This is a genomic window from Nocardiopsis oceani (assembly GCF_054777395.1).
Window position 1 is genome coordinate 1 of sequence record NZ_BAAHAR010000022.1, and the last position, 57671, is coordinate 57671.

Below are 57671 nucleotides of genomic sequence, written 5' to 3' on the forward strand. Positions count from 1 at the left end.
CAGGACGGCTCCGAAGGGCCAGATCCTTCATCTTTGCGTGCAGCACCGCTTCCGCAGAGAGTTCCTACTTCCTCCTCTGGTTCACGTTCAGGACACAACTTTCCCGATAGCCGCCAACCCGCCGTCGGAGCGGAGCGGGTCAAGGTGGAGCGCCGTTGATGCGCGAAGCGCTCGATGGCGACGACCTTGACGCGCGTAGCGGAGACGGCCACAATCGGGCGGCGGGAAAGGAGGGAACCCTAAGCCAACAGAGAAAGCCCAGCCACAGAAATTGACCGTCTAGCAGAAAAGGGCCCAGCCAAGAAGACACCCCACGCCCGACACCATTGTTTGAAGCTTAGGGGCCCTCGGCGTCGCCTTCGGGACCGGCAGGAAGAGCTTGCCTGCCGGTCCCGCCGTTCTCCCAGTCCCGTCGTTCTCCCAGTCCCGCCGTTCTCCCAGTCCCCTCGCTTCCGTGTGTCAGTCGCGTCCCGGGGACGTGCTGAGGCGGGTGTCGATCCGCAGGACCTGCGGGTCGTGGTCACTCACCTGGTCGTGGAACTCGGAGTTGATCCGCACGACCTCGTAGTCGACCCGTCCGGACAGGGCGCTGTTGACCAGGATGTGGTCGAGCGCCTGGGAGTTGCCGTCGAAGACGTAGTTGTAGCCCTCGGCCGGGTCCAGGAGGTCCACCATGGGGTTGGTGAGCGCACCGTCCCCGGTGAGGATGTCCAGGGTCTTGGAGAACTGGAAGTCGTTCAGGTCGCCCATGACCACGAGGTCGGCGTCGGGGTCCACGGCGAGCAGGTCGTCGGAGAACTCGCGGACCAGCTCGGCCTGCGCGTGGCGCTGGGTTTCCGTCACCCGTTCCGGCGGCTGGTTGACGCCGTGCAGGGCCTCGTCGCCGCCCTTGGCGTTGAAGTGGTTGGTGACCACGTACAGGTCGCGGTTGAGCGCCCGGAAGTGGCCGACCAGCGGCTTTCGGCTCTCATCCCACGCCTCGTCCTCGGGTTCGATCCGCCCCGGGGAGACGGACAGCTCGGCGCCGCGCTCGCCTTCCGTGACCTCGACGGCGGTGGTGGCGTCGCCGCCCTCCACGTCCACGAACTGGGTGCGGTCAGGGTTGAAGAGGAACGCGTTGCGGATGTTGCCGCCGGGGACGCCGCCGTCCTGGCCGTCCTCGGGGCTGATCTGGCGCCACTCGTAGTCGGGGCCGCCCGCGTCGGCGATGGCCTCGACGAGGCGGTCCAGGGTCACGTCGGCGTCGACCACGCCGTCGTCGGTCTCGCTGCTGTTGTCCTGGATCTCCTCCAGGCCGACGATGTCGGGCGAGCCGAGGTAGGACACGAAGCCCTCGGCGAGGGCGTCGAAGTCGGCCTGGTCGTCCTCGCCGCCGAGGTTCTCGACGTTGTAGGTGGCGACGCTCACCTCGTGCCGTGCCGTCTCCTGGGCCGGAACGCGCTCCAAGCCCCCGGGCTCGTGCTCGCCGAGTGTGGTGGCCTGGACGACGTATCCGCCGAACTGGCTGTAGTAGACCGGGCCCTCGGTCACCCCGGCGACGGTGTCGCCGACGTTCGCCTCGGGGAAGGGGCGGACCTCGCGGTCCAGGAGCGACTCGATCTTCACCCGGCCGCTGTTGGGGTCGTCGTAGGCGTTGTAGTGGGTACCGCCGTTGGCCGTGGGGTTCTCGTCCGGACGAGTGGTCACCCACAGGGCCTCGAAACCGTCGGTGGGACCGACGACGGGGGCGTCCTCCACCCGGACGAGCATGTGCTCGTGGGACGCCCAGAAGTCGAGGGCGTAATGCTCCGGCTGGAGGTCCAGCTCGGTGATGTCGCCGCCGTGGTCGGGGGCGTAGGCCTCCGGGATGGTGTCTTCCTCCAGCACGACCGCCTCGGGCAGGTCGTTGTCGCTGCTGAGGGTGGTCCACTCGGCCTGGTCGAGCTGGGTGATGGTCTGCGTTCCCTCGTCGGGCCGGTATTCGCTGACCCGGCCGGCGGCCAGGATCTCGTCGCCCACCTCGACGTCGGGGGTGGTGGAACCGGTGAAGACGAAGAGCGCCTCGCTGGTACGAGGGTCGTCGTCACCCTCGGGGTCCTGGAACCAGAACCCCTGGGCGCTGCCGAAGGCGTTGACCGCCGTGACCACGCCGGGCAGGCCGCTGACCTCCTCCCCCACGTGCGGTGAGGTCCGGGTGGCCCCCTGGATGTCGTGGATCCGCAGTTCGCCGGGCTCGACCGAACCATGGCCGACACCGGGTTCCGCGACCTGCTCACCGGCGCCGCCGGCGGTGCCGTGGTCCTCGGCCAGGGTGGGCACCGGCGCCACGAGGCTTGCGCTCAGGGCCGCCGCCGCGACCGCCGCGGCCGAGGCCGCCGAACGCCTGCGGGCGGGTCTTGGTTCCGCCGGAGTGGGGGATGTGGGTCTGGAGGGTGTAGGGGACACGCCTGCTCCGTCTTCTCCGGGTACGTCTGGGTATTCGTGCGGCCACATCATTGCGGCCGGGGGTGTCCGATTGAAAGAGACGACGTGAAAAGTAGACGACCCGGTGCCCGATTGTTGTGATCACACGACAAGGCTCAGCCCGAGACTTGGTGTGATTCTCCAAGCCCCGGGCTGCCGGTGCGTCGGCGAGCGCCAGTCGGTTCCCGCACCCTCACAGGCGGGGGTCGACCGGTTCGGTCTCCAGGGCCAGGACCGCGAAGACCGGTTCGTGGACGCGCCACAGCGGCTCGCCGGCCGCGTGGCGGGCCAGGGCGGCCAACCCGAGCTTGTGCTCGCGCATGGCCAAGCCGGTCTTGCGGCCGAGTTTGCGGTCCTTGAGCACCGCCATCCGCTCCGGGTCGGTGTAGTCCGCCCCGTAGATGATCCGCAGGTACTCCGGTCCGCGGACCTTCAGCCCCGGCTGGGCGAGGCCCTTGCGCCCCTTGGCCCGCGCCCCGAGGAGCGGCTTGACCACCATGCCCTCGCCGCCGTGGTCGACCATCTCCCGCCACCACGCGGCCGCGGAGGCGCAGGCGTCGGTGTCAGTGGTGTCCACGACCCGGTAGCGGGTGAGATGCACCATGCCGCCCGCTTCGGCGAGCTGTTCAGCCACGCTCATGTGCCAGAGGTGGTCGGCCTCGCTGTACTCCTTGCCCTCAGAGGCCAGCAGCATGAACGGCGCGTAGCGGAGGCCGTTCACACCCTCGGTGTCCCAGGAGTAGCGGCGGTAGACCGCGCTGAACCGCTCCATCTGGTCGGTGCGGCGCGCCACGGTCTCGGCCAGTGCCCCGACCTCGACCCCCCGCTCGGCCGCCGCGGCCAGCGCGGTGGCGGCGGCGGGCAGGGAGGCCCGGGCCGCGGCGCCCACGGACGCGTACTGCTCCCGGATGAGCGAGCGCGCCTTGGCCGACCAGGGGAGCATCTCGCCGTCCAGGGCCACCCAGTCCGTGCCCAGTTTGTCCCAGAGTCCGGCGTCGGTGACCGCCTGCCGGAGCTGGCCGACCACCGCTGCCTGGACCTCGGGGTCCTTGAAGAAGGGGCGCCCCGTGCGGGTGTAGACGGTGCCGAGCTCACCGGGAACGAAGCGCCGTTGGGCCGCGGCCCCGTCACGGCAGAGCACGGCGACCGCTCGGGACCCCATGTGCTTCTCCTCGCAGATCACCTGGCCGATGCCGGAGGCCCGGAAGGACGCGAAGGCCTCGTCGGGGTGCTCCAGCAGTCCCGGATCGGCGGCGGTCGGCGCGGGCGCCATGGTCGGCGGCAGGTACACCAGCCACCGCGGGTCGACGGAGAACCGGCTCATGACCTCGAGCGCGGCCATGGTGCTCTCGGAACCGGTGCGCACGGTGCCGTGGCCGGTGTCGACGAACAGTCCCGGGGAGAAGTCGCCCACGCCGACGTCGTTGATGTCGATGGCCTCGTGGTCGGACCGTTCAGCCCGTTCCGGCGGGTTCTCCACCAGCGGCCGGACCGGCTCGTACCACGTGTTCTCGGCTTCCACGTCCACGAGCTCCCGCTCGGGGTAGCGCAGCGCGGTGAGTCTGCCGCCGAACACGCAGCCGGTGTCCAGGCAGATGGTCCGGTTGAGCCACTCGGCCTTGTTGGTGGGCACGTGGCCGTAGACCACCATGGCCTTGCCCCGGTAGTCGCGCGCCCAGGGGAGGCGGACGGGGAGCCCGAACTCGTCGGTCTCTCCGGTGGTCTCGCCGTACAGGGCGAAGGAGCGCACGCGCCCGGAGGCACGGCCGTGGTACTCCTCCTTCAGTCCTGCGTGCGCGACGACGAGTTTGCCTCCGTCCAGCATCAGGTGGCTGACGAGGCCGTCGCAGAAGGCGAGCACCTCCTTGCGGAACTCCTCGGTCTCCTGGCCCAACTGCTCCATGGTCTCGGCCAGGCCGTGGGTCAGGCGCGGCTTGGCCCCCTTCAGGACGCGGACGAGCTTGTTCTCGTGGTTGCCGGGCACGCAGAGGGCGTCGCCGTCGGCGACCATGCCCATGACCAGGCGCAGTACGCCGGGGCTGTCGGGCCCGCGGTCCACGAGGTCACCGACGAACACCGCCGTGCGCCCCTCGGGGTGCCGTGCGCCGACCGGACGGCCCTGGTCGTCGCGCCGGAGGTCGTAGCCGAGTTCACCGAGCAGGGACTCCAGCTCGGAGCGGCAGCCGTGGACGTCGCCGACAATGTCGAAGGGACCGGTGAGCTCGGTCCGGTCCGGCCAAGGGCGTTCCAGCCGGATGTCGGCCCGGTCGATCTCCTCCTGGCCGCGCAGGACGTGCACCTTGCGCACGCCTTCGCGGTCGAGGCGCTTGAGCCCGTCCTTGAGGTCGCGGCGCTGGCGGCGGATGACGTGGTCGACGAAGTTCCGGTCGGGGCGGGACCGGTTGTGCTCCCGGGCCACCGCCTCGGGGACGTCGAGCACGATCGCGGTGGTGAGGACGTTGTTGTCTTTGGCGATGCGGATCAGCTGTTCGCGCGCCTTGCGCTGGACGTTGGTGGCGTCCACGACGGTGAGCAGTCCGCGCCTCAGCCGGATGTCCACGACGGTGCCCAGCAGGGCGAAAGCGTCGGAGGTGGCGCTCTGGTCGTTCTCGTCGTCGCTGACCATGCCCCGGCAGAGGTCGGAGCCGATCACCTGGGTCGGTGCGAAGTGCCGGGCGGCGAAGGTGGACTTGCCCGAGCCCGAGACCCCGACCAGCAGAACGAGCCCCATCCGGGGCACGCTGAGTACACGGGGCTCACGGGCGGTCTCGATATTCGACTCGCTCACTTGGTGAACACTCCCATCTGGGTCGGGGCGCCGGTCTCGGGGTTGTCCGGGCCGACCGGCAGGTAGCGGACGCTGTAGCCGTGTGCGTCGGCCACCCGCTCGGCCCAGGCGGTGAACTGGGCCCGGGTCCACTCGAACCGGTGGTCGGCGTGGCGGAAGGCGCCCTCGTCCAGCCCTTCGTAGTGGCGGTTGTATTCGATGTTGGGTGTGGTGACCACGACGACGCGGGGGGCCGCGTCACCGAAGACGACGTTCTCCATCGCGGGCAGCCGGGAGGGGTCGAGGTGCTCGACGACCTCCATGAGGACGGCCGCGTCGTGGCCGTGGAAGCGCCGGTCCCGGTAGACGACGGAGCCGAGCAGCAGCTCGGGGTGGTCCCGGTGCGCCTTCGCCTCGCCGCCGCGGGTGTCGGCGAACAGGGGCCGGTGTCCTCTGCCCCCGTTCGGGTGGCAGCCCCTGCACAGCTTGCGGTGCGCGGCCTCCAGGCTGCCCAGGTGTACGTCCAGCCCGGTGATCCGGTCCAGCCCCCGGTCCTTGACCAGGCGTTCCAGGAGTTTGCCGCCGCCACATCCGAGGTCGATGACGCTGCCGGCCCGCTCGGAGTTGAGCACCGCCAGCACCGCGCCCACACGCTGCTCGGCGAGGCTGGGCTCGCGTTCCTCGATCGCCGGGTCGCGCGGGACCCGCGCCGTACCGTTCTCGGAGTCCTCGTCGCTCCCCCGGCCCTCGGACTCGGCGAGCCGGGACAGGGCGGTGCGCACGTAGCGCTCCCGGCGGGCGAGGTAGCGGCGGGTGATCCAGCCGCGCTCCGGGTGCCCGGCCAGCCAGCCCGCGCCCTCGCCGTCCCCGTTCTCCACCCCGTCGACCGGGGCGCCGCCCGCGCGCAGCAGCTTGTCGATCTCCGTGGAGTCCACCCAGTAGTGCTTCTGGCCGCCTTCCAGTGCGGGCAGCAGCACGTAGAGGTGGCTGAGTGCCTCGGAGAGCCGCAGGGTGCCGGTGAGGGTGAGCGACAGGTAGTGCGAGTCGCCCCAACCCGGCAGGCCGGGGTCGAGCGTGACGGGTTCTGCCTGGACGTCCCAGCCCAGCGGTTCGAAGAGCGCCCGGGCGCGCTCCGGGCCCGGGTGGCAGGGCACCGCCGGCAGGTGAAGGGCCAGTGGGATGGCGGTGCGGGCGAGCTCGGGGCGGCTCTCGCTCACACCCCGGATCGCGGTCCGCAGGACCCTGCCCAGAGCCACCGTGAACAGCGAGGATGAGGCGTAGGGCCGGTCGTTGACGTACTGGGCCAGGGCGAAGTCGGGTGTGCTCACCGACGTGTGCGAGCGCAGCAGGGCCTGCGGGTCCACTTCCAGCAGGAGGGCCGCGGTGCAGCGTTCGTCGGTGGCCTCGGGGTAGAACACGTGGGCCGTACCGAAAGACTGCTCGAAGCTCTGTGCCTTGTCGGGGTGCTTGTGCAGCAGGTATCCGAGGTCCGTCGCCGGCTTCGCTGTGGTGGTGATCGTCAGTAGCACCCGTGCATTGTGTCCGACCGGCTCCCCGGTGGACCAGTGCTTTTCACCCCGGCAAAGTTCCCCGACCCGTTCTCAGGGGCGACCGGACCGTTGGGGCCGACCGGGGCCGACGGCGTGCCCTGGGTCGGGGCTCACACAGATCTCTTCGAGGACGAGACCCCGACCGCCAGTGCGGCGGGCACGAAGGCGACCAGGGTGATCAGCAGGTTGGGGAGCAACGTGCCGAGGGAGTACAGCACATCACCGAGCATCCGTACGGACCCGAGGTTGGACAGCGGCAGGAGGACCGTGAACGCCGAGAAATAGACCCCTAGCAGGAACAACACCACGACCAGGATGTAGAAGAGCGATCCGAGCCAGGTGGCGCCCCGGGCCGACGGCACCCGGAACAGGCGGGCGAACAGCCCGAACAGAAGCGGGGTGAGCGGGAACGGTAGCAGGTAGAAGACCATCTCCTTGAGGAAGTCGTCTGCGAAGGAGACGAACATGAGGGAGGACAGCCACGAGAAGAACTGGGCGGCGCACACGGTGACGACGGAGGCGCCGATGGCGCGCCGGACGATGCCGGAACGGTCCACAGAACCGTGAAAGGCCGGCACGGCGCTCGGAACGGGGCCGGGGCGCGGGGACCCTGACAGCTGGTGGCCGTGCGCGGGGGGCCTGGGGGGCGGGTAGCTCATACACCCGATTCTGCGCGGTGCACTCCCCCGCCGTCATGAGTGTTACTACTCAGTCGCGGCCCCGGCGGAGCTCAGGTGCCGTCGGTGACCCGGTCCCCTTCCCCGGGCGACTCCCGCGGGTCGACTCCCAGTTCGGCCATGGCCAGGGCCGCTTCGGTGCGCGCCGATCCGAAGAAGGACCATGGGACGTCGCACACGTAGCGCCCGACCAGTCCCAGGTGCCACCGGGCCAGGACCTTCTCCCCGGACCGGTAGAAGGCCCAGCCGAGCAGGTGGTGCGCTTGGACGTCGCGCACGTGCGGCACGGCCGACGCGGTCCACCGCTGCGCGAGTTCGAACAGCTCGCGGACCGCGTCACCGTGCAGGCGCCCCAAGCTCAAGGCCGCCATGTAGGGACTGTTGCCCTCCCGCACGAGCCTGCCCTGCTCTCCGCGCAGGTGCTCGGCGTGCGCCAGGGCGAGGACCGCGGGTAGCGGGCTGCCCTCGGGCGCGGTGTCGGCAGCGGCCCCCGCAGCGGCGAACATCTCCTCGGCCGAACCGCCGCGGCTCGGGGCCAGCGATCGCACCCGCGTCATGTGCGCGGGGAACAGGTGGGGTGCCCGCGCGGTCGCCTCGGACCAGGTGCGGTCGCGCTCCTCGCGGTCCCCGAGACCCATCGCGACCGTCTGCAGGGCCGCCCAGGGAACGGCGTCCTCAGGGTTCAGGCGGGCCGCTTCCTCCAGCGGTACCCGGGTCTCGTGGAGGGCGGCCTCGGAGGCCTTCCGGTCGGCCTGCGCGCCCTCGGCTCCCCCGGACGGCAGGGACTTGGCTCGGGCGAGCAGGGCGTGGCCCAGCCACAGCAGCGTGTCGGCGGGGTCGGCCCCCTCCTCCACCAGACCGGCGACATCGTCGGGGCGATCGGCGGCGGCACGGCCCAGGGCCTCCGCCAGGTAGGCGCGGACCTCCGGGTCCTCCCCGGCCTCGGCGAGCAGGTTCGCGCCCGCCCCGAGGTCGCCCTCGCGTACCGCCTCGCATCCGGCACGCGCCAGGGGGTCGGTCCCGAAGGAGGCCGAGAGCAGTTCCGCTTCCAAGTCGGTGCCGCGCAGCACGCGTCGCGGGTTCCATCCGAATCGCCACATGCCAGCGAGGTTAGGCCATCGGGGCGGGCCCCGGTTCCTGTACACGGCCGGCCCGCCCCGTACACCGCCGAACGCGGAGGGCCCGCCGCCCCGCTGGGGTGCGGCGGGCCCGGAGCCCGGTGGTCGGCGGCGGCCGGCGAGCGCTAGCTCTTGACCGGTTCCGGCTGCTCCTGGCCGACGGGGGCGACCAGGCCGCGGGCCTTGTCCCTGCGGTGGTTGATCACCTGGAGGGTGATCAGGACGACGCACGTGACGGTTCCGGTCAGGATGAACCACTGCGGGTCCACCTGGACGGACAGCAGCGACGCGGTCCAGCCGCTCCACTCGGGGGCGATCAGGACCAGTGCGGCGGAGAGTCCCAGGGCGATCCGCTCCCCGAGCATCGTGCGGCGCAGGAAGTAGCCCTCGATCGCCATCGCTCCGGCCGCGAGCGCGATACTTCCCGTGACGATCGACATGACCAGGTCCAAGACCGGACCGTCCACCTCCATCAGCGCCGAGTAGGCCATCAGGAGCGGGATCAGGTACAGGCCCTTGGCGAACTTCCACGACGAAACACCGGAGCGCATCGGTTTGGAGTTGGCGATCCCGGCCGCCGCGAAGGCCGCGAAGGCCACCGGGGGTGTGACGTTGGAGTCCTGGCTGAGCCAGTACACGATCATGTGCGCGACGATGAGCGCCAGTCCCAGCTGCTCCAGCGCCGGACCGGCCAGGATGACCAGCACCACGTAGGAAGCGGTCACCGGCAGGCCGATGCCCAGGATCAGGGAGGCCAGCGCGACCATCAGCAGGGTCATGAACAGGTTGCCCGCGAACGCGCTCACCAGCACGTCGGAGAAGACCAGGCCCAGGCCGGTGAGGCCGACCATGCCGACGATGATGCCGGCGACGGCGCACGCGACGGACACCGGCAGGGTGCTGCGGGCGGCCATGACGCACACCTCCAGGAAGTCCCGGAGACTCAGCCGGCTGCTGGCCCGCAGCATGGCGACGACCAGCAGGGCGCCGCAGGCGGCGAGCCCGGCCTGGGTCGGCGGCACGTAGTTGATCAGCAGCGTGATGAGCAGGACCAGCGGGGCGAGGAAGTGCCAGCCCGCGCGCATCACGATGGCCAGGGTGGGCACGTCCTCCCGGGCCATCCCGCCGATGTTGTGCTTGCGGGCCAGGATGTCCACGAACAGGAACATGAGGGCGAAGTACATGAGTGCCGGGATGATCGCGACCTTGACGATGTCCGCGTACGGGATGCCCAGGCGCTCGGCCATGAGGAACGCGCCCGCGCCCATGATGGGCGGCAGGACCTGCCCGCCGGTGGAGGCCGCGGCCTCGACACCGGCCGCGTCGTGCTTCTTGTAACCGACCTTCTTCATCAGCGAGATCGTGAACGGGCCGGTGGTGACCACGTTGGCGATGGCGCTGCCGGAGACCGAGCCCATAAGGGCGCTGCCCACCACCGCGCCCTTGGCGGGTCCGCCGACCATGCGGCCGGTGAGGACGTAGGCCAGGCCGACGAAGAAGTTGCCGCCGCCGGTCTTGGTCAGCAGCGCGCCGAACAGGATGAACACGAACACGAAGGTGACGACGACCCCGAGGGTGAGCCCGTAGATGCCGTCGTTGCCCAGGTAGCTGTGGGTGGCGATGCGCTGGACGGTGGCGCCCGAGTGGCTGAACTGGCCGGGGATGAGCGGGCCGATCCAGGCGTAGAACAGGAACGAGGCCACCAGGATGACCATGATCATGCCGACGGCGCGCCTGGTGGCTTCCAACAGCACGACGATCGCGACGATGCCCATGATCACGTCGAGATCGGTGTAACCGCCCGCGCGTCGGGCCAGATCTTCCTGGAAGACGATCGGGTAGAAGCTGACCACCACGACGGCGGAGATCAGTGCCAGGTCCAGGACGGCGGCGGGGACCGACTTCCCGGCCCGGCCCTTGAGGGCGGGCATGACCATGAAGACCAGCACCATCACGAACATGAGGTGCATGAGCCGCTGCTGGCGGGCGTCGAGGCCGGCTCGGAGGGCAACGTACAGCTGGAAGGCGGTCAGGGCCACGCCCAGGGCGAGGACGACCCCGCCCATGATCAGGCTGATCCGGCCCTCACCCCAGCGCTCCGCGGCGAGGCGGCGCCAGAACGGCGGGGCGTCCGCGTCGAGACCGTCGACGTCCGGCAGCGCGTCGGCGGAGGTACCGGTCCTGCGGTCCTCGGGCCGGCCGAAGCCAGGACCTTCCTCGTCGGTGGTCTCGTGCCCGCGGCCCTCGACAGCGGTGTCGTGTTCGGTGGGCGGAGTGTCCTGGGCGGTCCCCGCTTGTTCCTCCGGCGGCGGGGACGAGTCGCCCCGCGCCTGTGGGCTCTCAGCCATGTTCTTCCTTGTTTCGGTCGGCGGGGCCGGGCGGTGCGTGTAGCACGGGGACCGCTCGGCGGAGGGTGGTGCGGGCGGGGGTCACTCGGCGCAGGGCTGCGGGGTGCGCTCGAACAGCAGGTGGAGGGTGGTGATCCGGACGGGTTCGACGACCACCCGGCGGGAAGCGAGGCACGGGGAGAGCCGTACCTCGGCGTCGGGTGTGCGTACACGGTGGTCGACGGAGGGCGCGCCCACGCGGAGCGCGACCTCCGGTCCGATGTCGCGGTTCATGTCTTCGATGACCCACCACTCACCGTCGGCACGACCGGTCCCCTCGCCGGGGACGTGGCCCATACCCGCGCCGAACTGGCGCAGCCGGGTGGAGTCGACGACCAACCCGCCTTCGCGGACCTCGATGTTCTCCTCGATCGGCAGGCGGTCGATGGAGTGCACGTACGCGATGGTGAACTGTTCGTCCGAGGCGAGGGGCAGGTGGCCCAGGCGGTCGTCGTCCGCGGTCAGGCGCAGGGCAGGCCACAGCGGTAGTAGGACCCCGACGGCCAAGGCGGCGGCGAAAGCCCCGGCCCACCGGACCACGGCGATCCGCGGGCGCCTTTCCCCGGCGCCCGCGGTTTCACCCGCCCTGGTCGGGCCCATCAGTGTGCGCCCTACTCCTCGTCGGTTTCCGGCAGCAGGTCGTCCGGGATGTCGACGCCCTGCTCCTCGTAGTAGCGGACGGCGCCCGGGTGGACCGGGACCGGGCTGTGCTCGATGGTCTCCGGGACCAGGTGCTCCTCACCCGGTGCGTACACGCCGATGACCTCGTCGATGTTCTCGTACATGGCCTCGGTGATCTCGTAGGCCTGGTCCTCGTTGAAGTCGCCGGTGACGACCAGGGCGTTCCAGACGGCGATGGTCGAGACGTCCTCGTCGACACCGTCGTAGGTGCCGCCCTCGACGACGTGCTCGGTGTAGCCGCCGTAGCCGCTGACCACGGCGTCGATCTCGTCCTCGCACATCTCGATGAGCGCGATGTCCTCGGTGGCGCCGAGCTCGTTGATACCGGAGTGGCCTTCGCCGACGACCCAGGAACCGGCGTCGAGCTGGTTGTTGGTCAGGGCGTTGGCGGTCTCCGCGTATCCGAGCTGCTGGAGCTCGACGTCGCTGGAGGCGATCTCCAGCGAATCGAAGACCTGGACGGTGGTGGCCTCGTTGCCGCTGCCGATGTCGCCGACGGAGTAGCGGGTGCCCTCGACGTCGGAGAAGCACTCGAAGCCCTGGGACTCGGCGATGTCCTGGAGGGTGACGGCGTGGAAGACGTTGGGGTAGAGGACCGCGAGCGAGTAGGTGTCGATCTCGTCGCCCTCGAAGTCTCCGGTGCCGGTGGCGGCCTGGTCGGCGGCGTCGCCCTGGACGATGGCCAGGTGGCTGTCGCCGGAGTCGAGCAGGCGGATGTTCTCCACCGAGGCGCCGGTGGCCTCGACCGAGGCCTCCTGGCCTTCGAGGTTGTCGCCGATGATGCCGCGCAGGGCACCGCCGATCGGGTAGTACACACCGGTGGTCCCGCCGGTGACGATGCTGAGGTTGGCCTCGAGCTCACCGCCCCCGAGGCCGGTGTCGTCGGCCGCGTCATCGGCGGGTTGGGAGCACGCGGCCAGCATCACCATGCCGGCGGGGATGGCGGCCAGGGACAGCAGTGAGCGTCTCATGGTCGTGGTGTCCTCTCGGAACTCTTCGGGGTCAGGGGATGTGAGAAACAGGGGTGCGTGCTCCCGGGTCGTCCGCCCTCCGGACGCGAGTGTGGCGCGTACCACTGCCTGCACCGGAAATGTAACCGTCATCACGGTGAAACCTGTAGCCCCTTGGGCGGGATTTGAGCCTCCCCTGAGGTTCCGGCCCTGTTGATAGTGTTCGACCATGGCGCGGTCTCCCACTCACCGCTGGTGGGCGATCACCCGAGCCCTGGTCGTCGGTCTCCTCGCCGCCTCACTGCTCTCCTGGTCGCACCCTCCACGCACGGACCCCCTCCGTCTCTCGATCGGCACGGGAGGTGCGGGCGGCGTCTACCACGTCTACGGAACGGGTCTGGCCCAGGTGGCCCGCGCGGACCGGGACACCCAGATCACCGCCCTGACCACCGCCGCCAGTGTGGAGAACAACAACCTGGTCGCCGCCGGGTCGCTGGACGCGGCCTTCACCCTCGCGGACGTCGCCGCCCTGGCCGTCGACGGCGAGAGTCCCTTCGCCGAACCCCTCCCGATCTCGGCCGTCGCGCGCCTCTACGACAACCACACACACGTGGTGGTGCGCGCGGACTCCCCGTACGAGGAGATCTCGGACCTGGCCGGGGGCACGGTCTCGGTGGGGGCGGTCGATTCCGGTACTGAGATGATGGCCGAACGCCTCTTGGAGCTCGCCGATCTCCAGGACGTCTCGGAGGAAGTGGACGCCGGGGGCGCGGACGAGGGGGTGGCGCGACTGCGGCTGTCCATCGGCGCCTCGGCGACCGCCCTGGAGGAGGGGCGCATCGACGCGTTCTTCTGGTCCGGGGGCATCCCCACACAGGCAGTCGGCGACCTCGCCGAGCGGGTCCCCATCCGGCTGCTCGATCTCGCCGAGCACGTCCCCGACCTGGTGGAGGAGCACGGGGAGTACTTCTCGGAGCTCCCGGTCCCGACGGGGACCTACGAGGACGTGCCGGCCGTGCGCACGATCGGTGTTCCGAGCCTGCTGGTGGTCAACGACCGGATGCCCGCGGACACCGCGGAGGATTTCACGCGGCTCCTCTTCGAGTCGCAGGCCGACATGGTCGACGTCCACCCCGTCGCCCTGCACCTGCACCCGCGTTCGGCGATCGCGACCCTGCCGGTCCCCCTCCACCCGGGCGCAGCCGCCTACTACCAGTCGGTCAAGTTCGCCCACGACGAGTCGACGACCGTCTAGGGGCCCGGCCCGGCTGTGCCCGGCCGGACCGGACACAGCCGGGCCGGGCACAGCCAGCTGGCACTCCGGTCAGTGCCGACCGGAGGCGGGGTAGGGCTCCGAAACGGGCTCCTGCGGCGCGTCGGTACCGGGCTCCTCCCCGTGAGCGGCTGCCCCGACCCGGGCGCGCTCCAGCGCCGAGCCCTCGACGTCGATGTCGGGCAGGATCCGGTCCAGCCACTTGGGCAGCCACCAGGCGGCGTCGCCCACCAAGTGCATCACCGCGGGGATGAGCAGCATGCGGACCACGAACGCGTCGAGGAGGACACCGAACGCGAGCCCGAAGCCGACCGAGCTGATCATCGTCATGTCGGAGAAGATGAACCCGCCGAACACCGAGATCATGATGATCGCGGCCGCGGTGACCACCGACCGGCCTGCCCGGAAGCCCTTGGCCACGGCGAGCCGGGCCGGGGCACCGTTCACGTAGGCCTCGCGCATGCCGGTACCGATGAAGAGCATGTAGTCCATGGCCAGGCCGAAGAGGATGCCCACCATGATCGTGGGCAGGAAGCTCAGCACCGGCCCCGGGTTCCCCAGACCGAGGAGACCGCCGAACCAGCCCCACTGGTAGACGGCGACCACACCGCCCAGAGCGGCGAAGTAGGACAGGATGAACCCGAGCGTGGCCACCACCGGAACGAAGATCGACCGGAACACCAGCAGCAGGATCACCAGGGACAGGCCGACGACCACCGTCAGGTAGACCGGCAGGGCATCGGCGATCTTCTCGGAGATGTCGATGTTGCCGCTGGCCATACCGGCGACGCCGAGCGGCGGCTCTCCCTGGATCGGCTCCATGTCACGCAAGGTGTGCACGAGTTCCTCAGTGGACTCGCTTGCGGGCCCGCCCTCCGGCTTGACCTGGAAGATGGCCAGGTCCTGGTCGTCGGAGACCCCGATGGGCGCCACCGCGTCGACGCCCTCGACGGCGTACACCGCGTCAGCCACCTCGTATTGGTACTGCTCGGCGTTGGCCTCGGCCTCCTCCTCGTTGGGGCCGCCGGGCAGGTCGGCGGTGACCAGGAGCGGGCCGTTCTGGCCGGTACCGAAGGAGTCCTCGATGGCGGCGTAGGCGCCGTACTGGGTGGATTCGACCGGCTGCGCGGAACCGTCCGGCAGGCCCTGGCGCAGGTCGAGGGCGGGCAGGGCGATCACACCGAGGACGATGACGGCGATGGCGGCCCGGCCGAGCGCCCGGACGTTGGTCATCGGCTTGGCCTCGACCCGGTGGGCGGGCGACTGACCGTTGGCGGAGGCCCCGTTCGATGAGGCACCGTCCAGCCGTGCGCGTTCGCGCTTGGACAGGATGCGCATGCCCACGAGCCCCAGCAGTGCAGGGATGAGGGTCACCGCGATGAGCACGGCGATGGCGATGGCGATCGCCCCGACGCTGCCCATGAGGCCGAGGAACCCGATCCCCGTCAGGTTCAGGCCGAGCAGGGCGATGAGCACGGTGGCACCCGCGAACACCACGGCGTTTCCGGCCGTCCCGTTGGCCAGGCCGGTGGACTCGGAGAGGTCGATCCCCTCCTTGAGCTGGCGGCGGTGGCGGTTGACGATGAACAGGGCGTAGTCGATACCCACGGCCAGACCGAGCATGAGGCCCAGGATCGGCGTGATGTCGGCGATCGCGAGGACACCGGACAGGGACATGGTGATCAGGGTGGCGATGCCCACGCCGATGAGGGCGGTGAGGATCGGCAGCCCCGCGCCGATGAGGGTACCGAGCATGACCAGCAGGACGATGCCGGCGACGACCACGCCGATCACCTCGGCCTTGCTGACCAGGCTGGGGAGCTCCATGGCGATGTCGTCGGCGAAGTCGACCGTGGTGCCGGGCACCGGGTCGTCCTCGAAGACGGAGATGACGGCGTCGCGGGTCTCCTGGGAGATCTCTTCCTGGGCTTCGGTGAAGGAGACCATCACCAGGGCCGTCGTCGAGTCCTCGGACAGGGTGCCGATCCCAGAGGCCATTTCCAGCATGGCCTCGCCCTGTTCGAGCTGTTCCTCCTCGGTTTCCAGGGTCTCCAGGCCCTGGTCGATGCCGGCCTGCTGGGCGTCGAGCCCCTCCTCGAGCTCGTCGAGCATCCCGGCGGCCTCTGCCTGCTCGCGGCCCTCGTCGAGCTCGTCCTGGCCGTCCTCGATCTCGGCACGGGCGGCGTCGATCTCCGAGCGTCCGTCCTCGAGGAGTTCGACCTCTTCGGCGCGTTCATCCTCGGTGGCGAAGGGGTCGACGGCGTCCTCGACCCCGTCGACCTCAGCGGCCCGTTCGGCAAGTGCGCCGATGGCCTCCTGCTGTTCGTCGGAAAAGGCGGTGTCGTCCTCGCTCTGGAAGACGATGGTGCCCGCACCGCCGCCCATACCGTCGAACTCGGCGCTGAGGCGCTGGTTCACCTCGTCGGTGGGGGTACCGGGGATGGAGAAGCCGTCCTCCAGCTCTCCTGAGAAGAGGAAGAAGGCTCCGCCTGCCGCCACCAGCAGGGCCAGCCAGATCGCGATGACGGTGCGAGCGCGCCGTGCTGAGGCACGCCCGAGTCTGTAGAGAAGTTCAGCCATGGTTCTTCCGCTGGAGAGGTGAGGAGTGGGTGTGTGGGTGAGCGGAGGTGCTCAGGAGGGGCCGCCGTGGGCACCGCTGTCGGCGTCCGCGCCGGTTCCCGCACCGGAGGGCAGGGCACCGAAGCCGTCTCGGTAGACGTCGATCATGCGGCCGAGCAACGCGTCCCAGACTCGGCGGGACTCGGCGGTGTCGGCCCCTCCGGTGGCCAGGGCCCAATGGCGGAACACGGACAGGGCCCCGCCCACGAGGGCGGCACACATCAGCTCGACCTCGAGGGGGTCGGCCGAGGGGTGGTGGCGCAGGGTGGTGACGGCGATCCGGGTACCCAGATCGCTGACGGCGCGCTCGAAGAGCACGGCCTGGTGCGGGCTGAGCGTCCGGTCACCGGCGTCGAGGATCCGGGCAGGTCCGCAGTCCTCGGTCTGGAAGATGCGGGTGAGCTCGAGGACCGGGGTGACCAGGTCGGTGGTGCACAGGGCGGCGGCGACCCGCTCGAACATCGAGGTGTCGCCGCCGGTCGCTGCGAGGTTGGCGTCGACCTGGTCGAGGACGACGCCGAGCATCTCGCGGAACACCTCGAGGGTGATGTCGTCCACCGTCTTGAAGTGGTTGAAGACGGTGCGCCGGGAGACGTCGGCCCGCGCGGCGAGCTGGTCGACGGTGAAGTCGGTGCCGCCGATCTCGGTCATCAGCGCCGAGGCGGCATCGATGATGGCACGCCGGTGCCGGGCCTTGAGTGCCTCGCGCCGGTCCTTCGCGGGTGGGCGCCCCTGGTCTGCCATGGACATCAGACTAGGGACCCTTGTGCACTCAGTGCAACGACGCACTGAGTGCATCTGGTCATACTCAGACCCGGAGCCGGATCCGGGCGTCGGTACCGCTCGGTTCCACGGGCTGCAAGGACAGGCTCGCCCCTTGGAGTTCCAGCAGGGTGACCACGATGGACAGCCCGAGGCCGGAGCCGTCACCGCCGCCGTCCCGCCAGAAGGGCCGGGTGGCCTGCTTCAGCTGGGCCCCCGAGAGCCCGGGGCCGTCGTCCACCACGTGCACGTCCACGTGGCCGGTACCGTCCTTTCCCAGAACCGGCTCACCCACCCGGACGACGACCCGGACTCCCTCCCCGCCGAACTTGAGCGCGTTGTCCACGAGGGCGTCCACGGCCTGGTCGAGGGTGCCCTCCACACAGCGGACCGGCACCGTCTCGGCCCCTTCGCACTCCAGCACCGCGCGGGCGCGTTCGGCGATGGGCCCCCACGCCGCCACCCGCTCCTCCGCGACCTCCCTGGCGTCCTCCAGCACCGTCGAGTGCTCCGAATCCTCGGTCCGGGCCAAGGTGAGCAGGCTGTCGCAGATCCGGGTGAGCCGGTCCACCTCGTCCAGGGCCAAGCGGTGTTCCTGCTCCCCCTCGGGGCCCAGGTGCCGGGAGAGGCTGCCCACCCGCAGCCGAAGCGCGGCCAGGGGGTTGCGCACCTGGTGCCCCGCGTAGGCCACGAAGGTGCGCTGGCTCTCCATCATGGACGTGATCGTGTCGGCCATCTGGTTGAAGGACTCCCCCAGCCGACGCAGCTCCTCCGGGCCGGCTGCAGTACGCACCCGGGTGTCCAGGCTCCCGCCGCTCACCGCGCGGGTGGCCTCGTCGAGGTCGTCGATGGGCCGCAGGATCCACCGGGTGAGCGGACGGGCCGCGGCGATACCCACCACCATCAGGGCGGTCACCACCAGCCAGGCCACACCCCACTGGACGAGGGTGGCCCGTCGCAGCGCCTCGGTGGGTGAGGCGGTGACGGCCGCACCGACCACCTCGCCCGAGCGGCCGATCGGTTCGGCGACGATGAGCGGGCCTTCCTCCCAGGGCCAGACCACGGTGTCCGCGCCCATCCGGTTACCCGCCAGGGCCGTGCGCACCGGCCCCGGGACTGTTTCGTCGCCGTCCGGCCAGCCGGAGGGGTCCAGGTCGGCGAGTGTCAGTCCCGGGCGGGACGAGGCGACCACCTCGCCCTCGCGGTCCACGATGACGGCCGCGATCCCGTACACCTCGTCGTAGGCGGCGAGTTCACCGGAGAGGGTGCCTTCGGTGCCGGTCAGCACGCTGGGTTCGGCCAGCCCGGCGAAGCGGGCGGTGTCGTTGATCCGGTCGAGGAGCATGTCGGAGGTGCCCCGCGCGGCAATGCTCGAACACAGGGGGAGGGCGAGCGCCAGGCAGGCGACGACGAGGAGGGTGACATAGACCGTCACCACGCGTCTGTGCATCGCCGGACCCCCTCAGCCGCCGACAGCTCCGCGCCCTGGAGGCCGCGTGTACTCACGCCCGGGAGACCGGGGCGGAGGTGTACTCCGCGACCACCAGCCGGTAGCCGACTCCCCGCACGGTCTGGATGAGCCCCGGCGCACCCAGCTTGGACCGCAGGGTGCCGATGTGCACCTCCAGCGTGCGCAGGGTCCCGGGCCAGGCGGTCTGCCAGACACGGAGCAGGAGGTGCTCCCGGGAGACCACGGCGCCCGCCTCACGGACCAGGGCCACGAGCAGGTCGAACTCCTTGCGGGTGAGCTCGACGGGCTGGCCGGAGCACAGTACGGAGCGGGTGGTGAGGTCGACGCGCAGCGGACCGGCCTCCAGAACGGTGTCGACCCGCTTGCGGGTGCGCCGCAGGACCGCCTCCATCCGGGCGCACAGCTCCTCGATGGCCAGGGGCTTCACGACGTAGTCGTCGGCGCCGGAGCGCAGGCCGAGGATCCTCTCCCGCTGCTGCCCCCGGGCGGTGACCATGATGACCGCGGTGTCACCGAAGTCCTGGCGCTCCCGCAGCTGGCGGCACAGTTCTATGCCGTCCATGTCGGGGAGCCCGAGGTCGAGCAGGACCACGTCCGCGGGGGACGCGGCCAGCGCGCCCTCCGCGGTCCGTGCCTGCTCCACCTCGTAGCCGTGCGCCTCGAGCGCACCGGCGAGGGCGTCGGCGAGCCGGACGTCGTCCTCGACGAGTAGCACCTTGATCATGACCGCGGGTCCTTCGGAGGGGTGTTCCTGCCAGGATGGTTGATACGCACCCTAACCGGACAGTGTGCCCCGGGCCACAATCACCGGTTCAGGGCTCCGCCACCCTTCGGCAGCCGTGTCAGGGATGGCTGCCCGGACTCCCGATGTGCAGGTCGGGAACGATCTCCGGCGCCCCGTGCTGGACGGCGTCGGCCTCCTGGTCGGTGTCCTGCTCCTGCGCGATCCGCTCGGCCTCGATGCCCTTGCGGTAGTACTCCACCTCGCGCTCGACCTGCTCCCTCTTCCAGCCCAGCGGTTCGGCCATGAGGTCGGCGGCCTCCTCCGCGGCGGCGATCCCGCGGTCCCAGGTCTCGAAGGAGATGCGGGTACGGCGGGACAGGACGTCCTCCAGGTGGCGGGCGCCTTCGGCCTCCACCGCGTAGACGACCTCCGCCCGCAGGTAGTCCTCGGCCCCGGCCAGTGAGCGGCCGAGGTCTGGCCTCTGCTTGATGAGGTCGAGTACGCCGTGCACGGCCGAGCCGAACCGGCGCAACAGGTGCGAGACCCGGGAGACGTGCAGGCCTGAGTCGCGGGCGAGCCGGTGCCGCTGGTTGAACAGCGCCGCGTAGCCGTCCGCGCCCACCAAGGGCAGCCTGTCGGTGACCGAGGACGGGATCGCCCCGCCCAGGCCGTGCGCCACCGCGTCCACGGCATCCTTGGCCATCACCCGGTAGGTCGTGTACTTGCCGCCCGCGATGAGGACGAGGCCGGGTACCGGATGCGCGACCGTGTGCTCGCGGGAGAGCTTCGAGGTCTCCTCTGACTCACCGGACAGCAGGGGCCGCAGGCCCGCGTACACGCCCTCCACGTCGTCCCGGCCCAGCGGGGTGCGCAGCACTTGGTTGACGTGGTCCAGGACGTAGTCGATGTCGGCGCGGCTCGCCGCCGGGTTCTCCTTGTCCAGGTCCCAGGGGGTGTCGGTGGTGCCGATGATCCAGTGGCGGCCCCATGGGATGACGAAGAGGACGCTTTTCTCCGTCTGCAGGATCATCCCGGACGAGGCCTGGATCCGGTCCCGCGGCACCACGAGGTGCACACCCTTGGAGGCGCTCACGTGGATCTGCCCGCGGCCGCCGACCATCTCCTGGATGTCGTCGGTCCACACCCCCGCGGCGTTCACCACCTGGCGGGCGCGGATCCGCTTCCGCTCCCCGGTCTCCAAGTCCGCCGCGGTCGCGCCGACCACGTGCTCGCCCTCGCGCAGGAACTCGACCGCCTGCACCCTGGAGGCGATCCGCGCGCCGAGCCCGGCGGCCGTGCGCAGCACCGTGGTGACGAACCGGGCGTCGTCGACCTGGCAGTCCCAGTACTGGACGGCTCCGGCCAGCGCGCTGCGCTTGAGCGCCGGGAAGACCCGCAGGGCACCGGACCTGGACAGGTGCCGGTGCGAGGGCAGCCCCCGGTTGTTGCGCGAGGTCAGCGCGAGGGTGTCGTAGAGGGTGACGCCTGCGCCGATGTAGAAGCGTTCCCAGTGGCGCGCGAAGGGAAAGAGAAAGGGCACCGGACGGACGAGGTGCGGCGCGATCGTCGTGAGCAGGAGCCCGCGCTCGTGAAGTGCCTCGCGGACGAGTTCGAAGTCGAACTTCTCCAGGTAGCGCAGTCCGCCGTGGATCAGTTTGCTGGATCTGCTCGAGGTGCCCGAGGCGAAGTCACGCGCCTCGATCAGCCCCGTCGAGAGCCCGCGTGAGACCGCGTCCAGGGCGATGCCCGCCCCCACGATCCCGCCCCCGACCACGAGAACGTCGAGTTCCTCGTCCGCCATGGACTCAAGCGCCTCGGTGCGCCCTTGCGGCCCCAACCAGGTGGTCGCCATCGTTGGTCCTCCCTCTCGCTAGGTGTCCCACCAAGGCGCCTACCCGATCGGTGGGGCCTCAGGCTAACCGGCCCCCACCGTAGGCGGATCCTGCCACACCCGAGACCCCTGATTTATCTCCGCGGCAGGGCCAGAGCGAGGAAGGCGACGGCGATGGCAGCCGCTCCGCCGGCCCAAGAAGTACCGGAAACAGAGCCGCCAACCGCCAGCAGTGCCACCAACCCAACGGCCGCACCCACCTGCTGGGACGTGGACACCATCGCCGATCCCACACCCTGCTCTGACCCGTCCACGTCGGATCCCGCCGCCGCGAAGATCGCCGGATAGAGCGTGCCCGCGCTGAGCCCGAGCAGGACCACCGCGGGCAGCACGGCCCAGTAGGAACCCGCGGCGACGGCCAGGGCGAAGACCACCGAGGTGAGGCCTAGCGCGAGCGTCCCGACCAAGAGGGTCCAGCGTGCGCCCCAGCGGTTCAGCAGCAGCGGGAGCAGGAGCGCCGGCCCGAGCATGGCCACCGCACCCTGCGGTAGGAAACCCAGCCCAGCCGCCATCGGGCTGAGCCCAAGACCGTCCTGGACATGCGTGGTGTAGACGAAGTGCAGCGCGTTGACGACCCCCATCACGACGAAGACCAGCGCGACACTCACCACCAGGTACCGCGTGGTGAGCAGCCGCAACGGCAACAGGGGATCGGCCGCACGGCGTTCAACCAGGAAAAGCAGCCCCAAGACCACGAAGCCCAGAGCGACCGTGCCCGTACTCCACCAGGAGAGCCAGCCCAGCTCCTGAATCCGGGAGATCCCGAGGACGACCAGCAGTGAACCACCGGTGACCAGGACCGCCCCCGGCAGATCGAAACCGACCACAGAAGGAGTGCGGTCATCAGCGGGCAACACCCGAGGCGCCACGAGGACGATCACCATAGTCAGTGGCACGAGGAGCCAGAACACCGAGGTCCACCCGAAAACGCTGGTCAGCAGACCACCCAGCGCTCCCCCGGCCAAGGCACCGAAGGCCCCGGCGGTCCCCCACACCGCCATGGCCCGGTTGCGTTCGGGCCCTTGTCGAAAACCGGTGTTGACCAAGGCGAGGGTCGCCGGAAAAAGGAAGGCCGCACCAAGCCCTTGAACGGCACGAGCAGCGATAAGCACCCAGGGCTGCACCGCGAGGGCCCCGAACACCGAGGCGGCGCCCATCAGTACGGCTCCGAAGAGCAGCATTCGGCGGGCACCGATCCGGTCGACGGCACGGCCGCCAAGGAGCAGGAAGCCGCCGAACCCGAGCGAGAAGGCAGAAACGACCCACTGAAGCGAGACGGGCGCGATGCCGAGCTCCCGCCCGATCTCCGGTAAAGCGATGTAGACGACGTTGAAATCTACCGACACGGTGAAGTGAGCCGCGGCAAGGATCCCGAGCGCAAGAGCGGGACGGCTCAGCCGTTGTGCGGCTTCTTCGGTGGTGGAGGGATCCATGGGTGCTTCCCGATCATTTAATCCAGCACTGAATGATTCAGCACGATACTAAGTCAGGATACTTCAGCACACAACATTCCAGCGTGATAACATTTGGCCATGGCCGGATGCGACATCGAACCCGACGAGATCGCCACGTGGGATACGGCGACGCTCGCCTTCCGCCTCCTCGACGAACGCGTGGAGCGCGACCTCCAGGGCACCGTCGATCTACCGCTGACCTACTACGAACTCCTCGTCCTGCTGTCCCAGGCCGAGGAGCACACCCTGCGGATGAGCGACCTCGCCGCACAAACCCACACCAAGCCCAGCAGGATCACCCACGCGGTCCGCAAACTCACCGAGGCCGGTCTGGTGGAACGCGTCCACTGCGAACACGACCGGCGGAGCTGGTTCGCGCACCTCACCGACCGGGGCCGCGAACTCCTCGAGGAAGCGGGCCCGGTCCACGTGAAGAGCATGCGCACGAACCTGCTCGACGTCCTCACCCCGGAGCAGCGCGCCCAACTCCACGACATCAGCCGGACGCTCATCAAGCACCTGCAACAACCCTGAGCCCCAGGATCGCCGAACTGGCGCGCAAAGCCAGCTCCAGCGGGTTTCCGAGGTATAGGCCCTCCGAGGGCCCACGGGAGTGCGGGTTGGTCGTAGAGCGCGGGCGGTCGGGTCACCGAGAAGAACACCGTGCCGGTCCTCAGCCTCTGATCCAGCTCGCCCGGGGACCACAGGGGGGTGCACGCCGTGTAGCCCGACCTCTTCTCCGGGCGTAGAGCCTTCAAGTACGTCGCAGGAGGTGCGTTTCGGTGTCTGAACGACACACAGACCCAGACGGCCGCCAACGAATGGGATGAAAGAGCCTGCTGACTGTCCATGGGGGGGCGGGTTCCCCTGCCCGTGGGGCCCCTTTCCACGCGGGTGCGGAAAAGGGCACACCCCAAGAGCAGGAGAACCCTCCCTCGCCCCCCGCAGACCCCCGCTTGGCCCCGGCCGTAAGGCACCCAGTAGGAAACTCCCAGCAGAAACCTACGAAGCATCCGCATAAGCGTGCGCGTAGGCCAGGACGTCGTTGACGTAGCTGCCCGAGCGGTTGTACGACAGGACCGCCGTCTCCCAGTCTGTCGTCGAACTCAGGTCACGGTCCCTGGCGCACAGGTAACGGGCGGCGGACAGGGCAGCGTCGTCGATGTTGTGCGGGTCCGGGTCACCGCCGTCGAGTGACTCTCCCCAGGTGGACCAGGTTCCCGGGATGAACTGCATCGGGCCGATCGCCCGGTCCCACTCCGTGTCGCCGTCCAGCTCGCCGCCGTCGGTGTCCGGGATGGCCTGGGTGTTGTTGGTGCCGTCGAGCGGGATGCCGATGATGTCCACGGTCGTGTTCCCGTCCGGTCCCAGCTCACCGCCCGCGTAGGTGCCGTGTTGGGACTCCACGTACCCGATACCCGCAAGCGTCGGCCAGGACAGCTGGCACGCGGGCTGGTCCGCGTCCAACACGAGCTGGGCGCTCGCGTAGCCCTCCAGGGCCCGGCGGGGCACCCCGCTGCTCTCCGACACCTCGTCGAGCCACTCCTCGCCCGGGCGGAGCGTCCCGTCATTGGGGCGGGACTGTTCGTCGGCGCCGTCCCCGGCGCCGTCCCCCGCGCCGTCTTCCGCAGCAGCCTCCGCGGGCTCGCCGCCCTCCTCAGCGGTCACGCCGCTCTGCGCGGGCGGGCCGGTGAGCTGGTCGTGCGGAGGGGTCTCAATGGCCCCGTCTGTGGGGTCCGCCGAGGACGCGCTCGGCGGCTGCCATTCGTTGAGCGCGGTGGACACCTTGCCCGCCAGGACCACGACCCCCGCCGTCACCAGCAGGCACACGGCCAAGGTCAGGCTGACCGCGATCGCCGGTCCTCGCCGACGGCGTCGGCGGGCACCGGGCACGCTGTCACCCATGCGGTCCTCCAAGCAGAAGTCACTGTCGCGTCATGGGACACCAAAGCACGCACCATAGTTGCACACCGTTGCCAGTCGACCGCACAGCCCGCAGGGAAACCGCCGCCACCGCCACCAAGACGAAAGGCACCCCGGCCGCCACCAAGACGAAGGGCACCCCGGCCGTCCAGGGTGCCCTCTGCGCTGCCCTCAGCGCCGATCGTGGTCCGCTGCTGCCCTACCGGTGGGGGTTCACCACGACCTCGACGCGTTGGAACTCCTTCAGGTCCGTGTAACCCGAGGTGGCCATGGTCCGGCGCAGGGCACCCATGAGGTTCATGGAGCCGTCGCTGGTGGAGGCCGGGCCGTGCAGGATCGACTTGAGGTCGCCGATGGTGCCGACCTCGACGCGCTCGCCGCGCGGCAGCTCGTTGTGGTGGGCCTCGCTACCCCAGTGGTAGCCGCCGCCGGGCGCCTCGGTGGCGCGGGCCAGCGGGGAGCCGACCATGACACCGTCCGCACCGCAGGCCAGGGCCTTGGCGATGTCACCGCTGCCGGTCATGCCGCCGTCGGCGATGAGGTGCACGTAGCGGCCGCCGGACTCGTCGAGGTAGTCGCGGCGCGCCGCGGCGACGTCACCGATGGCGCTGGCCATCGGGACGGCCACACCCAGCACGGAGCGGGTGGTGTGGCCGGAGCCGCCACCGAACCCGACCAGCACGCCGGCGGCACCCGTACGCATCAGGTGCAGGGCCGCGGAGTAGGTGGCGCAGCCGCCGACCACAACGGGGACGTCGAGGTCGTAGATGAACTGCTTGAGGTTGAGCGGCTCGGCCCGGCCGGAGACGTGCTCGGCGGAGACCGTGGTGCCGCGGATGACGAAGATGTCGACCCCGGCGTCCACGACGGCCTTGTGGTACTGGGCGGTGCGCTGCGGTGACAGACGGGCGGCCGTGACCAGGCCCGCGTCGCGGATCTCCTCGATGCGGCGGCCGATCAGCTCTTCCTGGATCGGCGCCGCGTAGATCTCCTGGAGCCGCTGGGTCGCCGCGACGTCGTCGAGTTCGCGAATCTCCTGGAGCAGCGGCTCCGGGTCCTCGTAGCGGGTCCACAGCCCTTCGAGGTCCAGGACGCCGAGGCCGCCCTGCTCACCGACCGCGACGACGGTCTTGGGCGAGGCGACACTGTCCATGGGGCTGACGACCAGGGGCGTCTCGAACCGGTAGGCATCGATCTGCCAGGCGATCGACACCTCCTCCGGGTCGCGAGTCCGTCGCGCGGGCACGATCCCGATCTCGTCGAGTTCGTAGGCACGACGCCCGTTCTTGCCCAGCCCGATCTCCACCTGAGCCAACTCTTCGCTTCCCCTCTGACGTGCGGCACCGGTCGGTCGACCGGCGCATGACCGCGGAGGCGAGTCTATCTGCCTGCGGCCCGCTGCTTAGCGCGCCCAGCGCCTTTCCTAGCGGGCGTTGTAGTTGGGCGCCTCAACGGTCATCTTGATGTCGTGGGGGTGGCTCTCACGCAGGCCCGCGCTGGTGATGCGCATCAGCTGGCCGCGCTCGGTGAGCTCGGGGATGGTACGTGTTCCCGCGTACCACATGGACTGGTGCAGACCGCCGGTGAGCTGGTGGGCGACGGCGGAGAGCGGTCCGCGGAACGGCACCTGCCCTTCGATGCCCTCGGGGACGAGCTTGTCCTCCGAGGAGACCTCAGCCTGGGCGTAGCGGTCCTTGGAGAAGGAGCGGCCGCGCATGGCTCCCAGGGATCCCATGCCGCGGTAGGCCTTGAACTGCTTGCCGTTGATGAAGATCAGCTCGCCCGGACTCTCCTCGACCCCGGCGAGGAGGCTGCCGAGCATGACGGTGCTGGCCCCGGCGACGATGGCTTTGGCGATCTCACCGGAGTACTGCAGGCCGCCGTCGGCGATCAGGGGCACGCCGGCGGGGCCGCAGGCCTTGCCCGCCTCGAGGATGGCGGTGAGCTGCGGGGCGCCCACACCGGCGACGACGCGGGTGGTGCAGATGGACCCCGGGCCCACACCGACCTTGATCGCGTCGGCCCCGGCGTCGATGAGCAGTTGGGCGCCGGCGCGGGTGGCGACGTTGCCCGCGACGATGTCGGCGCGGGAGTTGGCCTTGAGTTTGGCGATCATGTCGGCGAGGCCGGACGAGTGGCCGTGCGCGGTGTCGACGACGATGAAGTCCACGCCAGCGTCGAGGAGGTTCTTGGCGCGCTCCTCCGCCTCGGGGCCGACACCGACCGCGCCGCCGACCACGAGGCGGCCGTCGGCGTCCTTCGTGGCGTTGGGGAACTGCTCGCTCTTGATGAAGTCCTTGACGGTGATCAGGCCGCGCAGCCGGTTCTGGGCGTCGACCAGGGGCAGCTTCTCGACCTTGTGCTTGCGCAACAGCTCGAAGGCCTGGGCACGGCTGACGCCGACGGGGGCGGTGACCAGGTCCTCGGTGGTCATGACGTCGCGCACCAGGCGGGAGCGGTCGTCCTCGAAGCGCATGTCGCGGTTGGTGACGATGCCGAGGAGCGTTCCCTTGGTGTCGGTGACCGGGACGCCGGAGATGCGGTAGTGGGCGCACAGCCGCTCGACCTCGGCGAGGTCGTCATCGGGCTGACAGGTGACCGGGTCGGTAACCATGCCCGCCTCGGAGCGCTTCACGAGGTCGATCTGACCGGCCTGGTCCTCGACGGAGAGGTTCCGGTGCAGGACGCCGGCCCCGCCCTGGCGGGCCATCGCCACGGCCATGCGGGCCTCGGTGACGGTGTCCATCGCGGCGGAGAGCAGCGGGATGCTGAGCGTGATGTTGCGGGAGAGCTTGGTGGCGGTGTCCACCTCGCCGGGCTGGAGGTCGGAGTAGCCGGGTACCAGCAGGACGTCGTCGTAGGTCAATCCCGGCGGGAGCAGTTTGTCCCCGTAGTCGCTGTTGTCCTGGCTCATGACACAACCTCCGCTGTTCCCGGCAACACCTGCGCGGATCGCCCCCGCGTGTCGTCTCATCCTAGGTTGTCGCCCCGCTGGACCTAGGTGGAATGCGGTGTTCGCCCCGTCACCCCGGTCACGAAGTGATGAAGGACACGCCGGGCCGACCCGCACAGCGCGGGGCACCGCACCGGCGAGCGGTCACCGGGGAGAGGCGCCACGGTAGTAACGGCAGTAGCCGCGGGCCCGGGGGCGGGAGGCACAGGCGCGTCGGCCCGGGTAGGGCGAGCGGCCGTGCTTATGGGAGGACGCGGTTCGCCAGGGCCACCTTCCGAAGCCGAGCAATAGCTCGGTGCTGGGCAACCCGTACCGCGCCTGCCGACATGCCAAGGAGATGTCCCGTCTCGTCTGCTGTAAGTCCTGTGATCACCCGCATGACCAGCAACCTGCGCTGCTGGTCGGGCAACTCGTCGAGGAGGTCTCTGGCCCGCTGCGCCTCGATCACGCGGACCGTGGCCTCCTCCGGCCCCGGCCCGTCGTCCGGCTGCTCGGGAACGGTGTCGGTGGGCACCGTCTCCACCCTGCCCGCGACGCGCAGGGTGTCCGCGACCTTGTGCGCGGCGATCCCGTACACGAAGGAGGCGAAGGGCCGACCTCGGTCCTGGTAGCGGGGGATCGCCGAGAGCAGGGCTATGCACACCTCCTGCGCGACGTCGTCGGAGTAGTGCGCCAGCCCGGCCACCCGCGCCAAGCGGGTACGGCAGTAGCGAACCACCATGGGGCGGACCTCGCGCAGCAGCGAGTCCATAGCCCCGTCGTCCCCCTGGACGGCGAGTGACCCCAGATGGTTCAACCCCGTGTCGCGCGCCGCGGGATCCGCCTCGTGGTGTTGCCCGGGCGTATGAGTCCGCTGCGCGGTAACGCCCCCCCGGGCGCCTGTATCCGTCACGTAACGAATGATGCCCGCACTCAGGGACCCAACCACTCCAATCACCAACTACGGAATGGTTACATTTTGGGAAAATAGCCTGAAAACGGCACACAGGAACGGGTGTCGAACGCCACTCGCGTGGTAGGGCGACGGGGGTGGGACGCCACCGCGTTCCACCCCCGGGCCGGGTTCGCACCCGGTACTGCGTCGCTACCAGCAGGCTCCGCTACCAACGGAACCCGCTCGTGAGCGCGGCCCTTCTTGGCCGACCCAGCCCGTTAGTGGGCGTGGCCGTCGCCCTCGTTCTCCTCGGGCTTGTCCGCGACCAGCACCTCGGTGGTCAGCAGCATGCCCGCGATGGACGCGGCGTTCTGGACGGCCGAGCGGGTGACCTTGACCGGGTCGATAATGCCCTCGGCAGCCAGATCGCCGTAAACACCGGTGTTGGCGTTGTAGCCGTGGCCGACCGGCAGCTCGGAGACGCGGTGCGTGACAACGTAGCCCTCAGCGCCGGCGTTCTCCGCGATCCACCGGGCCGGCTCGACCAGGGCGCGGCGGACGATCGCCGCACCGGTGGCCTCGTCGCCGGTCAGGCCCAGGTCGTCCAGGGCGGTCGAAGCGTGCACCAGGGAGGCGCCGCCGCCGGAGACGATGCCCTCCTCGATGGCCGCGCGAGTCGCCGAGATGGCGTCCTCGAGGCGGTGCTTCTTCTCCTTGAGCTCGACCTCAGTGGCCGCGCCGACGCTCAGGACCGAGACGCCGCCCGCGAGCTTGGCCAGGCGCTCCTGGAGCTTCTCGCGGTCCCAGTCGGAGTCGCTCGCCTCGATCTCGTTGCGGATCTGACGGACCCGGTCGTCCACCTCGGACTGCTCGCCACCGCCGTCGACGATGGTCGTGGTGTCCTTGGTGATGGTGATGCGGCGGGCGCTGCCCAGCACGTCCAGGTCGGCGTTCTCCAGGGACAGGCCGACCTCCTCGGAGATGACCTGGCCGCCGGTCAGCACGGCGATGTCCTGGAGCATGGCCTTGCGGCGCTCACCGAAGCCGGGCGCCTTGACGGCGGCGACGTTGATGGTGCCGCGCATCTTGTTGAGCACGAGGGCGCCCAGGGCGTCCCCCTCGACGTCCTCGGCGATGATCAGCAGCGGCTTCTTGCTCTGCAGGACCTGCTCGAGCAGCGGCAGCAGCTCGTTCAGGTTGCCGATCTTGCCCTGGCTGATGAGGATCAGGGCGTCGTCGAGGACGGCTTCCTGGCGGTCGGCGTCGGTGACGAAGTACGGGGACACGTAGCCCTTGTCGAACTGCATGCCCTCGGTGAAGTCGAGGTCCAGACCGAAGGTCGGGGACTCCTCCACCGTGATGACGCCGTCCTTGCCGACCTTGTCGAAGGCCTCGGCGATCAGGTCGCCGATCTGGGCGTCCTGCGCGGAGTTGGTCGCCACGTAGGCGATGTCCTCGCGCTCCTTGATCGGCACGGCGCGGCTGAGCAGGGTGTCCGACACCTGGGTCGCGGCCGCGTCGATGCCCTTCTTCATGGCCATCGGGGACGCGCCCGCGGCTACGCTGCGGATACCCTCGCGAACCAGCGCCTGCGCCAGCACGGTGGCGGTGGTGGTGCCGTCACCGGCGGCGTCGTTGGTCTTGGTGGCGACCTCCTTGACCAGCTGGGCGCCCAGGTCCTCGTAGGGCAGGTCCAGCTCGATCTCACGGGCGACGGTCACACCGTCGTTCGTGATGGTGGGGGCGCCGAACTTCTTGTCGATGACGACGTTGCGGCCGCGCGGGCCGAGCGTCACCTTGACGGCGTCTGCGAGGCGGTCGACGCCCCGCTCGAGGGCGCGGCGGGCGTTGTCCTCGAACTCCAGGATCTTCGGCATGTGTGAGTGCTTCCTCTAACCGTTCGGGTCAAAAACGAACATCCCGCCCGCCCGGCTTCGAGGGCCGACCGGTACGGGATGTCGATGGCTCTTCGCCTGTGGCTCTGGGCCGAGAACTACTTCTCGACGACCGCGAGGATGTCGCGGGCGGAGAGCACCAGGTACTCCTGGCCGTCGTACTTGACCTCGGTGCCGCCGTACTTGCTGTAGAGGACGACGTCGCCGATGTTCACGTCGAGGGCGACGCGCTTGCCGCTGTCGTCGAGGCGACCGGGACCCACAGCCAGGACCTCGCCCTCCTGGGGCTTCTCCTTGGCGGTGTCCGGGATGACCAGGCCAGACGCGGTGGTCTGCTCGGCCTCCAGGGTCTTGACCACGACGCGGTCCTCGAGCGGCTTCAGCACGGTCTTGGTGGCGGTCGACACTGTGTGACCTCCCCCTTCAAAGTCTCGGAGTACTGACGTCAGCCCGTGCGAAGGCACGGACCAACTGCGTAAAAGGGGCGACCGCGGCGGCCTGTCGTCGCGGGTGCCAGACCGGCCTCGTCGCATTTAGCACTCTACCCCTGAGAGTGCCAGAATGGAAATGTGGAGGGAGCCCTGACCACGGGGGGCGGCTCCACCACACGGTCGTGCCCACAGCAGGAGGATCCATGCGCGTGCCCGCCTTCTCGGCGCTGCTCACCGAAGCGGGGCGGGAGGTCCTGGCGGGGGTGGATCCGACGGCCGCCACCAAGGACGCTTTGGCCACCGCCTCACGCCTGCGCGAGGACCCGCGCGTGGCCGCCCTCAACCCCGAGATCCCGGTGTCGGAGCTGGTCAACGCGGTCATGACCCAGATCAGCCTGCGCGAACGAGGACGGGCCAAATTCGGGGAGAACGCCGAGCGAATGTTCTTCACCCCGAACGGCCTGGAGCAGTCCACGCGCCGCTCAGTGGCCGAGTATCGCGCGCAGCGAACAGCCCGGTTCCTACCCGCCGGGGTCCGCAGCGGGACACCGGCGGGCGACCTGTGCTGCGGGGTCGGGGCCGACCTGCTGGCTCTGGCCGGACAGGGCGTAGCGGTGGAGGGCGTGGACGCCGATCCGCTGACCGTGGCGGTGGCCCGCGCCAATATCGAAGCGCTCGGGCTGGCGGAACAGGCCCGGGTCCGTGAGGGAGAGGTCGACGCTGACACGGCGGGCGACTACCCCCTGGTGTTCTGCGACCCGGCCCGGCGGGGCGGTCGCGGCCGGGTGTTCGACCCCTCCGCCTACTCTCCCCCGTGGGACGTGGCCACGCGGCTGGCCGAAAGCGCGGAGGCGGCCTGTCTGAAGGCGGCCCCCGGCATCCCGCACGAGGCGCTCTCCCCCGCGGCTTCGACCGAGTGGATCTCGGTGGACGGCGAGCTGAAGGAGACCGCGCTGTGGTTCGGCGCCCTGGCCGAGGGACCGGGTCCGCGCCGACGGGCGACCGTGCTGCACGAGCGCGCGGGCCTGCTCGCGCGCGAAGGTTCGGTGGCACACCTGGACGCCGACCCCGACCTGGGCCCCGCTCCGGTTGCCGACGCACGGCGCTACCTCTACGACCCGGACCCCGCCGTCGTGCGGTCCCACCTGGTGGCGGAGGCGGCTGCCCGGGTCGACGGCGCACTGCTGGACGAGCGCATCGCTTACTTCACCTCGGACCAGGCGGCGCGCTCAGCCCTGTGGCGCGTACTGGAGGTCGTGGAGTTCGCGCCCTTCTCCCTCAAGCGCCTGCGCTCCTCCGTACGCTCCCATCGGGCCGGAACAGTAACAATCAAGAAACGCGGCTCGGCGGTGGATACCGAGAAACTCCGCCGGGACCTACGGGCGTCCGGACCGGAATCGGTGACGATCGTTCTCACCCGCATTGGAGAAAAGCCCTTCTACCTGCTATGCCGCGATCTGGAGGCCTCAGCGGCCCCCTGATCCGGCCCGGTGGCGTCGACGCCAGGCCCTCGATCGCATTCACGCACACGGCGCGCAGACCATATCGTTACCTCCCACACCCACATCTTTGGCCATCCCCTGGGGATGGCAGGGGTGGTGTCGTTAAACTGGCGCCGCTGAATTCTTTCCCTTCTCATGGGTTCCCCCGGAAGGCCGTGTTTGTTGGATCCGCCGCGCGGTTCAGCCAACACACGCACCGCGCCCGCCGTGCATACGCAAAGTCACGCTTTGGTCACATTGGGACACAAGTGGCGCGGGCCGAAGCTCAGCCGGGGACCATCGGGAACCCGTCCTCCCGGCGGAATCCCCGTGCAATGATCCGGGCACGGACGGGAGCGCCAGAACCATAAGGAGCACTCGGTGGAACAGACCAATCACAACTTCCTCACCGGGGGAGGTCAGGCCGGTGTCTCCGACCGGATGCGTGACCTGCTCTCCCAGGCGGCCCAGGAGCACGTCTCCGAACAGAAGTCCCAGGGTGCGGTCAGCGAGGAGATGCGCCAACGGCTCGAAGGTATGGAGTGGCTGCTCCGGGAACTGCGGGAACGGGAACTCGCCTCCCTCGCCGAGTCGATCACCGCGGTCGACGGTCGGATCGACGACTTCCTCGCCCGGCCGCCGCAGTGGGCGGAGACCCTCGCCGAGCACATAGAGGTCGTCGGTCAGCAGATCAAGCCCCTGTCGGAGATGCCCTCGCTGCGGGCGGACACGCACCGCATCGCCGGGCACCTGGACACCGCTCTCACCCGCCTCCAGCGCATGGCGGAGACCGGCAACCGCACCGCCGAACAGGTCGCCGACCTGGGCGAGCGCGTCAACGCGCTGGGCGAGACCTTCGGCACCCGCCTGGACGCCCTGGACACGGCCCTGGAGACCCTGAACAGCCGGACAGAGGCGATCGAGGCCTCGCTGACCTCGCTGGACACCACGCTCGGCGAGCGCCACGAGGAGCTCGGCAGCACGATCCGCACCGGCCTGTCCGAAAGCAAGGACGAGCTCGCCAAGGCGATCGAGCAGAGCCGTGAAACCCTGTCCGCCGCAGTCAAGGAGAGCAGGGAGGCACTCGACGCCGCGAGCACCGCGCTCGGTGAGAACGTCACCTCTTCCCTCACCGCGTCCCTCGAAGAGCGCACGGCCGAGCTGCGCGGCTTCGTCGAGGAGCGCACGGCGGAGCAGTACGAGGCCCTGCTGGCCAAGCTCCAGGAGAACACCGGCGAGCTGGGCGAGCGCACCACTGCCCTGACCGAGGAACTGGGCACGCTCGCCGCTTCCTCCGGTGAGCGGCACGAGACCCTGGCCCAGGAGCTGCGCGACCTCGCCGCCACCGCCAAGGAGCGCCACGAGACCCTGACCGGCAAGGTCACCGAGAGCGTCGACCAGCTCAACACCCAGGCCGAGGAGAACCACGCGGAGGCCACGGCCGCCGTCGCCGACGTCACCGGTTCGCTCGCCAAGTTGCGCGAGAACCACGACAAGTCCCTGAACGAGCTCCGATCGCACCTGCGCCAGCGTCTCGCCGAGTTGGACGAGCAGTTCGAACTGGGCCGCACCGAGACCCGCGAGCACGCCGAAGCCACGGCCGAGGAGCTGCGTGCCTCGGTGGCCGAGCGCATCGACGCCCTCACCGCCCGGAACGCCGAGGACGCGGAGAAGGTCGCGACCGACCTCACCGAACTGCGCGGCTTCGTGGGTGCGGAGCACTCCAAGCTGGCCGACTCTGTCGAGGAGCGGCACCAGTCGCTGACCGAGGCGCTCACCGAGCAGGCCGAGTCCCACCGGACCGCGCTCGACGAGCGGCTGGAGCGGCACCGCGAGGGCCTCAACAGCAAGGTGGACAACCACCTGTCGCAGATCACCGGCAAGGTCGACCACGAGCTCGGCCGCCTCACCGACCGGTTCGACACCTTCGAAGGGCACTTCGAAGGCAGCTTCGAGGGCATCGAAGGAAAGATCGACGGGGTCGACGGCCGGATCGACGGCCTCAACGGCCGCCTGGACGGGCTCGACGGCCGGGTCAACGGGGTCGAGGGCCAGTTCGAGGGTGTCAGCGGACACTTCGAGGGTGTCGACGGCCGCATGGAGGCCATCGACGACCGCCTGGAGGCGCTCAACCAGCGCCTCAACCAGCTGCCCCAGTCCCTGGAGGTCAGCGAGCTGCACCGCCGCCTCACCGAGCTGACCGAGCGCCCGTTGTTGGACCACTCCGGCAAGCTCGACGAGATCGACGCGCACGTCACCTCCGCGGTCGAGCCGGTCATCCGCGAGCTCAAGCAGCACCCGGACCGCCAGGAGTTCGAGGAGACCGTCACCGAGGCGGTCGAGAACTCGCACGACGACATCACTAAGCGGTTCTCCTCCCTGGAGGAGACGGTGCTCGCCCTGGCCGAGGCGCTCCTGCGCCCGGGCCGGGACGGAAAGAAGAAGCGCCGCCGCGACGACGATGACGACGACGAATAGGCAGCCGGGCAACCCCGAGGGGGCCGCCGGTCCCCTCGGGGTACGGGGCCCGGGGGTCAGTCCAGGCCGTTGAGGAAGGCAGCCATGTCGGCGGCGATCCGGTCGGGCTGCTCCCCGTTGACGGCGTGGGAGGCGCCCGGGTAGAGCACGGCTGTGCCGTCGGGCAGGACCCTTTCGGCGGTCTCGAAGGCCACCCGGCCGTCGTGCATGACGGAGTCCTCCGCGATGATCGCCAGCACGGGCATGTCGAGCCCCGCCAGCTGTTCCTCGGTGATCCTGGTGGGCTGCGGCAGGCGCAGGGTGTAGTGCCGCATGCCCGTCTCGATCATCTCGGCCACCGGGACGTCCTCCACCGGGGCGCCGCCCGCCGTCCAGGAGTTGAACCCGTCGCGCCAGGAGCGCGGCAGCCAGGACAGCGACGCCGGGATGGCACGCACCATCGTGCCCACGGGCATGTCAGCGAAGACGTACACGGGGTCGATGACGGTCACCGTGCTGATCAGGCCCGGCTGCCGGACCGCGAGGTTCACGGCGGTCCAGCCGCCGATGGAGAGCCCGACCAGGTGGAAACCGTCCTCGGGGAGGCCCCGCAGGGTCTGGTGCAGCCACAGCGCCTGGTCCCCGTCGTCCTCGATCGGCCGGTCCTGCACGCTCATGCCCGGCTCGCCGAGCAGGTCGACCGTGTAGACATCTCCGGTCGCCAGCATCGCCGGCAGGTTGTCCGCCCACACAGGGCTGGCCGACGCGCGGCCGGGCAGGAGCACCAACGGGATGTCCCGGTCGGCTGCCCCGGCGAACCGGTAGACCCGCACGACACCGAAGTCGGTGCGCACGTCGAGCGTCTCGTCGGGTTCGGGCAGACCGGCGAAGGCCTCGACGTACGCCTGCTCGAACTCGTCGCGGCCGGACCCGCTCGTCCAGGTCCCCACCTGTGCGGGCCGGGGCAGGACCACAGCCACCAGCGCCACGGCGAGGGCACCGGCCCCCAGGGCCATCAGCACACGGCGGCGCCGACCAGGTCGGTGGACTGATAATCCGGCACCCACACCCGACTCCTAACCGATCGGTTAATAATTCAACCGTACGGTAGAATCCTGATCATGGCAAAAGTGCGATCCGGTGCCCGGGACCGGGGCCGAAGAGAACTCACCCTGACCGAGAAGGCACGCAGGGCACAGCTCATCGAGGTCACCGTCGAACAGATCGCCGCACACGGCTACGGCGGGACCTCCCTCTCCCGCATCGCCGCCGGCGCGGACATCACCAAGGCAGCGGTGCTCTACCACTTCCCCTCCAAGTCGGCCGTCGTCCGCGCGGCCTACGAGCACGTCCTGGAGTCACTGGTCGGGCGCGTGGGCTCAGCCGTCGAGGAGGCCGGACCCGAGCGGGCTCCGGCCGCCTACATCCGCGCGATGATCGGCTACCTGCGGGACAACCCCGGGCACACCCGCGTGATCATCGAGGCGAGGACACACGACGAGGGAGGACACGAACCCAGCGAGCGCTGGGGACCCCTAGCGGGGCTCCTCGCGTCGGCGCGCGGCGACCGGGCCGGCGGCACCGTGCCGGACCTGCGCACTCTCGCAATCATCGTTGGCGGCGCCGTCGACGCGATCGTGACCGAGCAGCTCGCCGACCCCGACTACGACACCGCGGCCGCCGCTGAGCAGCTCGTCGACATGCTCTCCACCGCGCTGCTGCCGTAGGCCCTGCTGCCGGCCACCCCGCGCACATTCCCCCTCCACTGCGGACGAGCGCGTCAACACCGAATCACCTGCGGTTTTTCGTGGCAATTCAGCAAGAGCTCTACCGAGCAGGAATTATATACGCGGATCCCCCGTGGCCGACTTCGGCCACGCTTCCAGAAAATCGCACTCAAAGGCCTGGCCGAAACCCCGATCTCCAGACCTCTTCGCAGCTCAAAGCAGCCCAAAACACCTCCAAGGAAGCCACCAAATCCCGCCCAGTATGGGATTTTCGCATCGCAGAATTGCCACTGGAAAACCACTTCACCTAGCATCTCGCCGACTTGTCCAATCGAACGAAAGTGCAACGTGAAGCCATCCTCATTTTCCTCGACCGTATTCGGCGGCGCCTGTGTCGCGATGATGATCCTGTCCACCGCTCCGGCTCATGCGGAGACCGCCCCTGAAACCGCTGGGGACGCTGTCTCGTTCGGGGTCTTCGCGACTGGCGAGGAACTCCCGGAAGACACCTTCGCCCTGGAAGAACTAGAGAACCTAGGCGTGGACGAGGCCGATATCGGGCTCCTGGCCGACGGGGTCGTGCCTGACGTCGAGGAACAGGAGCCTACCCAGGCCGACGATGTACTGAGCCAGTGGGACGACGTCGAGGGCGACACGGTGATCTGGCGGCAGGGTCACTACAACCCTTCCACCGGCAGGGGCTCCGGCGCGGAGAAAATCGACCAGAAGCACAACCTGAGTATGGAGGCGGTCCGCACGGTCACACGCCACCCGTTCACCAACGCCAGCCCTCCGCCCAACCACACCAAGGAACAAGAGCAGCCTCCGGGCGGCACTACGTACCGCTACCGCGCGGAAGTCTGGGAAGTCGAGTGCACCGGCTGGTTCTGGTGGCGTGAGTGCCAGGTCCTGGATACACGGACCGTCCGCGCCATCGTGGACTTCCGCATCCCATCCCACTCCACCGAGCCCATGGGGGCCTTCAACGCCTACTGTGAGCAGACCGGAGACCGTTGCCCTGACTGGGTACGCGGTGCTCTGAACATCTAGCCGCCCGGGTGTGCGGCCGCCTACGGCCGCACACCCGCAGTCGCGACCGGGAGGGCCGATGCCATACCACGCAGAACCGCTGCGCCCGTCCGAGCGCTGGCCGCACGTGGAGTGGTGGGTGCCGCTCATGGCCGCGTGCGCGACCCTCCAACGGGCAGACCCCGCCGTCCTCCTGTCACCCCTGGACGTATCCGGCCCACCGGCCCTACTGCACGCGGCTTGGGACGGGGGGCCCGCGACCCGCGTCTCCCCCGGCGCCGACACGGACGCAGAGGACCTCCGCCGACTCCTGGGGAGTGCCGCCCCTGGCCGTGAGGTGAGGGCGGCTCTCCCCGGACACGAGGGGGAGTTCTGGGCGCCCCATGCGCACGCCCCCGTCCGGGTGCGCTACGCCTGGCTCCTGGACCAGCTCTCCATCGACTCCACTCACTGGCATATGAAGCGCCTGAACCTGCTCTCCGTGGAAGCGGACCAGGCATCGGAGTCCGCCGAGGTCACCGTAGAGGTACTCGACGCCCCTGGCACAGTGGTCGCCCGTGTCCCCCTGCTTAGGGGCGAGGAGCTGGTCGGCGCCCCCGACTGGATCGCTGGTCGGGTCCGTGCGGCGCTAGCAGAGGGCAGCAGTAGGCCGTTGCACGAACAGCCCGGCACTCCACCGCGCCTGATCGAACTGCCCCGTTAGCCCAGGGCTCCGACCCGGCACCGGCTCCTCCCCGGACAGGCGGGCGGACACCCGTCAGGGAGTGAAGACGACCTTGCCGAACAGCTCCCCGTCGGCCATCGCCCGGAAGCCCTCGCGCGCGTCCTTCAACGGCAGCACCCGGTCGATCTCCGGCCGAACACCGGTACGCACGCACATCTCCGCCAGGGCCGCCAGTTCCTCCCTGGTGCCCATGGTGGAACCCAGCACCCGGAGCTGGAGGAAGAACACCCTGGTGAGCTCGGCGGAGGGGGCGTCCCCGCTGGTCGCACCGCAGGTGACGATGGCGCCGCCCGGCTTCAGCGCTCGGATCGAGTGCTTCCAGGTGGCCTGGCCGACCGAGTCGAAGACCGCGTCCACCTTCTCCGGCAGGCGCTCGCCGGACGGAACCGCGGCGTATGCGCCCAGTTCCAGGGCCTTGGCCCGCTTCTCCTCGCTCCGGCTGGTGACGTACACCCGGTGCCCGACCTGGCTGGCCAGCTTGATCAGCGCCACCGAGACCCCTCCCCCAGCGCCCTGCACGAGCACAGTGGAGCCGGGCCGCAGGTCGGACTTGCCGAACAGCATGCTGTAGGCGGTCAGCCACGCGGTCGGCAGGCACGCGGCCTCCTCGAAGGAGAGCTCGGGGGGCTTCGGCACCAGGTTCTCCCTAGGAACCAGCACCTTCTCCGCGAGGGTTCCGTCGTAGACCTCGGAGAGCAGCGAGTACCGGGGGGTCTTGCCGGGCTTGGCGGGCTCGGTGACCACCCCGTGCACGATGACCTCGTTGCCGTCCTCGTCGACCCCGGCGGCGTCCCCGCCCAGGATCATCGGCAGCCGGTCCTCGCCCAGCGCGACCCCGCGCAGGCTCCAGATGTCGTGGTGGTTGAGCGAGGCGGCCCTGACCCGGACCGTCGTCCACCCTTCACGGGGTTCGGGGTCCGGGCGCTCGCCCGCCTCCAGCCCGGAGAGCGGGTCGTCGAACGAGATGTGTGCTGCGGTGATAGCGAACATACCCGTACCCAACCACGCCGACCGAGCCGGGTTCTAGTCCCGGTCAAATGTCGAAGAACATGGTGAACCGGCTGACGAATCCGAGCACGAGGAAGGCCAGCAAGCAGATGAGCGCGGTTTCCAGGTCCCCTTGGGTGAGGGCGTAGATGCCCACGACCACCGCGGCCAGCGTGAGGATGCTCAGCACACAGCCCACACCGAACATCAGTTCCTCACCGAAGACCAAGAGGGCGATGATCCCGCCTACCCCGAGCAATCCCAGAACGATGAACACAGCACCCTCCCTTCCGGCCGCGCACGCCGCCCCGTCACCGGCGACCGCGCGGACCTCAATGGTGCGGAGAAACGCTCCCGGCCGCTATCGGCAACCTTTCAGGGTGCGCACCACCGGCCCCCAAGCACCAAGAAGCCCCGCCGGTCCGGTACGGATCGGCGGGGCCCCAGGGAAACGGTTCGACTACACGGCCAGCGGGGAGCCCACCGGGAGGGAGGTGTCCGTGGCCAGGTCCAGGGACGACGGAGGCATCCCTGCGGAGAGCACCTCGGCGCCGAGGGCGGCGATCATCGCGCCGTTGTCCGTGCACAGACGGGGACGGGGGACGCGGAGTTCGATCCCGGCCTCCTGGCAGCGCTGTTCGGCCAGGGAGCGCAGCGCGGAGTTGGCCGCCACCCCGCCGCTGATCACCAGGGTGCTCACCCCGTGTTCGACGCAGGCGTCCACCGCCTTGCGGGTGAGCACGTCCACCACCGACTCCTGGAAGGCGGCGGCGATGTCGGCGACCACGAGCGGGTAACCCTTGCGGTCGGAGTCCTCCACGTGGCGGGCGACCGCGGTCTTGAGCCCGGAGAAGGAGAAGTCGTAGGTCCCGTCGCCCCACTTGCCGCGCGGGAAACGGATCGCCTTCGGATTGCCGCGCTGGGCGTGCTTGTCGATGGGCGGCCCTCCCGGATAGGGCAGCTCCAGCAGCCGGGCGACCTTGTCGTAGGCCTCACCTGCCGCGTCGTCGACGGTGTCACCGAGCGACACCACGTCGGTGGCGAGGTCGTTCACCAGCAGAAGGGAGGTGTGGCCGCCTGACACGAGGAGGGCGATCGAGGGTTTGGGGAGGGGCCCGTGCTCCAGCTGGTCGACGGCGACGTGTCCAACCAGGTGGTTGACCCCGTACAGCGGTTTGCCGAGCGCCATGGCGTAGGCCTTGGCGGCGGAGACCCCCACGAGGAGCGCACCGGCCAGACCGGGACCCGCGGTGACGGCGACGGCGTCGACGTCGGACAGCTTCACCCCCGCGTTGTCCAAGGCCCGGTGCACGGTGGGCGTCATCGCTTCGAGGTGGGCGCGGCTGGCCACCTCGGGCACGACACCGCCGAAGCGCACGTGCTGGTCGACGCTGGAGGCAACCGAGTCGCCGAGCAGTTCGCAGCCGCGGACCAGGGCCACACCGGTCTCGTCGCAGGACGTCTCGATCCCCAGGATCAACGGCTCACTCATGGCTCCCCTTCTCCGCGACGCGCCGCATGACGATCGCGTCCGCCCCCTTGTAGTAGCCCCGGCGCACACCGATCGCCTCGAAGCCGAAGCGCTTGTACAGGTCCTGCGCGCGCGGGTTGTCCGAGCGCACCTCGAGGAACATGTGGGTGACACCGCGCGCCTCGGCCTGGTTCAGGAGTTCGGTGAGCAGGGCGCGCCCGACCCCCTGTCCCCAGACGCTCTCGGTGACGGCCATGGTCTGCACGTCGCCCTCGGGCGGGACGAACCGCAGCCCGGCGTAGCCGACGACGGCACCGTCGGACTCGGCCACCACGTAGTGGCGGCTGGCGGTCTCGCCGAACTCGTCGCGGAGCATGCCCTCGCTCCAGGCGTCCTCCGGGAACAGGGCGCGTTCCAGGACCATGACGGCCGGCACGTCGTCGGTCGTCATCGGGCGCAGGCGCACCCGCGCGTTTACTTCACCCACTGTCGGACCTTCTTCGGAGCGCCGGGCGCGATCGCGTCGGGACGGCGCAGGTAGAGGGGGTTGGGTTCGGGCAGGCTCTCCCCGCTGTGCAACCGGAGGAGAGCCAGTTCGGCCATGGCGGCCGCGTCCGGGAGCAGCGGTTCCTGAACCTCTTGGCCGAGCGCCTCGGCGTATATCCGGGCCCCTTCCCCGACCAGCGGCAGGCCCTCGGTGTCGATCTCGGCGGGCCGGTCGACGCGCACCTCGCCCACGCGGGTGAGGTGGTCGTCGTAGCGCGCCCAGAACACCTCTTTGCGGCGGGCGTCGGTCAGGCCCAGGAACGGAGCCGTCCGCTTGGTCGCGAAGGCCAGCGCGTCCAGGGTCGCGACCCCGTGGCAGGGGACGCCCAGGGCGTCGGCCAGGGCGTGGCCGGTGGCCAGGCCGACCCGCAGGCCCGTGTAGGGGCCCGGGCCGGTGCCGACCGCGATGTGGTCGAGGTCGCTCAGGACCAGCCCCGACTCGTCCAGGAGGCCCTGGATGGTGGGTGTGAGGAGTTCGCCGTGGCGGCGCGCGTCCACCGAACTCGCACTGGCGCGCAGCGTGAAGGCACCGTCGGGGGCGGTCTCGCCGATGGCGGCGGTCACCGCGGGGGTGGCGGTGTCGAAGGCCAAGAGCAGCACGGGTGTCCGCCTATCCGTTGCCGGCTGCGCTGCCGGGCAGGTCGATGTCGGCCCACCGGGCGCCGACCGGGCGCAGATGGACGATGCGTGTGTCGTCGGGATGGCGCTCGATCCGGATCTCCAGCCGGTCGTCGGCCAGTCCTTCGGCCACGTCCTCTCCCCACTCGACGACGGTGACGGAGTCGGGGAGGGTCATGTCCAGGTCGATGTCGTCGATCTCGTCGGGTCCGCCGAGCCGGTAGGCGTCGACGTGCACGAGGGCGGGTCCGCCGACCAGTGAGGGATGGATCCGGGAGATGACGAAGGTGGGCGAGGTGACCGGCCCTCGAACGCTCAGGCCCTGTCCCAGGCCTTGGGTGAAGGTGGTCTTACCCGCGCCCAACGGCCCGGAGAGGATGATCAGGTCTCCGGGGCGGGAGAGGGCGGCGAGGTCACGGCCGAGAACGCGCATGTCCTCGTCCGTCGCGGCCGTGACCGCTCGGACGGTGGGCGCGCCTGTGGCGGTGGCTGTGGTGTCTGTCATCGTTCTCGTCAGTGTCGGTGGTGGTCGGGCGGCGACCGAGCGCGCCTAGAGGTCCCTCTTCACCCAGGTTAGGCGGGTTGGAGGCGGTTCGTGACCGTTATCGGGGAGAGCGTTGGCCCCCGCTGACGTACTCGCGGGGCACCCGGGCACCGACCCGCGTGACGATCTCGTACGGGATGGTGTCCAGGACCTCGGCCCAGTCCTCGGCGGTCGGGACGGCCGGATACTCGTTCGGATCGCCGAACAGTACCGCGTACTCGCCTGCCTCCACCGGGTCGTCTCCCACATCGACAACAAACTGGTCCATACAGACTGTTCCCGCGATGACGCGGGGACGGCCGCCGAGAAGGACGGGGCCCTTGTTGGTGGCGGCCCGGGGAACGCCGTCGGCGTAGCCCAACGGCACGAGGGCCAGCGTGGTCTCGTCCTCGGTGAAGTAGCGGTGACCGTAGGAGACACCGCTGCCCTCGGCCACCCGCTTAGTGAGGGCGACCTTGGACTCGAGGGTCATCGCGGGCCGCAATCCGGGCACGTCGTAATCGGGAATCGGACAGAGTCCGTAACTAGCAATTCCACCGCGGACCAGATCGAAACGCGCCTCCGGAAGGGTCAGCAGCGCGGCCGAGTTGGCGATGTGGCGGACCTCGGGGGCCAGCCCCACCTTGTCCGCGGCCTCCAGCGCCTCGTGGAACACCTCGAGTTGCGCCCGGATCGACGGGTGCCCGGGTTCGTCGGCACAGGCGAAGTGCGACCACACCCCGCTCACCTTCAGAACGCCTTCCTCCTCCGCCTGCGCGGCGGCACCGACCACCGACTCCCAGTCCGCCTGGTCGACACCGCCCCGGTGCAGACCGGTGTCGGCCTTCAGCTGCACTCGGGCGGCCCGGCCCAGGCGGCGGGCCTCCGCGATGACCTCGTCGAGGACCGCGCGGCCGCTCACCCCGAGGTCGATGTCCGCCTCGATCGCCTCGCCCACCGGTTCGCCCGGCGGGATGATCCACGACAGCACCGGAACAGTGATCCCGGCCCGACGCAGCTCCAGCCCTTCCTTGATGAACGCGGTGCCCAACCAGGTCGCGCCGCCCTCGATCAGCGCGTGCGCGGCGGGCAGCATCCCGTGCCCGTATCCGTCGGCCTTGACCACACCCATGAGGGGTGTCCCCGCGGCCAGCTCACGGAGCAGCCGAGCGTTGGAGGTGATCGCGTCGAGATCGACGCGGGCGTGCGCGAAAGGAGCCATACCCACAGTGTTCCACGCGTGGGTTACCGCTGCGGAGCTGCGGGTAGGTGGCCTACGACCGAGTTCGAGCCCTATTTAGGGATATCGGTATGAACGAAACCGGAAGTGAACGAGCCGTCAATGTGACCCGGCTCTGGTCAGGTGGCCTGGCCACCGCGATCGTCGCCGCACTGGTCATCTTCGCGGGCACCCTGGTCGTCCGAGGGGTCTTCGGGGTCCCCATACTGGCGCCGGAGGAAGCGGGTCACCTCGGTGACGCCGGAACGGTCGGATACGCGCTTCTGGCAGGTGTGATCGCTCTTTTGGCGACCGCCCTGCTGCACATGCTGTTGATGTCCGCGCCCCGAGCGCTCTCGTTCTTCGGCTGGATCGTAGGGCTGGCCACGGCCATCGCGGCCGTCGCGCCCTTCACTCAGGGCGCCGAGCCCGCCAGCCAGGTCGCCACCGGTCTGATCAACCTGGTGTGCGGTCTCGCGATCGCCTCGCTGCTGCGCGGGGTCGGCCGGAGCTCGATCGTCAGCGGTGTTCCGGAGACGCCGGATGCGCGTCCGGGCCGCGCACTGCGGCACGAGGGCGTCCTTCCCGACGTGGGCCAGAGGGAGTACGACCCCGCGCGCTACCGCGCGATGGAGGAAGACGCCGAGTACGACGCCGCCCGCGCCCGCGCGAAGGTACAGAAGGCAGAGGAGGACCGTGCCCGTTACGGCACCCGCGAGGACTGACCAAGCACCCGAGAGCACCACAGGGGGCGGGGACCCGGAAGGGACCCCGCCCCCTTCGCGTGCCCTCCGCGGCTGACCGGCCGGTCAGCCGCCCATCACGAGGGTCTCGACGTGCTCTGCGCTCAGGCAGTGCTCGATGACCATGACGGCGGCACCGATCACGCCCGCGCCCTCCCCCGCCTTGGACGAGACGATGCTCAGGTGCTCGGTGGCCAAGGGCAGGGACCGCTGGTAGATGATCTCCCTGACCCCGGCGAGCAGGTGGTCACCGGCCTGGGCGAGTGCGCCCCCGATGACGATCACCGAGGGGTTGAACATGTTGACCGAGGCGGCCAGGACCTCCCCGACGTCGCGTCCGGCTTGGCGTAGCGCGCGCAGGGCCGGGACGGATCCGCTGCGGGACAGCTCGACCACGTCGCGGGCGCCCGAGGCCGGGACGCCCTCCTCGGTGAGCGCCTCCGCGAGCGCGTGTCCGCTGGCCACGGCCTCGAGGCAGCCCGTGTTGCCGCAACGGCAGGGCTTGTCCGCGCCGCTGGGGACGTGGATGTGCCCCATGTCCCCGGCCGCGCCCTGAGCACCTCGGTAGACGTTGCCTTCGCTGACGATCCCGCAGCCGATACCGGTGGCGACCTTGACGAACAGCAGATGGCTCGCGGTGGGCCAGGCGACGTGGTGCTCCCCGATCGCCATGATGTTGACGTCGTTGTCCACCAGCACGGGCCGGGCGATGCTCTCGTTCACGTAGCCGGCGACGTCGAAGTGGTCCCAGCCCGGCATGATCGGCGGGTTGACCGCGCGCCCCGTGGAGTGCTGGACCGGGCCGGGCAGGCCCACACCGAAACCGAGAAGCTGGTCGGTGGTGCGTCCCGCCCCCTCCAGTAGGGCCCGACCGTGCTCCACCACCCAGTCGAGGACGGTTTCGGGGCCCAGCGCGATGTCGATGTCCGCGCGGTCCTCGGCGAGCACGGTCCCCGACATGTCGGTGAGGGCCAGCCGTGCGTGCGTGGCACCGAGGTCGGCGGCGAGGACGACCCGTGCGCTGGGCTGGAAGGAGAAGGTCGTCGGCGGCCGGCCACCGGTCGATACGGCCTCACCGGCCGGGCCGATCAGGCCGCTGGCCAAGAGCGCGTCGACGCGCTGAGTGACCGTGGATCGGGCCAGGCCGGTAACGGAGGCCAGTTCGGAACGGGTTCGTGGTCTGCCGTCGCGGAGCAACCGGAGCAGGGTTCCGGCACCTGGCGCGGCTGTCGTGGTGGCCGGGTTCCGCAGGGGTGTCGCCCCCGGTCCCTCCGTGGCCGTCAGCGCGTCTTCCGTCATGCGACCAGTGAAGCACAGGATCTATTGAACAACTGACCTCCATCTAATTTGCCCATATCAGGCAACTTATGCTTGACCTTCGACATAAGTCAGACGTAACGTCTCGGACATGTCAGTGAAGAAGGTCACAAATCCGGATGAGCACTCAGCATCCGGACCGGGCACCCCCGAGACCTACCGAGCCGCGGTGATCGGAACCGGCTTCATGGGCCGGGTCCACTCCCACGCCGTGCGCGCCTCGGGAGGCGAGGTCGTCGGGGTCGCCGGATCCTCCTCCGCCAAGGCCGAGCGGTTCCGCGCCGCCAACGGCATCGCCAGGGCGCACGCCGACGCTCTCGAACTCATCCACAGCCCCGACGTGGACGTGGTGCACGTGTGCACCCCCAACCACCTGCACGCCTCACTGAGCCTCGCCGCCCTCGCCGCCGGAAAGCACGTCGTCTGCGAGAAGCCGCTGGCCACCGACGCCGCGACCGCTCGGCGCCTCGCCCTGGCCGCCGACGAGGCCGACAGGGTCGCCGTCGTCCCCTTCGTCTACCGCTTCCACCCCATGGCCCGCGAAGCCCGCGCCCAGGTCGCCGCCGGAGCCGTAGGCCGGGTCAGCCTCGCGCACGGCGGTTACCTCCAGGACTGGCTCCTCTACCCGGAGGAGGACAACTGGCGCGTCGACCCGGACGTCGGCGGCCCCTCCCGGGCCTTCGGCGACATCGGCTCGCACTGGTGCGACATGCTCGAGTTCGTCACCGGCGACCGCATCACCTCGGTCAGCGCCCAGACCTCGCGCATCGCCGAGAACCGCGGCGCCAACGGCGGACGGGCGGTCACCACCGAGGACCTGGTGACCTTCCAGTTCGCCACCGGGCGCGGTGCGGTCGGCAGCGCCGTGATCAGCCAGGTCTCCCCCGGCCGCAAGAACCAGCTCGTGCTGGAGGTGTCGGGCACCGAGGGTTCACTGCGCTTCGACCAGGAACGCCCCGAGACCCTGTGGGCGGGCGGACGGGGGCGCACCGAAACCATCTCCCGCGACGACCCCGCGCTCAGCCCCGACGCAGCTCGCTTCATCACACTCCCGGTCGGCCACCCGCAGGGGTACCAGGACTGCTTCAACGCCTTGATCGCGGACACCGGGGCCGCCATCTCCGGGAAGGAGCCCGAGGGCCTGCCCGTCTTCGCCGACGGACTGCGGGCCGCCGTTATCGCCGAGTCCGTCCTTGCCTCGGCGCAGGAGCGCCGCTGGGTCGAAGTCCCAGACGTCGACGGGCCCTCCCCCAGCGCCCCAGAGGCAGACGAGTCATGACCACCGACCCCCGCCCCAAGGGAACCGGAGCAGCCGCGCCGGAGGCGTCCGTCGAGGGCGGAGACCGGCCCCGGGCGGGCCGGGTGCACCATGCCCGAGTTTCTGCGAACGACCGAGGGGCGCTAGGCGCCGACCACCTGGAGCGGTCACGGACCGTAACCGCATTGGGCAAATCAGGTTACTCAGGCCCCCTGGTCATCGAGTCGTTCGCAGCGGACAATGCCAGCATCGACACGGCCGCGTCCGTGTGGCGTCCCCTCGCCGCCGCCCAGGACGCGATCGCAGTCGACGGCCTGTCCTTCCTCCGTTCCTTGCCCCCGACGAAAGGAGCCGCTGTGGACTGAGCCACCGATGAGGCGGCCACCCCCCGCTTCCGAACGCGATAGCAGGTACTCCCCAACGGTTCGCGCCCGCACCCGACCGACACCCGGTCGTCCCGCGAACGCGTAACCGTCCCTGCCGTCGGCGCCGGCACGCCGCACGGACTCATCGACCCCCCACCCCCAGGTGAGGTTTCCCGTGATCAAGAGACCCCTACGAGCGCTGGGCGCCATAACGGCGAGCATCGCGTTGGCCATCGGGCTGACGTCGGTCCCGGCACAGGCCGACGAGACCGAGCAGGACTCGTTCAACGCCCTGATCTTCTCCAAGACCAGCGGATTCCGACACGACTCCATCCCCTACGGCGTGGCCCTGTACGAGGCCCTCGCCGAGGAGCACGGCTTCGAGACCGAGCACACCGAAGACGCCGGCATCTTCAACGAGCAGGACCTGGCCGACTTCGACGCGGTCATCTGGCTCTCCACCACCGGCGACGTGCTGGACGAGGACCAGCAGGCCGCCTTCGAGGACTACATCCAGGACGGTGGCGGCTACGTCGGCGTCCACGCGGCCTCCGACACCCACTACGACTGGGAGTGGTACGGCGACCTGGTCGGGGCCTACTTCGCCAGCCACCCGCCCGGCACCCAAGACGCCGAGGTGATGGTCAACGACCGCGTCCACCCCTCCACCGACATGCTCCCGGCCAGCTGGGAGCGGCACGACGAATGGTACGACTTCGACGCCAGCCCTCGCGGTGACGTGCACGTCCTGGCGGGACTGAACGAGGAGTCCTACGAGGACGAGGTCGACCCGGGCGGACAGATGGGCTACGACCACCCGATCGCCTGGTGCCAGGAGTTCGACGGCGGAAAGTCCTGGTACACCGGCGGCGGCCACACCATCGAGTCCTTCTCCGAGGAGGATTTCGCCGACCACCTGTTGGGCGGCCTGGAATGGGCCGCCGGACAGGCCGAGGGCGACTGCGGCGCCACCGAGTGGGACAACTTCGAGAAAGTGACCCTGGCCCAAGGCGAGGAGAGCGTCGGAGAGCCCATGGGCATGGCGGTCCTGCCGGACGGCCGGGTCCTGCACACCTCCCGGGACGGCGAGGTGTCCCTGTGGTCCCCGGAGTCCTACAGCAGCGAGACCGTCGCCGATCTCCCCGTATACGACCACGACGAGGACGGGCTCCAGGGCGTGGCGCTGGACCCGGACTTCGAGGACAACGGGTGGGTGTACCTCTACTACGCGCCCGTCATCGACAGCGTCCCGTCAGGCGAGGCACCCGAGGAGGGCACCTGGGAGGACTTCGAACCCTACGAGGCGCACAACAACCTCTCCCGCTTCCAGCTGACCGACGGGGACTCCCCGGAGCTCGATCTGGACAGTGAAGAGGTGATCCTCGAGGTCGAGGCCACCCGCGGCATGTGCTGCCACGTGGGCGGCGACATCGACTTCGACGGTGACGGGAACCTCCTCCTGTCCACCGGCGACGACACCAGCGCCTTCGGATCCGACGGGTTCACACCGATCGACGAGCGCGAGAACCGCAACCCGGCCTTCGACGCCCAGCGCAGTTCGGCCAATACGAACGATTTGCGCGGCAAGCTGTTGCGCGTCTCGGTCAACGAGGACGGCAGCTACGACATCCCCGACGGCAACCTCTTCCCGACCGACGAGTACGGCGACGAGGACACCCGTCCGGAGATCCTGGCGATGGGTCTGCGCAACCCGTTCCGGTTCGCGGTCGACCAGACCGACAACAGCGTCTACCTGGGCGACTACGGGCCGGACGCGCCCGAGGCAGACCCGGACCGCGGCCCGGAGAACACGGTGACGTGGCACCACATCACGGAGGCGGCCAACATCGGCTGGCCGTACTGCATCGGCGACAACTCCGCCTACATCGACTACGACTACGAGACCGAGACCTCGGGTGAGCCGTTCGACTGCGACGCGCCGGTCAACACCTCACCGCTCAACACCGGCCTCGAGGAGTTGCCCCCGGTCACGCCCGCCCCGATCTGGTACAGCTACGAGGAATCCGAGGAGTTCCCGCACCTGGGCGAGGGCGGCGGCGGCCCCATGGGCGGTCCCGCCTACCACTTCGACCCCGACCTGGAGTCGGACAACAAGTGGCCCGAGTACTACGACGGCATTCCGCTGCTCTACGAGTGGACCCGCCAGTGGATCAAGCAGGTCCACCTGGACGACGACGGCGGGATCCTCGACATCACCGACACCGTGCCGGACATCGACCTGGCCAACCCCATGGACATGGAGTTCGGCCCGGACGGCGCGCTGTACGTGCTCGAGTACGGTTCGGGCTGGTTCGGCGGGTCCGAGGACTCGGCGATCTCCCGCATCGACTACACCGGCGCCGGGGACAGCCCCGTGGCCAGCATCGACACCGACACCACCTCCGGCCCCGCACCGCTGACCGTGGAGTTCTCCGGTGAGGACTCGCACCACCCGGGTGGCCAGGCCATCGAGTACGAGTGGTCGTTCGATGACGGCGAGACCTCGACCGAGGTCAACCCGACCCACACCTTCGAGGAGGAGGGCCGGTACACGGTCAACCTCACGGTCACGGACGAGGAGGAGCGCACGGGCCAGGCCACCGTGGCCATCACGGCGGGCAACACCGAGCCCGAGGTCGCCTTCGACACCCCGCACGACGGTTCGTTCTTCCACTGGGGCGACGAGATCCCGTTCGAGGTGTCCGTTGAGGACGCCGAGGACGGATCCATCGGCGACGGGATCGACTGCGACGAGGTGGAGGTCACCTCCTCGCTCGGACACGACACCCACGCCCACCCCTGGACCCAGTACGACAGCTGCGAGGACGTGAGCGCCACCGGCACCGACAGCGCCCACGGCCACGACATGAACATCTTCTGGGTCCTCCAGGCCGAGTACACCGACCAGGGCGGGGACGACGCGCCCGCGCTGACCGGAAGCGACGGGATCACGCTGAACCCGGCGCGCATGCAGGCCCAGTACTTCTCGGACAGCCAAGGCGTCCAGACCGAGGAGACGGAGGACTCCGAGGGCGGCCTGCGCAACCTGGGCGGCATCGGTGACGGTGACTGGGTCTCCTACGACCCGGTCAACCTGCACGGGGTCGAGGAGATCGACTTCCGTGTGGGCTCGGACGGGGAGGGCGGCGCCATCGAGGCCCGCGCTGACGCGCCCGACGGCGAGGTGCTCGGCAGCGTCGATGTCGAGCCCACCGGCGGCTGGCAGGACTGGACCGACGTCACCATGGAGGTGAGCGACCCGGGCGGGACGTTCGAGCTGTTCCTCGTGTTCGCCAACGAGGACACGGACGAAGACCTGTTCAACCTCAACTACTTCGAGGTGGACGCCGACCACGACGGCGGACACGGCGAAGGGCCCGAGACCGAGCTGACCAGCCCGGAGGACGGCGCGACCTACGAGGCGGGCGAGGACGTCCCACTCGCCGCGGAGGTCACCGACCACGGTGACGCCGGCATCGAGGAAGTCGAGTTCCTCGTCGACGGGGAGGCGGTCGCCACGGTGACCGACAGCCCGTACGAGGCCTCTTGGGAAGAAGCGGACGAGGGCGAGTACTCGGTCAGCGCGGTCGCCACCGACGGCGACGGTGAGACCGGTTCCTCGTCCACGCACTCGATCACGGTCGGCGACGAGTCCGATCCCACCGAGTGCGATCCGCCCAACGTGGACGACGGCTACCGCGCCCTGTGGGACGGGGAGTCCCTGGACGGCTGGAACATGGCCGGTCCGGGCGGCTTCGACATCGTCGACGAGGGCGACGGCTGCGTCTTGCAGACCGCCGGCGGGATGGGCCTGCTCTGGCACGAGGAGGAACTCGACTCCTTCCGGCTGAAGCTGGACTACCTCACCCACGAGGAGACCGACAACTCCGGCGTCTTCGTCGGGTTCCCCGACCCGGACGACGACCCCTGGGTCGCGGTCGACGAAGGCTACGAGGTCCAGATCGACCCGTACGGGGCGCCCGACGGCGACCCGATCGCCCAGACCGGCGCCATCTACAGCTTCCAGGCCGCGGACTCCCACCCGGAGGACGTCGGTGAGTGGAACACGATGGAGATCGAGGTCGAGGACCCGATGATCCGTGTCTGGATCAACGGCGAACTGGTCAACGAGTTCGAGAGCACCGAACCCGACCGGGACCTGTCGTCCGGGCACATCGGGCTGCAGAACCACGGTGACGACGACCTCGTCTGGTTCCGCGACGTCCAGGTCACCGACCTCGAGGACGACACGGAGCCGACCACCTTCGGCGAGGTCCAGGAGCGGGTCGACGCGCTCACCGAAGAGGGCGGCCTGACCAACTCCGAGGAGCGGCGGCTCACCCCGCAGCTGGAGCTCGGCGAGCACCACACCGACGTCGGCCGACCGGCCCAGGCCGACCGGTCCGTCGACCGCTTCGTCGCGGTCGTCGAGACCGTTGCCGACGACAACGCACGAGAGGAGTTGTTGGACCTGGCCGACGGGCTCAGGGCCCTGAGTACCGCCTGACCCGGATCTAGTCCCTGCTAGCACGGCGAACCGTGGCGGGGCCGGGAGCACCGGCCCCGCCGCACCCCCGCGGCGTCGTTCGCACGGCACACGCCGCCCGCAACCCGGCAAGTGTCAACCTGACAGGAGGTGCCCGTGAGCACCGAGCAGGAGCAGAGGAAGCGAGCCTCCGCTAAGAGCGAGAAGGCGTCCCCGGACACGACCGAGAAGGTCCACTCCGTGGATTCCACCCACACCACCTGGTGGCTGACCGGCGGATCAGTTCTGCTGGTCGGCGCCGTTGTCGCCGCGGTGGTGTTCGTCTTCATGGGAGGGGACGACCAGGTCACACCGGACCCGGAGCGCGTGGCCGAACTGGAGGCCTCCGCCGAGGAGCGCCACGTCGACCAGGTCGCGGACCTGATCGAACACACCAGGGCGGCGCACGACGAGGTGCTACCCGTTCTGGAGTCCCTGAACGAGGTGCTGCCCGCGGACGGGTCCGCGCCCTCCGAGGACTTCCCCGACACCGATGAGGTCGACGACTGGCACAGCACCGTCAGGAACGCCGGTGCGCACTTCGACCACGCCGACTCCGGCGAGACCGGCTTCAACATCACCCACACCGGCCTGAGCGGCTCCGTCGACCTGCTCGGGTCCGCGCTGACCGCCTACAACTCAGCGATCCAGGCCGACGGTGCCGAGCAGCTGGAGCTGCTCGAGCTCGCCGCGGACCTGCGCGACCAAGCGATCACGGCCTGGTCCGTGTCGGCCACCCAGCTCGACGTGGTCAGCATCGAGGCCGGGCACGGCCACATCCACCTCTACCTGCCCGCCGAGCCCGGCAGCGGCGCCCTCGAACCCGACGACGCGGAGGACGGCGACGAGGCCGTGGGCGACGGCGAAGACGGGGCCCCCGGACACGACGACCACTGACAGGAGGCCGCCGACGGCCGGTTGGCACCACCGCCAGCTGGCCGAAGGCCACCTGACACGACGACCAGCTGACAGAGGAGCTGCATGACACGCATCGGAGTGTGGTTGGTCGGGGCGCGCGGTTCGGTCGCCACCACGGCCGTCCTGGGCGCCCTGGCGGTACGGGCGGGCGCCGCCGAGCGGACGGGGTGCGTCACCGAACGCCCCGAGTTCGCCGGAGCGGACCTGCCCGAACTCGGTGACCTGGTCTTCGGGGGCCACGACGTCTCCAGCACCCATCTGGCCAAGAGCGCGGAACCACTGGCCAGGTCCGGTGTGATCCCACCGCATCTGCCCGAGGCCTTCGAGGAGGAACTCGACGCGGTGGACCGGCGGATCCGCAAAGGCCTGGAGCCCCGCCCCGAAGGGCTGGGCCGGTGCCACGTGGACCGGCTGGAGCACGACCTGCGCGCGTTCGCGGAGCGCGAGGCCGTGGAACGCGTCGTGGTCATCGACCTGTCCAGTACCGAACCGCCTCCGACACAGGCCGCTGAGCTCGCCGAGGCCGACCTCTTGGAGACGGCCCTGGACGCGGGGACCGCCCGGGTTCCGGCGAGCTCGGCCTACGCCTACGCGGCCCTGCGGGCGGGGTGCTCCTTCGTGGAGTTCACCCCCAACGCGGGGCCGCGCCCGGCCGCCCTGGCGGCCCTGGCCGAGCGCCTGGGCCTGCCGTGGGCCGGTTCGGACGGCAAGACCGGGGAGACCCTGGTCAAGAGCGCGCTCGCGCCGATGTTCGCGTCGCGGGCACTGCGCGTGCGTTCGTGGTCGTCCACCAACCTCCTGGGCGGCGGCGACGGCGCCACCCTCGCCGACCCGGACAGCAACGACAGCAAGACCTCTTCCAAGGCCCGAGGCCTGGAGCACCTGCTGGGGCACCCGGTGGACGGGCCCCTGCACATCGACTACGTGCCCGACCTGGGCGACGCCAAGACCGCCTGGGACCACGTGTCCTTCGAGGGATTCCTCGGCACCCGGATGACCCTCCAGTTCACCTGGTCGGGCTATGACTCCGCGCTGGCCGCGCCGCTGGTCCTGGACCTGGCGCGGCTGGCCGCCCACGCACACCGGACCGGCCGGGTCGGTCCCGTGCCGGAGCTGGGCTTCTTCTTCAAGGACCCGGCCGGGAGTGGCGTGCACGGCCTGTCCGAGCAGTGGCGGGCACTGACCGAGTGGTGCGCCGCACCGGACGGAGGGGAGCGCCGATGACCGGCCGAACGCCAGCGAAACCCGGACTCCGTGAGCTGGCCCGGCTCGTGCGCCTGCCCGCGGCCCTGACCGTCCTCGGTGACTCGCTCACCGGGGCCGCGGCCGCCGGACGGTTGCGCGAACCACGCACCTGGGCACTGCCGGTGTCCTCGGTGTGCATGTACTGGGCGGGGATGGCCCTCAACGACTACGCCGACCGCGACTTGGACGCGGTCGAGCGCCCGGAACGCCCCATCCCCTCGGGGGCGGTGGGACCGGGCCAGGCCCTGGGGATCGCGGCCGGGCTCACGGCGGCCGGGGTGGGCGCGGCCGCGCTGGCCGGCGGGCGCCGCTCAGCGCTGGTCGCCTCCGCCCTCGCCGCCTCCGTGTGGACCTACGACCTGGTCCTCAAACCCACCCCGCTGTCCCCGCTGGGCATGGCGGCCAACCGGGGCCTGGACGTGCTGCTCGGCGCGGGTGAGCGCCCGCGCGAGGCCGCACGACCCGCCCTGGCCATGGCCGTGCACACCTTGGGGGTCACCGCGCTGAGCCGGGGCGAGGTGCACGGAACCCGGCCCGGGACCGCCGCCGCGGCCCTCGCCTGCACCCTGGCCGGGGCAGCGGTGGCCGCCTACCCGTCCCGCACAGCCCCCGACACCGTGCGCGGTTCGGTGTCGGAGGTGGCGGCGGGCGGGTTCGCGGGCGCCTTCGCCGCGACCGTCGGCCTGGTCCAGTGCCGGGCCCTGGCCGAACCGGTCGCCGAGAACGCCCGGTCCGCGACGGGCGTGGGAATCCGGGGGATGATCCCGCTCCAGGCGGCCCTGCTGTCCCGGTACGGGGCTCCGGGGACGGCCTGCGCGCTCGCGGTCGGCGCGCCCGTGGCCGCAAAGGCGTCCAAGGCGGTGTCGGTGACATGAGGTTCGGTTACGGCACCAACGGCTTCTGGGACCACCGGATCGACGACGCCTTGGCGATCATCGCCGACCTCGGCTACGAGGGGGTCGGCCTGACCCTGGACCACCCGCACCTCGACCCGTTCTCCCTGGACGTGAAAGCCCGGGTGAGCGCGCTCGGCCGCAGGCTGTCCGCGCTGGATCTGGCGGTGGTCGTGGAGACCGGAGCCAGGTACCTCCTGGACCCGCGCCGCAAACACGAACCCACACTCGTCTCGGAGCATGACCGCGACGTGCGGGTGGACCTGCTGCGCCGGTCGGTCCGGATCGCCGCGGAACTGGGCGCCGAAGCGGTGTCCTTCTGGTCCGGCATCCTTCCCGAGGGGGCCGGCTCCGAGCAGGGGTGGGACCGGCTCACCTCGGGTGTGGAGAAGGTACTGGTCGCGGCGGATGAGCACGAGGTGGACCTCGCCTTCGAGCCGGAGCCCGGCATGTTCGCGGAGCGGTTGGCGGACGTGCTGGAGTTGCGGCGCAGACTCGGAGACCCCGAGCGGCTCCGGGTGACCCTCGACGTGGGGCACGGGGTGTGCAACGAACCGGACGGCCCCGAGGGCGCGGTCGCGCGCGCCGGGGCGCTCATCGCCAACGTACAACTCGACGACATGCGCCCCCGCGTGCACGAACACCTGGAGTTCGGTGAGGGCGACATCGACCTGCCCGGCGTGCTGGGGGCCTTGGACCGGGCCGGGTACACGGGCCTGGCCGCGGTCGAACTGCCACGGCACGGACACGCTGCGCCCCTCGTCGCCGAGCGCTCCAAACGGGCGCTCGACGCGGCCTGGGAACTGGTCAGGGAGAGGGCGGCCCGCGAGGGGGCCCGGGCCCGGGAGGGGACGTGACCCCGATGGACGGGAGCCAGCCCCCGGATGCGCGTGACACCTTGGGCGCTTTGGACGTCCTCGCCCCCGACGCCCGTGCGGTCCTCGCCGAACTGCGCACCGAGGTGTCCGAACGGCCCCGGAGGATCGCGGTGCTCTTCCCCGCCGCCGCCCGCCGGGTCGCCCGCAGCCCCGGCCCCTCCGGCGACCCCACCGGCACCGAGGGACCCGCGCTCGAGGACCTGGTGCGCGTGGAGCTGCTCCGTGCGCTGTCGGAGGTCCTGCCACCGGGCGACCTGGCCTTGGAAGTGCACGACCTCTACGAGTACGGCGACGCCGACGAACGGCGCGCGGTCCTGTACGGGCTGGACTCGCTGGACGCCGGGGTACTGGAGGTGCCCGAGGCGGCCGACACCGTCCGCACACTGCTGGCGGACGCGATGCGGACCAACGACACCCGGCTGGTCGCGGCGGCGGCAGCCAGCGGGGCCCAGGTCCTGCTCGACGACCACTCCTGGCGCCAGACCGTACTCAAGTGCCTGTTCGTCGGGGTCCCACTGCGCCTGGTGGCGGGGTTGGCCGACCGTGCCGACGCCGAGCTGGCCCGCATGTGCGCGGACTTCGCCCGCGAACGCGAACGGGCGGGCCGGGCCGTACCGGCCGATGCCCTCGCCGTCCTGGACCGCTTCCCCGAGCACCACAAGGAGGCCTCATGCGTATCTTCGACCCGCACATCCACATGACCTCGCGGACCACCGCGGACTACCAGGCGATGTACGAGGCCGGGGTACGCGCCCTGGTCGAACCGGCTTTCTGGCTGGGCCAGCCGCGCACCAGCACGGGTTCCTTCCGCGACTACTTCGACGGCCTCGTCGGATGGGAGCGATTCCGAGCCGCGCAGTTCGGTATCCGGCACCACTGCACGATCGCGCTCAACCCCAAGGAGGCCAACGACCCCCGGTTGTCCGGGGTGCTCGACATCCTGCCCCGCTACCTGGCCAAGGACGGGGTGGTAGCGGTCGGCGAGGTCGGCTTCGATTCCCGGACGTCGGAAGAGGAGAAGGCCTTCCGCCACCAGCTGGAACTGGCGAAGGAGTTCGAACTCCCGGTGCTCGTGCACACACCGCACCGGGACAAGGTCGAGGGCACCCGGCACACCCTCCGCCTGGTCGAGGAGTCCGGGATCGCCCCGGAGCGGGTGCTCGTGGACCACCTCAACGAGACCACCGTGGCGATGGTGCGCGACTCGGGCTGTGCACTGGGCTTCTCCATCTACCCCGACACCAAGATGGACCCCGAGCGGATGGTACGGATCCTCTCCGAGTTCGGGCTCGACCGGACTGTGGTCAACTCCGCGGCGGACTGGGGCCACAGCGACCCGCTGACCACCCTCTACACCGGGCAGGCGATGCTCGCGGCGGGCTTCACCGAGGACCAGGTGGACCGCGTGCTCTGGCGCAACCCGGTGGAGTTCTTCGCCCAGAGCGGTCGGCTGCTCTTGGAGGGCGGTGACGGCGCCGCAGCTGGGACCACCTTCTCCGGGAACTCGATCCTGCGCGGCGAACGGCCGGATAGCGGCGAGCGCCCGGACGGGGGTGGTGGCACGTGAGGTTCCTGCACCCCGACGGCACCGTCGTCCACCTGGCGTACTGCACCAACGTCCACCCCGCCGAGGACCTCGACGGCGTCCTCCAGCAGATCCGGACGTTCGGCGGGGGCGTGCGGGCAGCCTTGGAAACCGACCGCCTCGGCCTCGGCCTGTGGCTGCCCGCCCCCTTGGCCCGCGAACTCGCCGCAGACCCCGCCAAGACCGACCGGCTGCGGAAAGGGCTGGAACAGGCCGGTTTGGAGACCGTCACCCTCAACGCCTTCCCCTACACCGGCTTCCACGCACCCGTAGTCAAGCACTCCGTGTACAGCCCGGACTGGACCGAACGGGCCCGGCTC

Annotated in this window: 46 protein-coding genes and 1 pseudogene (1 of these 47 running past the window's edge); 18 read left to right on the forward strand and 29 right to left on the reverse strand. The window is 70.1% G+C overall.

Annotated elements, in window-relative coordinates; all coding sequences use genetic code 11:
- Positions 1 to 459 precede the first annotated feature (459 nt).
- From ACYVDG_RS14400 to ACYVDG_RS14435, 8 genes are all read right to left on the reverse strand, one after another.
- Positions 460 to 2424: an endonuclease/exonuclease/phosphatase family protein gene (locus ACYVDG_RS14400; RefSeq protein ID WP_460751336.1), complete on the reverse strand. Its 1965-nt coding sequence runs from the start codon at positions 2422 to 2424 to the stop codon at positions 460 to 462.
- Between the two features lie 211 nt (positions 2425 to 2635).
- A complete protein-coding gene (locus tag ACYVDG_RS14405) occupies positions 2636 to 5173 on the reverse strand; it encodes a polynucleotide kinase-phosphatase (protein ID WP_460751702.1) in 2538 nt (845 codons plus the stop codon).
- Between the two features lie 53 nt (positions 5174 to 5226).
- On the reverse strand, positions 5227 to 6738 hold the full coding sequence (locus ACYVDG_RS14410; RefSeq protein ID WP_460751340.1) for a 3' terminal RNA ribose 2'-O-methyltransferase Hen1: 1512 nt from the start codon (positions 6736 to 6738) through the stop codon (positions 5227 to 5229).
- A gap of 131 nt (positions 6739 to 6869) precedes the next feature.
- Positions 6870 to 7418: a hypothetical protein gene (locus tag ACYVDG_RS14415; protein ID WP_460751344.1), complete on the reverse strand. Its 549-nt coding sequence runs from the start codon at positions 7416 to 7418 to the stop codon at positions 6870 to 6872.
- A 71-nt stretch (positions 7419 to 7489) separates the two neighbouring features.
- Entirely contained in the window at positions 7490 to 8536 is a 1047-nt protein-coding gene (locus ACYVDG_RS14420; protein WP_460751349.1) for a hypothetical protein, read from the reverse strand.
- Between the two features lie 143 nt (positions 8537 to 8679).
- Entirely contained in the window at positions 8680 to 10902 is a 2223-nt protein-coding gene (locus ACYVDG_RS14425) for a TRAP transporter permease (RefSeq protein WP_460751352.1), read from the reverse strand.
- Between the two features lie 81 nt (positions 10903 to 10983).
- The gene (locus tag ACYVDG_RS14430; RefSeq protein WP_460751357.1) at positions 10984 to 11541 is read right to left on the reverse strand and encodes a DUF1850 domain-containing protein; all 558 of its coding nucleotides are present in this window, start codon (positions 11539 to 11541) and stop codon (positions 10984 to 10986) included.
- Positions 11542 to 11552: 11 nt separating this feature from the next.
- Positions 11553 to 12593: a TAXI family TRAP transporter solute-binding subunit gene (locus ACYVDG_RS14435; RefSeq protein ID WP_460751360.1), complete on the reverse strand. Its 1041-nt coding sequence runs from the start codon at positions 12591 to 12593 to the stop codon at positions 11553 to 11555.
- Between the two features lie 208 nt (positions 12594 to 12801).
- Between ACYVDG_RS14435 and ACYVDG_RS14440 the strand changes: the two genes are divergently transcribed.
- Positions 12802 to 13827, forward strand: a complete 1026-nt coding sequence (locus ACYVDG_RS14440) for a TAXI family TRAP transporter solute-binding subunit (RefSeq protein WP_460751363.1) — start codon at positions 12802 to 12804, stop codon at positions 13825 to 13827.
- Between the two features lie 69 nt (positions 13828 to 13896).
- Here the strand turns inward: ACYVDG_RS14440 and ACYVDG_RS14445 are convergent, their stop codons facing one another.
- The 6 genes from ACYVDG_RS14445 to ACYVDG_RS14470 form a co-directional block, all read right to left on the reverse strand.
- Positions 13897 to 16425: an MMPL family transporter gene (locus ACYVDG_RS14445; RefSeq protein ID WP_460751366.1), complete on the reverse strand. Its 2529-nt coding sequence runs from the start codon at positions 16423 to 16425 to the stop codon at positions 13897 to 13899.
- A gap of 51 nt (positions 16426 to 16476) precedes the next feature.
- On the reverse strand, positions 16477 to 17208 hold the full coding sequence (locus ACYVDG_RS14450; protein WP_460751371.1) for a TetR family transcriptional regulator: 732 nt from the start codon (positions 17206 to 17208) through the stop codon (positions 16477 to 16479).
- Positions 17209 to 17272: 64 nt separating this feature from the next.
- Entirely contained in the window at positions 17273 to 18676 is a 1404-nt protein-coding gene (locus ACYVDG_RS14455; RefSeq protein ID WP_460751375.1) for a sensor histidine kinase, read from the reverse strand.
- A 52-nt stretch (positions 18677 to 18728) separates the two neighbouring features.
- Positions 18729 to 19421, reverse strand: coding sequence for a response regulator transcription factor (locus tag ACYVDG_RS14460; RefSeq protein WP_460751378.1), 693 nt, complete (start codon positions 19419 to 19421; stop codon positions 18729 to 18731).
- 118 nt (positions 19422 to 19539) lie between these two features.
- The gene (gene glpD, locus ACYVDG_RS14465) at positions 19540 to 21273 is read right to left on the reverse strand and encodes a glycerol-3-phosphate dehydrogenase (RefSeq protein WP_460751383.1); all 1734 of its coding nucleotides are present in this window, start codon (positions 21271 to 21273) and stop codon (positions 19540 to 19542) included.
- Positions 21274 to 21386: 113 nt separating this feature from the next.
- On the reverse strand, positions 21387 to 22745 hold the full coding sequence (locus ACYVDG_RS14470; RefSeq protein ID WP_460751386.1) for an MFS transporter: 1359 nt from the start codon (positions 22743 to 22745) through the stop codon (positions 21387 to 21389).
- A 99-nt stretch (positions 22746 to 22844) separates the two neighbouring features.
- Here ACYVDG_RS14470 and ACYVDG_RS14475 point away from each other — a divergent pair, with 99 nt between their 5' ends.
- The gene (locus tag ACYVDG_RS14475; RefSeq protein WP_460751391.1) at positions 22845 to 23300 is read left to right on the forward strand and encodes a MarR family winged helix-turn-helix transcriptional regulator; all 456 of its coding nucleotides are present in this window, start codon (positions 22845 to 22847) and stop codon (positions 23298 to 23300) included.
- 468 nt (positions 23301 to 23768) lie between these two features.
- On the opposite strand, the gene ACYVDG_RS14480 is transcribed toward ACYVDG_RS14475, so the two are convergent.
- The 6 genes from ACYVDG_RS14480 to groES all read right to left on the reverse strand — a co-directional run bounded on the left by ACYVDG_RS14480 (position 23769) and on the right by groES (position 30818).
- Positions 23769 to 24671, reverse strand: coding sequence for a lytic transglycosylase domain-containing protein (locus ACYVDG_RS14480; protein ID WP_460751395.1), 903 nt, complete (start codon positions 24669 to 24671; stop codon positions 23769 to 23771).
- A gap of 217 nt (positions 24672 to 24888) precedes the next feature.
- Positions 24889 to 25995 carry a GuaB3 family IMP dehydrogenase-related protein gene (locus ACYVDG_RS14485; protein WP_460751705.1) on the reverse strand — a complete coding sequence of 369 codons (1107 nt, stop codon included), beginning with the start codon at positions 25993 to 25995 and terminating at the stop codon, positions 24889 to 24891.
- A 117-nt stretch (positions 25996 to 26112) separates the two neighbouring features.
- Complete coding sequence (gene guaB, locus ACYVDG_RS14490) at positions 26113 to 27603, reverse strand: IMP dehydrogenase (RefSeq protein WP_460751398.1); 1491 nt, start codon at positions 27601 to 27603, stop codon at positions 26113 to 26115.
- A gap of 280 nt (positions 27604 to 27883) precedes the next feature.
- Positions 27884 to 28534, reverse strand: a complete 651-nt coding sequence (locus ACYVDG_RS14495) for a sigma-70 family RNA polymerase sigma factor (RefSeq protein WP_460751401.1) — start codon at positions 28532 to 28534, stop codon at positions 27884 to 27886.
- A gap of 260 nt (positions 28535 to 28794) precedes the next feature.
- Positions 28795 to 30393 (reverse strand): chaperonin GroEL, encoded by a 1599-nt coding sequence (gene groL / locus ACYVDG_RS14500; RefSeq protein ID WP_460751405.1) that lies wholly within the window; start codon positions 30391 to 30393, stop codon positions 28795 to 28797.
- A gap of 116 nt (positions 30394 to 30509) precedes the next feature.
- Positions 30510 to 30818 (reverse strand): co-chaperone GroES, encoded by a 309-nt coding sequence (gene groES / locus ACYVDG_RS14505; protein ID WP_460751408.1) that lies wholly within the window; start codon positions 30816 to 30818, stop codon positions 30510 to 30512.
- A gap of 227 nt (positions 30819 to 31045) precedes the next feature.
- Here groES and ACYVDG_RS14510 point away from each other — a divergent pair, with 227 nt between their 5' ends.
- The gene (locus ACYVDG_RS14510; RefSeq protein WP_460751412.1) at positions 31046 to 32323 is read left to right on the forward strand and encodes a THUMP-like domain-containing protein; all 1278 of its coding nucleotides are present in this window, start codon (positions 31046 to 31048) and stop codon (positions 32321 to 32323) included.
- Positions 32324 to 32704: 381 nt separating this feature from the next.
- Positions 32705 to 34801 (forward strand): coiled-coil domain-containing protein, encoded by a 2097-nt coding sequence (locus ACYVDG_RS14515; RefSeq protein ID WP_460751415.1) that lies wholly within the window; start codon positions 32705 to 32707, stop codon positions 34799 to 34801.
- Between the two features lie 56 nt (positions 34802 to 34857).
- On the opposite strand, the gene ACYVDG_RS14520 is transcribed toward ACYVDG_RS14515, so the two are convergent.
- Positions 34858 to 35796 carry an alpha/beta fold hydrolase gene (locus ACYVDG_RS14520; RefSeq protein WP_460751419.1) on the reverse strand — a complete coding sequence of 313 codons (939 nt, stop codon included), beginning with the start codon at positions 35794 to 35796 and terminating at the stop codon, positions 34858 to 34860.
- A 105-nt stretch (positions 35797 to 35901) separates the two neighbouring features.
- Here ACYVDG_RS14520 and ACYVDG_RS14525 point away from each other — a divergent pair, with 105 nt between their 5' ends.
- From ACYVDG_RS14525 to ACYVDG_RS14535, 3 genes are all read left to right on the forward strand, one after another.
- Positions 35902 to 36507: a TetR/AcrR family transcriptional regulator gene (locus ACYVDG_RS14525; RefSeq protein ID WP_460751424.1), complete on the forward strand. Its 606-nt coding sequence runs from the start codon at positions 35902 to 35904 to the stop codon at positions 36505 to 36507.
- Positions 36508 to 36855: 348 nt separating this feature from the next.
- Positions 36856 to 37557: a hypothetical protein gene (locus ACYVDG_RS14530; protein ID WP_460751428.1), complete on the forward strand. Its 702-nt coding sequence runs from the start codon at positions 36856 to 36858 to the stop codon at positions 37555 to 37557.
- Positions 37558 to 37615: 58 nt separating this feature from the next.
- Positions 37616 to 38239 carry a hypothetical protein gene (locus ACYVDG_RS14535; protein ID WP_460751431.1) on the forward strand — a complete coding sequence of 208 codons (624 nt, stop codon included), beginning with the start codon at positions 37616 to 37618 and terminating at the stop codon, positions 38237 to 38239.
- A 54-nt stretch (positions 38240 to 38293) separates the two neighbouring features.
- On the opposite strand, the gene ACYVDG_RS14540 is transcribed toward ACYVDG_RS14535, so the two are convergent.
- The 7 genes from ACYVDG_RS14540 to alr form a co-directional block, all read right to left on the reverse strand.
- Positions 38294 to 39250: a zinc-binding dehydrogenase gene (locus ACYVDG_RS14540; protein ID WP_460751434.1), complete on the reverse strand. Its 957-nt coding sequence runs from the start codon at positions 39248 to 39250 to the stop codon at positions 38294 to 38296.
- A gap of 43 nt (positions 39251 to 39293) precedes the next feature.
- Positions 39294 to 39524: a hypothetical protein gene (locus ACYVDG_RS14545; RefSeq protein WP_460751437.1), complete on the reverse strand. Its 231-nt coding sequence runs from the start codon at positions 39522 to 39524 to the stop codon at positions 39294 to 39296.
- Positions 39525 to 39707: 183 nt separating this feature from the next.
- Positions 39708 to 40739 (reverse strand): tRNA (adenosine(37)-N6)-threonylcarbamoyltransferase complex transferase subunit TsaD, encoded by a 1032-nt coding sequence (gene tsaD, locus ACYVDG_RS14550; RefSeq protein ID WP_460751441.1) that lies wholly within the window; start codon positions 40737 to 40739, stop codon positions 39708 to 39710.
- A complete protein-coding gene (gene rimI, locus ACYVDG_RS14555; protein ID WP_460751444.1) occupies positions 40732 to 41205 on the reverse strand; it encodes a ribosomal protein S18-alanine N-acetyltransferase in 474 nt (157 codons plus the stop codon). The genes tsaD and rimI overlap by 8 nt, the downstream gene beginning before the upstream one ends.
- The gene (tsaB, locus tag ACYVDG_RS14560) at positions 41193 to 41864 is read right to left on the reverse strand and encodes a tRNA (adenosine(37)-N6)-threonylcarbamoyltransferase complex dimerization subunit type 1 TsaB (protein WP_460751448.1); all 672 of its coding nucleotides are present in this window, start codon (positions 41862 to 41864) and stop codon (positions 41193 to 41195) included. Before tsaB ends, rimI begins: the two co-directional genes overlap by 13 nt.
- 10 nt (positions 41865 to 41874) lie before the next feature.
- Positions 41875 to 42387: a tRNA (adenosine(37)-N6)-threonylcarbamoyltransferase complex ATPase subunit type 1 TsaE gene (tsaE, locus tag ACYVDG_RS14565; protein ID WP_460751451.1), complete on the reverse strand. Its 513-nt coding sequence runs from the start codon at positions 42385 to 42387 to the stop codon at positions 41875 to 41877.
- A gap of 97 nt (positions 42388 to 42484) precedes the next feature.
- Positions 42485 to 43627, reverse strand: coding sequence for an alanine racemase (gene alr, locus ACYVDG_RS14570; RefSeq protein WP_460751455.1), 1143 nt, complete (start codon positions 43625 to 43627; stop codon positions 42485 to 42487).
- Positions 43628 to 43716: 89 nt separating this feature from the next.
- On the opposite strand from alr, the gene ACYVDG_RS14575 reads away from it, so the two are divergent.
- Complete coding sequence (locus ACYVDG_RS14575) at positions 43717 to 44349, forward strand: DUF6069 family protein (protein WP_460751459.1); 633 nt, start codon at positions 43717 to 43719, stop codon at positions 44347 to 44349.
- An 84-nt stretch (positions 44350 to 44433) separates the two neighbouring features.
- Here the strand turns inward: ACYVDG_RS14575 and ACYVDG_RS14580 are convergent, their stop codons facing one another.
- Positions 44434 to 45666 carry an ROK family transcriptional regulator gene (locus ACYVDG_RS14580; protein WP_460751462.1) on the reverse strand — a complete coding sequence of 411 codons (1233 nt, stop codon included), beginning with the start codon at positions 45664 to 45666 and terminating at the stop codon, positions 44434 to 44436.
- A 115-nt stretch (positions 45667 to 45781) separates the two neighbouring features.
- Between ACYVDG_RS14580 and ACYVDG_RS14585 the strand changes: the two genes are divergently transcribed.
- The 10 genes and pseudogenes from ACYVDG_RS14585 to eboE form a co-directional block, all read left to right on the forward strand.
- On the forward strand, positions 45782 to 46963 hold the full coding sequence (locus ACYVDG_RS14585; protein ID WP_460751708.1) for a Gfo/Idh/MocA family protein: 1182 nt from the start codon (positions 45782 to 45784) through the stop codon (positions 46961 to 46963).
- A 71-nt stretch (positions 46964 to 47034) separates the two neighbouring features.
- Positions 47035 to 47307 (forward strand): annotated as a pseudogene (locus ACYVDG_RS14590) (sugar phosphate isomerase/epimerase); the annotation flags it as partial.
- A 175-nt stretch (positions 47308 to 47482) separates the two neighbouring features.
- Positions 47483 to 51814, forward strand: a complete 4332-nt coding sequence (locus tag ACYVDG_RS14595) for a ThuA domain-containing protein (protein ID WP_460751465.1) — start codon at positions 47483 to 47485, stop codon at positions 51812 to 51814.
- Between the two features lie 135 nt (positions 51815 to 51949).
- On the forward strand, positions 51950 to 52729 hold the full coding sequence (locus ACYVDG_RS14600; RefSeq protein WP_460751468.1) for a hypothetical protein: 780 nt from the start codon (positions 51950 to 51952) through the stop codon (positions 52727 to 52729).
- 84 nt (positions 52730 to 52813) lie between these two features.
- Positions 52814 to 53974: an inositol-3-phosphate synthase gene (locus ACYVDG_RS14605; RefSeq protein ID WP_460751473.1), complete on the forward strand. Its 1161-nt coding sequence runs from the start codon at positions 52814 to 52816 to the stop codon at positions 53972 to 53974.
- On the forward strand, positions 53971 to 54870 hold the full coding sequence (locus ACYVDG_RS14610; protein WP_460751477.1) for an SCO3242 family prenyltransferase: 900 nt from the start codon (positions 53971 to 53973) through the stop codon (positions 54868 to 54870). Before ACYVDG_RS14605 ends, ACYVDG_RS14610 begins: the two co-directional genes overlap by 4 nt.
- On the forward strand, positions 54867 to 55745 hold the full coding sequence (locus ACYVDG_RS14615) for a sugar phosphate isomerase/epimerase family protein (RefSeq protein WP_460751481.1): 879 nt from the start codon (positions 54867 to 54869) through the stop codon (positions 55743 to 55745). Before ACYVDG_RS14610 ends, ACYVDG_RS14615 begins: the two co-directional genes overlap by 4 nt.
- A gap of 5 nt (positions 55746 to 55750) precedes the next feature.
- On the forward strand, positions 55751 to 56467 hold the full coding sequence (locus tag ACYVDG_RS14620) for an EboA domain-containing protein (protein WP_460751712.1): 717 nt from the start codon (positions 55751 to 55753) through the stop codon (positions 56465 to 56467).
- The gene (locus ACYVDG_RS14625; RefSeq protein ID WP_460751485.1) at positions 56437 to 57333 is read left to right on the forward strand and encodes a TatD family hydrolase; all 897 of its coding nucleotides are present in this window, start codon (positions 56437 to 56439) and stop codon (positions 57331 to 57333) included. Before ACYVDG_RS14620 ends, ACYVDG_RS14625 begins: the two co-directional genes overlap by 31 nt.
- Positions 57330 to 57671: the 5' end (the start) of a metabolite traffic protein EboE gene (gene eboE, locus ACYVDG_RS14630; RefSeq protein WP_460751491.1), read on the forward strand. 822 nt of this gene lie beyond the right edge of the window; the window shows 342 of its 1164 coding nt (coding positions 1-342); its start codon is at positions 57330 to 57332; the stop codon falls past the right edge of the window. Before ACYVDG_RS14625 ends, eboE begins: the two co-directional genes overlap by 4 nt.

What these genes read in the sequence shown, in the direction of transcription:
- ACYVDG_RS14405 (WP_460751702.1), bottom strand. Translation starts at nt 5,173, where the DNA reads ATGGGGCTCGTTCTGCTGGTCGGGGTCTCGGGCTCGGGCAAGTCCACC.
- ACYVDG_RS14415 (WP_460751344.1), bottom strand. Translation starts at nt 7,418, where the DNA reads ATGAGCTACCCGCCCCCCAGGCCCCCCGCGCACGGCCACCAGCTGTCA.
- ACYVDG_RS14420 (WP_460751349.1), bottom strand. Translation starts at nt 8,536, where the DNA reads ATGTGGCGATTCGGATGGAACCCGCGACGCGTGCTGCGCGGCACCGAC.
- ACYVDG_RS14425 (WP_460751352.1), bottom strand. Translation starts at nt 10,902, where the DNA reads ATGGCTGAGAGCCCACAGGCGCGGGGCGACTCGTCCCCGCCGCCGGAG.
- ACYVDG_RS14430 (WP_460751357.1), bottom strand. Translation starts at nt 11,541, where the DNA reads ATGGGCCCGACCAGGGCGGGTGAAACCGCGGGCGCCGGGGAAAGGCGC.
- ACYVDG_RS14435 (WP_460751360.1), bottom strand. Translation starts at nt 12,593, where the DNA reads ATGAGACGCTCACTGCTGTCCCTGGCCGCCATCCCCGCCGGCATGGTG.
- ACYVDG_RS14440 (WP_460751363.1), top strand. Translation starts at nt 12,802, where the DNA reads ATGGCGCGGTCTCCCACTCACCGCTGGTGGGCGATCACCCGAGCCCTG.
- ACYVDG_RS14445 (WP_460751366.1), bottom strand. Translation starts at nt 16,425, where the DNA reads ATGGCTGAACTTCTCTACAGACTCGGGCGTGCCTCAGCACGGCGCGCT.
- ACYVDG_RS14450 (WP_460751371.1), bottom strand. Translation starts at nt 17,208, where the DNA reads ATGGCAGACCAGGGGCGCCCACCCGCGAAGGACCGGCGCGAGGCACTC.
- ACYVDG_RS14455 (WP_460751375.1), bottom strand. Translation starts at nt 18,676, where the DNA reads ATGCACAGACGCGTGGTGACGGTCTATGTCACCCTCCTCGTCGTCGCC.
- ACYVDG_RS14460 (WP_460751378.1), bottom strand. Translation starts at nt 19,421, where the DNA reads ATGATCAAGGTGCTACTCGTCGAGGACGACGTCCGGCTCGCCGACGCC.
- glpD (WP_460751383.1), bottom strand. Translation starts at nt 21,273, where the DNA reads ATGGCGACCACCTGGTTGGGGCCGCAAGGGCGCACCGAGGCGCTTGAG.
- ACYVDG_RS14470 (WP_460751386.1), bottom strand. Translation starts at nt 22,745, where the DNA reads ATGGATCCCTCCACCACCGAAGAAGCCGCACAACGGCTGAGCCGTCCC.
- ACYVDG_RS14475 (WP_460751391.1), top strand. Translation starts at nt 22,845, where the DNA reads ATGGCCGGATGCGACATCGAACCCGACGAGATCGCCACGTGGGATACG.
- ACYVDG_RS14480 (WP_460751395.1), bottom strand. Translation starts at nt 24,671, where the DNA reads ATGGGTGACAGCGTGCCCGGTGCCCGCCGACGCCGTCGGCGAGGACCG.
- guaB (WP_460751398.1), bottom strand. Translation starts at nt 27,603, where the DNA reads ATGAGCCAGGACAACAGCGACTACGGGGACAAACTGCTCCCGCCGGGA.
- groL (WP_460751405.1), bottom strand. Translation starts at nt 30,393, where the DNA reads ATGCCGAAGATCCTGGAGTTCGAGGACAACGCCCGCCGCGCCCTCGAG.
- ACYVDG_RS14510 (WP_460751412.1), top strand. Translation starts at nt 31,046, where the DNA reads ATGCGCGTGCCCGCCTTCTCGGCGCTGCTCACCGAAGCGGGGCGGGAG.
- ACYVDG_RS14520 (WP_460751419.1), bottom strand. Translation starts at nt 35,796, where the DNA reads ATGGCCCTGGGGGCCGGTGCCCTCGCCGTGGCGCTGGTGGCTGTGGTC.
- ACYVDG_RS14525 (WP_460751424.1), top strand. Translation starts at nt 35,902, where the DNA reads ATGGCAAAAGTGCGATCCGGTGCCCGGGACCGGGGCCGAAGAGAACTC.
- ACYVDG_RS14535 (WP_460751431.1), top strand. Translation starts at nt 37,616, where the DNA reads ATGCCATACCACGCAGAACCGCTGCGCCCGTCCGAGCGCTGGCCGCAC.
- ACYVDG_RS14540 (WP_460751434.1), bottom strand. Translation starts at nt 39,250, where the DNA reads ATGTTCGCTATCACCGCAGCACACATCTCGTTCGACGACCCGCTCTCC.
- tsaD (WP_460751441.1), bottom strand. Translation starts at nt 40,739, where the DNA reads ATGAGTGAGCCGTTGATCCTGGGGATCGAGACGTCCTGCGACGAGACC.
- tsaE (WP_460751451.1), bottom strand. Translation starts at nt 42,387, where the DNA reads ATGACAGACACCACAGCCACCGCCACAGGCGCGCCCACCGTCCGAGCG.
- alr (WP_460751455.1), bottom strand. Translation starts at nt 43,627, where the DNA reads ATGGCTCCTTTCGCGCACGCCCGCGTCGATCTCGACGCGATCACCTCC.
- ACYVDG_RS14575 (WP_460751459.1), top strand. Translation starts at nt 43,717, where the DNA reads ATGAACGAAACCGGAAGTGAACGAGCCGTCAATGTGACCCGGCTCTGG.
- ACYVDG_RS14580 (WP_460751462.1), bottom strand. Translation starts at nt 45,666, where the DNA reads ATGACGGAAGACGCGCTGACGGCCACGGAGGGACCGGGGGCGACACCC.
- ACYVDG_RS14605 (WP_460751473.1), top strand. Translation starts at nt 52,814, where the DNA reads ATGACACGCATCGGAGTGTGGTTGGTCGGGGCGCGCGGTTCGGTCGCC.
- ACYVDG_RS14610 (WP_460751477.1), top strand. Translation starts at nt 53,971, where the DNA reads ATGACCGGCCGAACGCCAGCGAAACCCGGACTCCGTGAGCTGGCCCGG.
- ACYVDG_RS14615 (WP_460751481.1), top strand. Translation starts at nt 54,867, where the DNA reads ATGAGGTTCGGTTACGGCACCAACGGCTTCTGGGACCACCGGATCGAC.
- ACYVDG_RS14620 (WP_460751712.1), top strand. Translation starts at nt 55,751, where the DNA reads ATGGACGGGAGCCAGCCCCCGGATGCGCGTGACACCTTGGGCGCTTTG.
- ACYVDG_RS14625 (WP_460751485.1), top strand. Translation starts at nt 56,437, where the DNA reads ATGCGTATCTTCGACCCGCACATCCACATGACCTCGCGGACCACCGCG.